Source organism: Ruminococcus sp. OA3 (assembly GCF_022440845.1).
In the GTDB taxonomy this organism is placed as follows: Bacteria; Bacillota; Clostridia; order Lachnospirales; family Lachnospiraceae; genus Ruminococcus_G.
Genome location: NZ_JAKNTO010000001.1, coordinates 1,382,503 through 1,440,173, shown reverse-complemented (window position 1 = coordinate 1,440,173; position 57,671 = coordinate 1,382,503). Strand labels below are relative to the sequence as shown.

Sequence of the window (57,671 nt, the reverse complement as noted above, 5' to 3'; positions counted from 1 at the left end):
AATTCGAAAAAAGTCGGTAAATGCCATCGTAATATCGATCACATCTCCATTCCGCCCCTCCTCGGCAAGCCAGATGATGGTCTCCATGGTATTATACACGAAATGCGGCGTGATCTGCTCCTGCAGGATCCGCAGTTCCGACTTCCGAAGCGCCCGCTGTGCCTGCACGCGTTCCTCCAGAAGATCGCTGATCCTCTGCACCATGAGATTCAGACTCTCGCACAGACGGCTGAGTTCTTCAACCTGCGTGATCTCCACCCGCGCAGTCAGATTTCCCGCTCTGACGCGGTCAGTCATCTCTTCCATATCCCGGATCGGCTGGATAACACCGTTCATGACATTATTGTAAGCAGCGACAGAGAAACCGATCATAAATAATAGTACAGCGCCTACAAACACTGCAATGATCAAAATGACCTGCCGGATGTGCTCATTCTGCAGGGCGATCATATCGATTTCTTCTTTTATGTATTGCTGCATCATGGTACCCACCATTCCGATGACACTTTTGATCTCCCGGTACAGCCCTTCATTTTCCGTCGCAGAAACCCTCTGCTCAATCTGCAGATGCAGTTTATCCGTATACTGCTGAAGCGTATCGAGCGCCCTCTGGCCCGCCTGTACATATCGCAACGCCTCCGTGTCCGAATGAGAGCTGAGATACAGGTTCTCCATCATATTCTCCACGTCTGTCAAAATATCCGCATACTCTTCTGCAGAACCCTCTTTCTGCTCTGAGACAATATACCACAGTTCTTCATTCAGTGCACTTTCCAGCTGCGACTGAATGATGGATGCAGAATTGATATTACCGATCTTCTGATTATACTGACTTGTCATAATCACCACCGCAAGCAGTATCGCAAGAGTCGGACACAGCATCACAGTCAGTATTGTCCGGTACGACTGTTTTAAAATGATATGAATACTGGCAAAGTTCGTATATAGATTTTTCATGATCTTCATAAGCCGCTGTCCTCTTGTATCATCTGCGCCGGAAGCGCCGTTTCCACGCGTGCTTCCCCTTCCTCAAGGATACTGACAAGCGCGTCAGACAAGGTATCGGACAGTAAGGAGAGATCAAAATAGGCAATACTGTTAACCTCGCCTTCCTCCGCCATCTGCCGGACTTCCTGACTGCAGGAAACCGCAAAAATCAGAACATCCTTCCCAGGATGAAGACCCGCTTCTTTGACTGCAGCAACCGCACCGATGGTCATGGCATCCCCGTGAGATATCACAACATTCAGCCCCCCCTCTGATCCTGCGATCCTTTTCGTCGCCTGTCTGGCCCTGGACTGAAGAAAGTCTTCACTGAGGCTGTACGTGATCAGTTCATCCTTCCTATCCGACCGTTCCCGGAAGACTTCCCTGAGTCCTTTGGTGATCTGCAGGGAGGAGTACGCCCCGACCGTACCGTAGAGTTCCAGTGTCTGGTTTTCCGCTGATACACGCTCAAGGTAGCTTTCCGCAAGTTGTTTGGCTGCCTCATAATAATCAAATCCGATGTAGGATACTTTAGCGCCGTTGACGGACTCCGCCATCCCCTGGTCGATTGTTAAGACGGGAATTTCCGCGGCATCCGCTTCTCTCAAGACAGTTTCCCACTCTCTTCCCACCACGGGTGAGAGTACGATCAAATCAACTTTATAGGCAATCAAAGCACGGATCGCTTCAATCTGCGCATCCTGGTCACGTTCCACCGGTATTTCCAGCAGCTGATATGGATACACATCACAAATCCCACGTACCATCTGATTCATTTCTGCCTTTCCGGAGTCTTCCGTCGCCGTCTTCACAAAACCGATCACATACCTGGGTGTTTTGCCGGTTTCCGGCTTTTGCCCGCCAGCCAGGAGCGACAGCACGATCAGAAACGGCAAAATCATGATCACAATTATCAGTGCCTTCATTTTTCCACTCATGGCAAAACCTCCCGGTAAACTGCTGTGTTTTCAAGATATTTTTTTATTTCCACAGACTGTCAATACAATTACTTATGATATTTAAATTTTAAACGAATCATGAGCATAAATAAATGAAATATTTTTTGAAAAATATTTTAGATTTTGTTTTAGAAGGAAAATTTTACGGTAAATATTTAGATTACCAATCCCCTCTGGCAGATGCAGAATGGTTCTGATTTGTCTTCCGGTATTCCTTCGGGCTTACCCCCAGCTGTTTTTTGAATACATAGCTGAAGTAGGACGGGTCATTATAGCCCACGAGACTGGCCACCTCTGCTAACTTTCGGTCACCCTCCAGGAATTCCCTGGCTGCGTTAATGCGGCACCGGGTCAGGTATTCTATAAAGGTACATCCAACCTCCTGGGAAAAAAGAGTGCTGAAGTGGCTGGGTGAAAAACCAACTTCGCAAGCTACTGTTTTAAGGGAAAGATCCGGGTCTGGATAGTGTTTTTTAATGTATCCTCTGGCCCATCGCAGTACATCCGAAGTACTTGAAAGACGGCGTATGAATCCATCCGTCAGCAGACACTGTATCCGACTGACCGCCAGATTTACTGTGTCATGAAGCGACTGGGCGATTCCCATCAGTTCGGTCGGGTTGATTTCAAATAAATCTTTCTTTTGCCCGGCGGCATGTTTTTGTATATAGACAATCAAATCCATCAAAAGATAGAAACGGTATAAAACACTGCCGACACCGTCATGGTCTGCATTCTGAAAGTATTCCTGTACTAAGTCAGGCAGTTCTTCCGGTGTCGTATATACAATTTCATCCATCAGCATATCCTTATCCTGTAAATGATGCAGGGGCCGCTGCTCCATGATGAAATCAGCATTGCTCGCAATCCGTCTCTGCGAGTTGATCATCCAGTTTTTAAACACTGTTTTGGCTTCCTCGTAGGACAGCGGCAGATCGTCCACTCGCTCCACAACAGAGCCAATACCGATGTGTCCTGTGATTCCCAGATTCCGTTCAAGCTCATGCAAAAGGAACTGAGCCATTGCGTAGGCAGTTTCCACAACGCTCTCCTTATGGTCTCCCCCCACGATATAAACCAGCACATCCATCCCCCTCAAGAACCAGATAATATCCGGGTGGTTGTTAAATAATGAATTTGCCAGTATGCGGATCTGGTCAATCCCGTGTTTTGGAAGTCCGGTGAGTTCTGAATGGCATACAAGATATTTTTTAAAGATCAGTTCGATTTCATTTTCCTCGGAGAAGTTTATCACCTGCTGTAAAGACACCGCGCCCGTAACCATGAGTGACAGGAACTGTTCTTTCCAGGCCATCTTTTCTTCCAGTGCTTTTTCATGGGAACGTTCTAATTGGATCAGTTCCTGGCGTTTATTCTCTATCTCCCTCCGAATCGTTTCCAACACCTCTAACAAAGTCTCCCAGACCACCGGTTTCAGGATATAAGCATCAACTCCGATAGAGACTGCGCGCCGTGCATATTCAAACTCATCATGGCCGCTTAAAATGGCGATATGTATCCATGGCATACTCTTTTTGATAATGGATGCAAGTTCCAGACCATCCATAAAAGGCATCTTCACATCCAAAATCAGAATGTCTGGTTTTAGTTCCCTGATGAGAGGCAGTGCCAGCTCTCCATCGGCAGCCTCCCCACAAATGGCAAATTCAGTGGTATTCTCATCGATACAACTGCGGATGCTGTCCCGTACCAGGCCCTCATCATCAGCAATAAAAATGTTTAACATGATTCTTCCTCCTTTACCGGAAGAACAAAGGAAACCTGTGTGTACTCTCCCGGTTCACTTTCAATCCGCAGTCCGGTACCATCACCGTACATCCGAATTCTTCGGTCTACATTAGAAAGCCCAAAACTGGTCTGATTGGACGAGCCGCCGTGTTCTAACGACCAGGAAATAGTCTGCAGCAGATCGGCAGGTATCCCGCCGCCATTGTCCCATACAGAAAAATGCATCTGTCCATCCTGCATATTTCCCCTCACCCGTATCATTCCCCTGCGCCGTTTGGCTTTCAATCCATGATATAAGGCATTCTCAACCAACGGCTGTAAAAGAAGTTTGAGCATCTTGTAATTCTTTATTTCCTCGTCAATTTCAATTTCATATTCCAGGATCGTATTGTAACGGACTGCCTGTATTTCCAGATAGGCGCGTACATGTTGTTCTTCATCCGCCACGGTGATATAATCACAGCCCTGACTCAGTGAAATACGAAAAAAACTGGTGAGGGACATCGTAAGGTCAATAATCATCCGGCAACAGTTTTTTTGAGCCAGACAAATGATGGAACCCAGTGTATTATACAGGAAATGGGGCTTGATTTGTTCCTGAAGGGCTTTCAGCTGTGCTCTTTGAAGTTCACCGATATAGTGTACCCGTTCGTCTATCAGGTCCTGCAGACGTTCTGCCATTGTATTAAAACAGCGGCTTAATGTAAATAATTCCTCTATCTCAGGTGTTTCTAAATGTACATCCAGCTCACCTTCCGCAATCTTTTTTGTCATATCCTCGAAGCGGAGCAGTGGGGTCTGGATCGCAGACCGCAGCAAAAGGTAATTGCGAAATGCAAACCAGGTAACCATGACTCCGGTCAAAATCGCAAGAATAGCAAGAACGGCGCTGACAGCCTGCATACTATCATTAAATCCGGCGATTGCCACTACCTGAGAGGTATTGTAGTGGGTGAGCACCATGGACAGAAGAGAAGAAACACTCTCTACTTCATCATAAATATTCTCCTGTATCTGTACCGTGGAATCTGAAGCTATCTGCAGGTCCAAATCTTTCAAATTCTCATTCAGCGAAGCAACCGCCCGCTCGGCAGCACTGATATATGGTACAGATTCGCGTGTTTGCTCCAAAAGCGGCAGTACACGGTCAAATTCAGAGAGCATTCGGTAGCGTTCTCCATCATCGTTGGCTTTTTTGCCTGATACAATGTTCCAGATCTCATTGGGTAAATCCTCATCAGCTATCTGCATCAGGCTCCCGGCATAATTAATACTTGTAATTTTTTCATTATAGCGGTTCATCATGACTGTCTGAAATGTCAGCAGCATCACACACGGAAGAAGCATCGTGATGATGATGACCCGGTAAGAGAGGCGAACCATGGTCTGTATACTGTTGCATCCTGAAAACATACGGTTTATTGCGTTATGCATATAGGAAATCCTCCCTTGTTATAATTTCGTACCCGACTAAACAGGTAAGACTTTCTGACGAGGGATGTTCCTGAAGCTTATGCACCGTTTCGATGGTGGACTGAGCCAATTGATCGATATCACAGATCATGGCATAGTTGCACTTACCTTCTTTTACGAGGTTTTTGGCAAGTTTTGAACCTGAAAACAGGCAAATCATCACCTCGGTCCCCGGTTTCATATGAATATCCTCCAAAGCGTCGATAGCCCCCAGTGCCATGGCTTCGTTATAGGAAACAATCGCTGAAATATTTTCATTGAAGCGAAAAATCCCTTTCACGATCTCACCGCCCCGGGAACGCATGTAATTGCCATAGATGCGGTATCCCGCCTTATTTTCGTTCCCACGCAGGCCTTTTGATATTTCACGGGAGTTGTAGGAACCAAAGGTACCGCACAGCTCTACAATCTCCTTATCAGATGATGCAAGTGCATTTTGCAGGTACTGGTTCATGGATCTGGCAATATTTTGATAGTCATAACCTACATAGTGAACGCTCAGCCCTTTCGTTCCGGGCTGTACGCATTTATCCACTGCAATGACCGGTATGTTTACACGGGCAGCTTCCTCCAGCACAGAATCCCACCCTGTCTCAATGACAGGGGAAAATACGATGGAATCGACCTGAAAGATTAACAGGGAACGCAATGCCTCTATCTGAGAGTCCTGACTGCGCCTGGATGGTACCAGGAGAACCGAATATCCTGCTTCCTCCGCTCTCTCTTTGATTTTTACCTGCAGATCATCCCGCCAGGCATCCTCATTGACTGTTTCGATAATTCCAACTACGGGATAATCGATATCAGACGTTTGCTTTTGCAAAACAAAGATGACAGAAATCAAGGCAGCAAACCCAGATACACACAACAGACTTATTATGTATTTTTTCATTTTCAAACACCTCCTGCTTTTATATTTTAGTATATTTTCTATTCATTCACAAGAAAAAAGGATATATAAAACATTAGAATATTTATCCAAATTCGCAAAAAATTTATAGTTTTGTTAAAATCCAAAATGAGAAATATGAATTTTTTTGTTCTTTTCCAATAATTTATCATTCTCTTTTTCAGCCATTTTGCTATCATATATACCATCAAACAAATTCATTTTTGAAAGGAGTCAGAAATATGAAAAGAACAATGGCAATCCTGTTGGCAATGCTCCTATTTACGCTGTACGGCTGTGGTGGAGGATCTGCTGCAAAGGAAGACAAAACAACGACAGGAGGTACAGAGCAAAAGAGCGAAGACTCAGACGGGGGAAAACAGGCTCCTAAGTCTGACTATAAGGAGCTGACTGTATACACTGCGTCCACCGAAGCAGAGCTTCCGCTGTACTTCGTTCCGTTCGAACAGGAGACAGGAATCAAAGTGAATTATGTGCGTATGTCACAGGGTGAGATGATGACCCGTATTCAGGCAGAAGCGGGTAATCCGCAGGCCTCAATTGTCATGGGACACACGGATGACGCTTACGTTACGCTGATGGAGGCAGACCTGCTGGAAAGCTACCAATCTCCGGAATTGGATAATATTCCCGATGATTTCAAGCTGAAGGATGCCAATGTTGACGCCTCCTGCTGGAATCCTTACTTCTGCAGCCTCTATGGCATCGCATGCAACACTGAAGTATTTGAAATGAATCATCTGAAATATCCGGACACCTGGGATGATCTGCTGAAGCCGGAATACCAGGGGCAGATCACCATGCCTCATCCGACGACCTCCGGCGTTGGACTCCTTGTCCTCAATATGACGCTGCAGTGGAGAGGAGAAGATGCCGGCTGGGACTGGCTCAGAGAACTTGATAAGAATGTAACCCAGTACGCCAAAGGTTCCAGTGCCTCTATGATGGCGGTAAATCTCGGCGAAGCTGCCATGACGGTAACACCGCCTTCCGAGGTTTTAAATGCCCAGGATCAGGGATATCCGGTGGAAATGGTGATCCTTGACGATGTCAATGGATTTACACAGTCGGGACTTTCTCTGATCAAAAACCTGAAAGAGGAGGAACGCGCCAATGCGGAACTTTTCATCGACTGGATGCTTTCTGAATCGGGACAGGCACAGGTAGCTCAGGCATACCGTACGCCGGTGCGCACCGGCGCGAAATCCGCTGAGGGAATGCCTGCCATGGAAGGACTGGAATTGTTTACCGTCGATCCGAAGGTAGCTGCTGACAGCAAAGAAGATATGCTGAACAAATTCCTGGACGATATTGATAATGCGGAAAGTCTGTCGGAGTAAATCCTTTACAACATTTTTCTGAAAGGGGAGTCACCTGTGAAAGTTAAAAACCGTTCTGTCAACATGAAAATTCTTTTAAGGCAGCCGATACTGATAGTTACGATTCTTGTTATCTTCGCATTTTTATTTATCTTTGTCTGGCTGCCGATGTTCAGGGTCATTCGTATGTGTTTTGTGGATGCCAACGGCGTCCATTCCCTCGATGGCTTTAAGGAAGTCTTCAGCCGCAGTTCCACTTATCTGAAATCTTTTGCAAATTCCATGAAGCTCGGGGGCATCGTCTGCATTCTTTCTACGGGGTTAGGATTTGTGTTTGCATTTGCCCTGACCCGTACAGAAATGCCATTCAAACGGTTCTTTCGTTTTATCGCCATTCTGCCGATGGTGACTCCGCCCTACACGTTATGTCTTGCGATCATATTTTTATTCGGGCGCTCCGGGGCCGTAACGGAATTGCTGCAGATCAAAAATTTCAGTGTATACGGGATTCACAGCCTGATTGCCGTACAGGCAATCACGCTGTACCCGATTGCCTATCTGACTTTGACCGGAATCCTTGAATCCATCGATGACTCAGTGGAGGATGCGGCTTTCAGTATGGGGGCTACCAGGGGGCATATTTTTCGTACAGTGACGCTGCCGCTGGCTCTGCCCGGCATCGCCAGTGCCCTGCTCATTACCTTTGTGCAGTCAATTGAAGATTTTGCAAATCCTTCTGTTATCGGCGGAAAGTTCAGTACACTGGCAGTAGATGCTTACCTGCGGGTCACCAGCATGTTTGATACACAGGGGGGAGCGATCCTGGCACTTGGCATGTTACTGCCTGCGTTGACCGCCTTTGTGATCCGTAAATACTGGCTGGGCAAAAAAAGCTTTATAACAGTAACCGGAAAGCCTACGCAGAAGCGCCGTAAGATTCATGAAAAGCACATTGTCGTCCCTCTCACAATTTTCTGCAGCCTGATCAGCATCCTGCTGATTGCATTGTACGGTACGGTGATTGTAGGGGCGTTTATGAGAACCTGGGGGGCTGACAGCAGCTTTACCATGGAGCATTTTGCCTACGTGTTCACCGTGGGATGGTCTTCGATCAGCAATTCAATCAAACTTGCCACAATAGCTGCCCCGTTCGCAGGTATTATGGGTATGATCATTGCCTATCTGGTTGTACGCCAGAAATTTTATGGCCGCAAGCTGGTGGATTTCTCTTCCATGATGATGTTTGCGATTCCAGGTACTGTGATCGGAATCGGATACGTATATACCTTTAACTCACCGCCGCTGCTGCTCACGGGAACCGCACTGATCCTTATTATGGCCTTTGCGTTCCGGTCGATGACGATCGGTATTGAGTCGGGAACCTCCACCCTGATGCAGATAGACCCCTGCATAGAGGAGGCGTCAACCATCCTTGGCGCATCTACAGGAGTTACCTTCCGAAAAATAACCCTGCCGCTGTTACGGCAGCCATTCTTCTCGGGCCTGTCCTACTCCTTTCTGCGGTCCATAACCGCAGTCAGCATGGTGGTATTCCTGGTTTCGCCGAAATGGAGTCTCGCCACCTCCCGGCTGTTTTCGTTGTTTGAGACCAGCCAATACAGCACGGCAGCTGCATACATACTTGTACTGATGATGGTGATAGCGATCGCTATGGCTTTGATCAGTGCATTGGTCAACTTTTTATTCATGCCGAAATATATGCGGCAGGGAAAACGTAAAAAAGCATAGAAAGGATATGACAAGGAGGAAATCTACTATGGTACAGACCACCGATCAAAATATCGCTGTTGATCTGCGCAGGCATTCCAGCGCTGTGCGGATGCAGAATCTGACAAAAATATTCAGGACACCCGACGGCAAAGGAGAAACCACGGCCGTCAACCACATTGAGCTGAACATTCCCGACGGCAGGCTGATGACGCTCTTAGGGCCTTCCGGATGCGGCAAGACAACGACGCTGCGGATGATTTCCGGATTTGAGACGCCAACCGCCGGATCCATTTTTATCGGGGATGAGGACGTGGCAAATATGCCGTCTAACAAACGGGATATCTCCATGGTGTTTCAGTCCTATGCACTTTTTCCCCACCTTTCGGTATGGGACAATGTGGCATACGGACTCAAGGTGAAAAAGCTTGGCAGGGATGAGATCGTACGGCGGACAAATGCCGTGATGGAACTGATGCAGCTTACGGGAATGGAGAACCGTTATCCGAATCAGATGTCCGGCGGCCAGCAGCAGCGTGTAGCGCTTGCGAGGGCTGTCGTGATTGAACCGCGGGTGCTTCTCTTTGATGAACCACTGTCCAACCTGGACGCCAAACTGCGTGAGCATATGCGGGATGAACTGCGCGGCATCCAAAAACGTCTGGGGATCACAAGTCTTTACGTTACACATGATCAAAGTGAAGCGATGGCGATTTCCGATATCGTTGTGATCATGAAGGACGGAGATATCATGCAGGCAGGATCTCCACAGGAGATTTATGAATATCCGGCAAATCAGTTCGTGGCTAATTTCATAGGCAAGGCAAACTTTATTCCATGTACATTTAAAGGCATGCAGCAGGAGAAGGCGACGGTTCGATACGGAGATCATCGTTATGTGATCCCTAATCCCGGTGATATCCGGAATATACAGCCGGAGGCTTCGTGTGTGATGGCAGTGCGGCCGGAATCTGTCCGCCTGAGTGCCAGTGAAGGAAGCCTGTCGGGATCTGTAACCCGTGCCGTTTACTACGGTGCCAAGATAGAATATGAGGTGACGCTGCCTGACAGCACGGCTCTCATCGTAGAAGTGTACAACCCCCAGCTAACCCGGCGATTTGCAGAAGGTGATACAGTGAAAGTTTCTTTTGACGATCCCTGTGTCCGGCTTCTGCCATAAAGGAGTAAAAAGATATGAAATCATATGATTTATATATAATAGGACCAGTAACCATTGATTACGATGAATATATGGGCGAGACGAAAACTCTTCTGGCCGGACCGGGGCTTTTCAGCGCATATGCAGCGCTGGCCTCAGGCGCGCAGATCGGCCTCCTGGCGCAGACCGCTCCAGAACAGAGCTACATCCACCAGATGTTTTATGTACAGGATATCCATCCTCTGGCCGCTCCTGTTACGACAACCCGGGTGATCTACCCGACAGAAAGCCGGAATGAGCGATATCTGACCATGACCGGACAGATCAAGGTCATTACACCGGCAGATATCCCCGAGGTACAGGCTGATGTCTATCAATTGATCAGCTATATCAACGGACAATTGGATTTTGAGCTCTTTCCCTGTCTTGCGGCGAGAGGAAAGGTTGCCTGTGATATGCAGGGCTATGTCCGCTATGTCGGAGAGGATGAGCGTATCTATACCGCCGACTGGCCGGACAAGGTGAAATGGTTCCCTTATATCACCTACCTCAAGGTGGATTCCGACGAGGCAAAGACCCTTACCGGCTTCGATGACCGTAAAAAGGCGGCAAGACAACTTCATGAATGGGGGGCTAAGGAAGTGCTGCTGACTCACAGTACCGAGGTCATGGTATACGATGGTGAAAAGTATCATGTTTGCCCATTCCGGCCAAAGGATGTTTCCAAAGGAAGATCAGGAAGAGGTGACACAACGATTGGCGCTTACATAACTGAGCGTCAGCGGGCAGGCATTGACCAGGCGCTACTTTATACAGCTGCACTGGTATCCTTAAAACAGGAAACATTTGGTCCGTTCAAAGGAACGCGGGAGGATGTACTGACATGCATTCGGGAACGGTATCCCGAGTTTGTGGCACCGAAAGCTTAACGGGAGGAGAAAACCATGGGTATAAAAAATATTGTGTTTGATATGGGTAATGTTTTGATTGAGGATAATATGCCTGGATTTGCTGCACAATACCTGCCGGCAAAGTCCGACCAGAAAATCATGTTAAAGGAACTTTTTAACGGGCCTGAATGGCTGGAATGGAACCTGGGGACGATGGACATTCCGGCGGCGGCAGCCCAGGTCAAAAAGAGACTTCCTGTCCGTCTTCGTACGATATGCGCCAGGCTGATGGAGGACTGGGGGATGAACAATCCCCCGATTGATGGCATTGAACCAGTAATCCGCAGACTGAAAGAAAACGGATACGGGATTTATCTGCTGTCCAATACGGCAGATACGTATTATCTGTATCGCCATCGCCTGCCGGCAATCGAAATTTTTGATGGCGAATTTATATCTGCCGATTACAAGCTCCTGAAACCGGACAGGAATATCTATGACACATTTTCTGAAACATTTGGCCTTGTACCGGAGGAAAACTTTTTTATTGACGACAGAACAGAGAATATTGAAGGGGCAAAAGAAGCCGGATGGAATGGGTTTGTGTTTAGAAAGGACGTACAGGAACTTAGAAATGCACTGGAAAAAGCCGGAGTCAAAACAGGCTGAGGAAAAAGGCACGGTGCGGGTAAATAATATAAATTCTTCCGATAAATTTTTCATGTCTTTATCAACGCAAAATATTTACCGTTAATTTACGATAAATATTTACATTTTAGTAAGTACTTTTTTGTGCTATGATGACGCTAACAGAAATCATACCATAATTTTCTGGTAAATTTATCTGACGCAGGCCCGCACTGCACACGGGTCATGCTTCAAGTCTGGAGGTATTATTTTGAAATTAATAGCGGATACACATACACACACATTCCGCAGCGGTGACGCATACAGTACGCTGCAGGAAAATATCGCAGCTGCCGCAAAACGGCAGCTGTCCTATCTGGCTGTAACCGACCACAGCTGCCTCAAGCCCGGAGGCCCGGATAACTGGGTACATTTCACAAACCAGCGGCTTCTTCCCAGATTTTCTGAAGGTGTCTGCCTGTTATACGGAATCGAAGCGGATGTCATCGGACCGGGCGGAAAGCTTTCCGTCCCCGACAGAGTGCTGGACACCCAGGACTGGGTCATCGCATCCATGCACGCGGATGTGATGTCTCCCCGGACCAGTGAAGATCATACACAGATGTGGATCGGCATCGCCGAAAACAAATATGTAGATGTGATCGGACATATCGGTGACCCCATATTTTCCTTTGAACACCGCCCCGTCCTGCAGGCTTTTGCCGATGCAAAAAAGGTCGTGGAAGTCAATACCGGATCTTTACTCACCCGGCCCAATGCCTACCCGGTATGCAGGCAGATTGTAACACTGTGTGCGGAGCTTGGCGTACGGATTATCGTGAATTCCGATGCCCATTTCAGCAACCGGATCGGCGATCTGGCATCTGGCGTTTCACTCCTGCAGGAAATCGGATTTCCGGAAGAGCTGGTGATAAATGCAGATGAACACAGATTCAGAAAATATCTGGAGCACAAAGGAATCAGGCTTTAAAACTAAGGAGAACCTCGTATGTTTTATGCTGAATATTTAAATGATGTAATTTCGCTGCAACAGGAGTTTGCTTTTTTTCTCCGCATTTTTGTCGCCTGCCTCTGCGGAGCCGCTATTGGCTTTGAACGCACATCGCGCTTAAAGCAGGCAGGGATACGGACTCATTGTATTATCGCCTGCACGGCTGCGGTGATGATGATCGTTTCCAAGTACTCGTTCGCTGATCTCACCGACTCCGCCGGAATGTTCTTTTCCGGGACCCGTGGCGCTGACCCCGCCCGTATCGCCGCACAGGTAGTCAGCGGCATCAGTTTCCTGGGCGCCGGTGTGCTCTTGAAAAAGGGCGGCTCTGTTCAGGGGCTCACGACAGCAGCCGGATTCTGGGTCACCTCCGCCATTGGACTGGCAATCGGCTCCGGAATGTATTACATCGGTCTTTTTACTACGGCACTGGTAATCATTCTGCAGATCATCTTACATAAGGTACATATCGCAAAAGATGCATGTGCCTATGAACTGAATGTGGTGATGGAAAACTCTCCGGGACATCTGGAACAGCTGATGGACAAAATTGAGACTTCACACATGCGGATGAACATCGGCAATGTGTTAAAAAATGAAGACGGCACCGTCACCATCCATCTGCTGATCGCCTCCGCGGAACCCCTGACAATGCAGCAGACGATTGATTTGCTTTCTATGAGTGACTGTATCCAGTCAATCGGGAAACAGTAACATCGGCAGTATCATTTCAATTCGCATCTCAGGATTAAACAGCAAGATGAACGAAATGTTTTTAATGTACACTCCCAGGAAGCTCACCCGACCATTCAAAACCTTTCTTTGCCGCAACGACAGCTATGATTTCATTGATAACTGCTGCTGCTGCAATGGTCCCCTGAATGATCGTGGCACATTCAGGCGCAGGTCCGCTCAGAACAGATACAGCAATTCCCGCAAAGACAAGCGATACTCCAGAATGAGGCAGCAGCGTCAGCCCCAGATAATTGCGGACGGTTTTCGGCGATTTTGTGATTGCGGCACCAAAAAATGCTCCGAAGTATTTTCCCAGTGCACGAGCTAAGATGTAGATCCCGGTAAACAAACCTGCTCCCAGGATCAGATGATAGTCCAGCGGTGCCCCAAGGTTTAATATAACCAGAATCAGTGCAATGCCCAGTACAGGGGCAAAACTGTCCATGATTTGTTCCAGCCGTTTCTCTGAGACCATATTGGCAAAAGTGGCGGAAAATGCCATTCCCATCAACATAAAATTTAGTACCGGGGCAGGAAGCAGGTTATTGCACAGGAATCCCACGCCCGATGTGAGCAGTATCATGGCAAGCAGCAGAGTCAGCGTAATCCGGACAGTCCTGTCCTTTTTTAATATAATCCCCCCCACTATACCTGTACCTGCACCAATGAGCAGAGGCAGACACACCACCAGAGCTGTCATGTATGGAGGGAGGTCTCCCGCAGAGACCTGGCCTGCAACCAGTGCCATAGTTGTAAAAAAAACAATGCAGCCCACGATATCATCAAGCGCAGCCATAGGAATCAGTGTAGCGGTAACCGGTCCCCTGGTCCCAAACTCCCGGACAATGGATAGCGCTGGGGCTGGCGCTGTTGCGAGTGCAATTCCCCCGAAAACAACAGCCAGATACAGCGGTATGCCTGAAAACCAGAATACGATCCCAAAAGTAATCGATACCGCAAAAAAAGTGCCGAGTGACTGCGTCAATGTCGTAATGACGATCGCTTTTCCCGATTTTACTATCTTCCCCCAGACAAGCTCTCTGCCAATCATCAATCCCACTGCACATTTCATCACATGCATCAGAATCTGATACCATCCGGACGCAAGAAGCGTATTATTTATCACTGAAAAAGCATGCGGACCTAAAACCATTCCGGCGATCAGCCATCCCAGAATAGAAGGAAGCTTGAGTTTGGCTGCTGCCTTCCCCGCCAGAACAGCAAGTACTGCGGCGAAAAAAAGTCTTACGATCAAAAAACACACTGTCATTCCCCCCTCTCAGCTATTCCATATAACATGAAATCCAACACAGCCGACAGTCTTTTTTCATGTTCTGTAATCACAAATCCAAAATCCTTTCCGGAATACGCGGGGCTGCTGAAATATCCATTGAACATCTCCTGCATAAGCTCGTAATATTCCAATGCCGTTGTTTCCGTTATCCCCTCCCGCAGCCTCAGCTGTGACAGTGCTGCACGGTATATCTGCCGGTTCAGCAGATCAAACTCCGTTTTTAATTCTTTAATCCTTCCGCCGAGTCCTGCCGGCGGCTGCAGTACTGCTTCAAAAAAAATTCTGGCGTAAAGAGGACGGCTGGAAAAATATTTGAGCCGCAGTTCCATGTATTTTTGAAGACTGTCATGGATTTCCTGTTCCTGAAAATATCTTACTACATCCAAAAAACATTTTTCCACGCAGCTTAAATAAAGTTCTTCTTTCCCCTTAAAGTTATGATAAAACAATCCCTTTGAAATCTCGTGATCCTTACAAATAGTATTTAATACGGTGGCCTCATAGCCCTTTTGACCAAATTCCTGTATCGCTGCCTTGATAATCCGCTCTCTTGTCAGCTCGCTTTTTATTTCCTTTTTCATTTTTATCCTCCTTCAAAAATAGACTAATTGGTCTATTTATATAATACACATTTTAGACCGATTAGTCTATTATTTTTTACTGCTTTTTATAGATATCTCATTATATTATAAATTTTGATCATTACTATAGTGCCCATCAGCCCCAGAAACAGGCATATTTCCAATCTCCTGCTGTTCGTTTTACCTTATCTTATCCGATTTCGTCACGGTCATACATAGTTTGGCAATGCTAAATCAATCATTGCAAAAAAGCAGAGCGGATCGATGTCAAAAGCATCAATTCGCTCTGCTCAGCTGCTATTTCTTTTTTCTGATATTCCCAATACACACCAGCAGTCCTCCCAGAAAGATAAATATATCCGAGAGATTAAACACAAGATTTCTAAACTTCTCCCATTTCACATTAAAGCTGAAATAATCCGTCACATATCCTTTCCGCTTTCTGTCAGCAAGGTTGTTAAGTCCTCCACCGATCAACAGTGCATATCCAAATTTCGTTATCCGGCTGCCTCCGTTTTTCAACTCGCGGACAAACTGCAGGATCAGTCCTCCGATCACCGCTGCGGTTCCCCACAATGCAGCCTTCGGATTCTCTCCGAGAAACCCGAACGCAACTCCGGGATTATGCAGCCTGCGAAGCAAAATCCTGTCCCCGGCAACTTCCCGGACAGTGTCTTCCTTCAGATTTTCTTCAGCCTTTTTCTTTATATGCCAGTCAAGCAGAAAGATAAGAGCTGCAATTCCAACAAATACCATTGCCTACGCTTCCTTTCTGTGTCTCTCTATTCTGTCTCATCCTCAGCGGACGCTTTCTCCTGCTCTGTCGCTTCTTCCTCCGTACCTGCTTCCTGTTCAGCTTCTGAGGTTCCCGGCTCTGTGCGATCATCTTCAAACGGCTCCTCATCGGCTATTTTAGAACCACATTTCATGCAGTATGCGGCACCTTCCACAACCTCAGCCTGACATACCGGACAGATTTTATATCCGCGTTTTGCAGCCAGTTCAGCTTTAAGCTCCGAAATATTCAGCTGAATCTGAGAAATCTCCTCACAGATCACTGCGACTTCTTCATCGACTGCTTCCCCCACTGCGTATCTTTGAAAGATCAGTTCTCCCAGATCCTTATATTCCTTTTCAGCAGAACGCTCTGCAGAATGAATCTGTGCCTTCAGTCTCTGGCTTTCAATAAAAGCCTCCGTTTTCTTACTGACATTTTCAGCAGCGCTGCTGATCGTCTTCCCTAAATCCTCAAGATTAATTTCCGGCATGGCAGTTTCTCCTTTCGCTATATGATGCTTGTTTACTTTTACTTATGCTCCTCCAGCAGAGCCATCTCCTGCCCTCTCAGCAGGATTCTGGGACCGCCGGTGTGTTCTATATACTCTCTTGTAATAATGACTTCCCCGATATTGTCATCTTTGGGAATTTCATACATGATATCCAGCATGTATTCTTCAATGATCGCCCGAAGCGCTCTGGCTCCCGTGTCTTTCAGCAGTGCCCTCTCAGCAATTGCATGCAGCGCACCATCATCGAATTCAAGTTTCACCTCATCCATCGCCAACAGTTTTTTATACTGCTTGAGGATTGCATTCTTAGGCTCTTTCAGAATTGACACAAGCATATCTTCTGTCAGTTCCTGCAGGGTAAAGACAATCGGAAGACGTCCCAGAAATTCGGGAACCATACCAAATTTTCTCAGATCCTCAAGTGTAACCCTGGACAGAATATCCGGTTCTTTATCGTATTTATCCTTCAGATCAGATCGGAACCCAATGGATGCCTGTTTGTTCAGACGCTCTTTGATAACTTCCTCAAGATCCGGAAATGCTCCGCCGCAGATAAACAGAATGTTTCTGGTGTTAACCGTTGTGAGCGGAACCATCGCGTTCTTGCTGTTTGCCCCCACCGGCACCTCAATGTCCGCTCCCTCCAGCAGTTTCAGCATGCCCTGCTGTACGGCCTCACCGCTGACATCTCTCTGGTTTGTATTTTTCTTTTTTGCTATTTTATCTATCTCATCCACGAAGATGATACCGTGCTCAGCTCGTTCCACATCGTTGTCTGCAGCGGCAAGCAGTTTGGAGACAACGCTTTCAATGTCATCCCCGATGTACCCTGCCTCTGTCAGCGACGTGGCATCTGTGATCGCCAGCGGCACATCCAGCAGCTTAGCCAATGTCTGAACCATATATGTCTTTCCGCTTCCGGTCGGACCAATCATCAGCATATTGGACTTTTCTATCTCGATACCATCGTTGTAGTCTGAGAGTACTCTCTTATAATGGTTGTAAACTGCAACGGACATCACCTTCTTTGCCTGCTCCTGGCCGATGACATACTCATCGAGCTGAGCTTTGATCCTGTGCGGAGCCGGAACATCTTTCATCGTAAACTTTTGTTTGGGCTCCTCCTCTTTTTGTTTTTTCTTCTTCAGCCGCTGCTTCTCCGGCACCCGGTTCTGAACAGAGGAAAGATCTACCATGCTGATATTCGGCATATTCTGCATCAGTTCACTGTAATTGGTCGTACCGTTATTCATAGAGTCAAAACTTTTCTGCATACAGTCGGTACAGATATTAATATTGCTTGGGAGTTCTATCATCTTCCCCGCCTTACTCTCCGGCCGTCTGCACAAAAAGCAGACTTTCTCATAATCATCTTTTCTGGGGCTGTCCCCCGAAGAATCACCCGGACTTCCCTGTCCGGTGTTCGTGTCGCTATTTTCTATGATTTCTTTATTATCATCTGTCACTCTTTAAATCCTCACTTTCATGGTCTTATTATATCTTAAATACCGCTGCCTCACAAGTTAAGTTTTTCTTAAACGACAAGGTACAGGATGATCCTAAAAAGAAATCCCGTCGAAAACATCCAGAAGATGTTTCCGGCGGGACTCTCCATACAGTATCATCTGCCCTACTGGAAATTCTGAGGCAGCACCTGCTGTCCTGAAGACTGCGCGGCATCATCCGGCCGCTTATCCAGCGTTACGTTCAGTGTTACGTCCTTGTACTCACCGCTGTCAGCCCGCTGCACAACTACTTCCACCGTCTCTCCTGCTTCATAGTATTCCAGCGCGCTCACCAGTTCATTATAGGTGCTTACCGTTGATTTGTCGAATTTTGTAATGATATCACCCTTTAACATACCTGCTTTCTCAGCCGCCGTCCCTTCTGTCACGTCGTAGACAAAAACTCCCGTCGGCATGTTATACATCTGAGAAGTCTCAGCCGATACGTTCTTACAGCTGATTCCGAGATAAGCGGATTTTGCTTCGTCTACTTTCGATCTGGTCTCGCGGTTCATCAGATCGTCCAGGATCGGTTCCGCCGTAGACACAGGAATCGCGTATCCCATGCCTTCCACAGCATTGGACGCAAATTTTACTGAATTGATCCCGATAAGTTCTCCGTTCATATTCAGCAGTGCTCCCCCGCTGTTGCCAGGATTGATCGCAGCGTCCGTCTGAATCAGATTTGCAGTTACATTTTCCACAGTCACTTCACGGTCCAGAGCACTCACATAGCCCGAAGTCACAGACTGTCCGTAGCCAAGTGCATTGCCGATAGCCACCACCTGTTCGCCTACTGCCAGATCATCGGAGTTGCCAATAGTAGCAACTTTTATCTGTGACAGAGTATCCTCTGAGAGTTTGGAGATATCCACCGCAACGACAGCAAGGTCATTATCAGCATCCGTACCCTTGATCTGTGCTTCCACCGACGTATTGTCGATAAAGCTTACTGTAATCGTATTCGCCCCTGAAATAACATGATTATTTGTTGCTATCAGCAGTTCACTGTCATTCTGCCCTACAATAATACCCGAACCGCTGCTTTCACTCTCGTACGCCTGCGTTCCGCCAAAGAAATCCTGAACTTCCTGCACACTCTTATTGCTGATGGATACCAGAGACGGCATCGAATTACGTGCCACATCCGCTACCGTATTCCCTGCAGTGCTGGTGTTCTGTGCCTCGGCTTTGACGCTGTCACCGGACGTGGCCGTCTCAGTGGAGGGAACCGTGGGCTGAATCTGAATCTGTTCTTTATCTGTGCCCAGTGAGGTAATCCCAAGGATTGTAAAACCCGAGATTAATCCAAATACAAGTGCCAGTGCGGCACAGAGACCAAATTTCTTCAGTATCGGGTTTAATGGCCTCTTCTCCTTTTTCGGAGGTTCTGCCTGTATGTTCGAAAAATGGTATGAGTCATATTGTGCCGAACGCTTCTCCCCGGTATTCTGCTGCTCACCCCATGTGCTCTGTGTATTCCGGGTCTGGTCTGCACTCTGGTCACTCCACGTATTGCGGGAATCCCATTCCTGTCTGTCTTCCTCTCCTGACTGCTGCTGCAGTTTTGGATTTACCCAGCTGTACGTCGTATCACTCTGCTCCTGAGACCCAGTTTCCACCGAATGACTCTGCACATCCGGCTGCACGCTCTGGTTTCCAGCTGCAGTTTGATCTTCCGATTCTGTATGATCATTTAACGGAACAGAATCAAATCCGTTTCCATCTTTATTCCATTCGTCACTCATCGTTCTTACCTCACTTTTTTTGACTTCTGTCGTCATCTTATAAACACAGTGTACTTTCAATTTGTGTTCAATTTGTGATAAAAGCTTTAACAAAGGGTGAAAGCGCATTATTTTTCCGTGTTCTGTCTCCAGTAATCTCTGTTCATTGTCAGCTTCATCACCACGCCTCCCGGCAGACACTCATACCTCCTGCCAAGCCAGAAACCCAGATATTTACATCCGCTCTGCCACACAAGTTTCGGTATCAGGTAAGGTCTTTTTCGAAACAGATATCCGGCTGTCTGCTTCACCATACGGATTCCCTCCCCTTCAGACGGTACATCCGCAAATATTTCCGGATGCTGTGCCTGTGATACCGCGAGGTCAAAATTACGATGCAGCTGCTGCAGTCCGCTGTAGTTATGTGAATGGACCACCCGCGCATCCGCCGCATATGCAACTGCATATCCACGCCTGATCAGCCCTGCAGCAAAGATCATATCCTCGTTAAATATGGTATGCCGAACAAACCCTCCCAATTCCAGATATGTCTTTCTGTCATAGGCTGCACACACATTGGAGCAGAAATACGTCTTGATTCCGAGCACCTGCAGATCTTCTTTCCACTTGATGCGGCTGTGTTCAGGATAATTGAATTCACGTGTAAAGCGTTCAATCACTTTACAGTCCTGCGCCGGGAGCTGCCTCGCATAGGATGCCTTTACTCCCTCCTCATCAAACGGACCCACCAGGCAACCCACCAGGCTCCTGTCTTTGGGCATCGCATCCTGTGTCATGCAGATGACGATGTCGGCACTCGACTTCAGTATTGCCCGGTGGCGTGTCCCTCCGTGGTCGAACTCTTTTTTCTGAATGTGTTCGGTAATGACCTTATCCGAGATTAGCCCAATCCGTTCATCCCAGTTTTCTTCTCCCGTATTCATAATAAAAATGTGATCCACCGGGTACTCCTGTGCCAGCAACCTTTTCACGAGTTCCCTGAATTCCTTTCCGGGACGGTACGTCGGTATGATCACGTCAACTGACTTCGGCATTTTTTATCTCTCCTTATAAAAACGGCCGCTGCACAACATAAATCGCTCTACGCGTGTGCAACAGCCGTCCTGTATTTAATATGAATCTGCCGGAAGCGCGCCATCCTCGGAACTGGACGGAATATCTTCCTCCCCGTATCCGCTGATATCAATGATATGGTCACTGTACTCTTTTACCGTCGCCGACGGCGTATATGCATCCTCCGGATACAGGAACTCATGCAGCTTCACCACATTTGTCTCAAGTGTTACCGGAAGCACGCAGTCATATCCTTCATCTTTTCCCATGGCTTCACCAATTATATTCGATATGGTCTCACCCTCGAGATGGTCAAATGGAAAACCTACCTGATCCTCTATATCATATCCAATCATTGCCATTCCCATCTTCAGGATCTCCTGCTTGGAAAGACTGCTGGAGATCATCGGACAAACCGTATCAACAATCTTATTCAGCGTTGACCAGCTGGAATTCTTCGCCTTTTCGACCATCTTGTAAATGACAAGTCTCTGCCGGGCTGCACGCCTGAAGTCATTACCTGCCGTATATCGGATTCTCGCATAAGACACAGACTGTACACCGTTTAAGTGATGTACACCATCAACCTTGTCAATCGGATCATAGCCTTTCCCCGTCAGCTTTGATGTCTCCTGACAATAATTATTCATATGCTCCACTTCATCCGCGGTCATCTCAATGTCCAGACCTCCAAGCAGATCAATCGCTTCCACAAGTGCAGTGAAATCCACCGTCACGTAGCCGGTGAGGTTCAGATCCAGATTCTTATTCATCATCGTCATGAGCTGCTGTGGACCGCCATTCGCATATGCCGCATTTGCCTTTTTATAGTTATCATCTCCAATATTCAGATACGTATCACGGTATACGGAGACAAGCTTCACTTTTTTGGTATCATTGTTGATACTCGCGATGATCATGGTATCACTGTTGCCTTGTTCCAGAGAACCGACACCGCTCGCGTCAAGTCCTACCAGTGCGATCGTCTGATAGCCCTGAAGTACCTCGTTGTCTACAACGCCTTCATTGACCCCCACTTCACCCATATCGACGTCTCCGGTCTGAATCTTGTTAAGCTTGTTATTCACCTGTGCATATACGAAGATGCCTCCTACCAGAATCAGCAGTATGAGAATCTCAAAGATAAACAATACTCTTCTCCTGCGCTTACGTTTTATCATCTTGTTATTTACTTTCTTAGCCATAATAAACCTCTTATAATTCTTTCTTTAGTATGCATTTTTATTGATAAACCCCTTAAACACGGTTAAAAATAAGATTTTAATATCGAGTCCAAGCGTCCAGTTTTCAATATAATACAAATCATACTCGATACGTTTCCGGATAGAAGTATCTCCCCTGTAGCCATTTACCTGTGCCCAGCCTGTCAGCCCCGGCCTGACCTGATGTTTCACCATATAGCGCGGTATTTCTTCCCGGAACTTCTCTACAAAGAACGGGCGTTCTGGCCTCGGTCCAACCAGACTCATATCGCCTTTAAATATGTTGAACAGCTGCGGCAGTTCATCCAGGCTTGTCTTACGCATGAATTTGCCGATTCCCGTCACACGGGGATCATTCTTCACCGTCCATGCCTTTTTTTCATCTGCCTCCGGCTGCACCTCCATGGAACGGAATTTGTACATTTCAAACTCTTTATTGTGCAGTCCCACACGCACCTGTTTGTAGATTAACGGTCCTTTGGATGACAGCTTGATCAAGATGGCGCACAGAAGCATCACAGGCGAAAAAACCACAATGGCTGCCATTGATCCAAAAATATCCGTTATTCTTTTCAGCGTAAACTGAAACGTATTACTCAGCGGAACATACCTGATATTGATGACCGGAAGCCCCAGCAGATCTTCTGTATAGGGTTTCGTCGGTATAATATTGTTATAATCCGGGATAAATTTGGTATGGACTCCTGATTTCTCACAGAGTGCCACAATCTCTTCCAGCCTGCTGTATTCATTCAGACCCAGTGTAATCGCAATCTCATCCAGCCTGTTCTGAGGCAAGATGATCATTAAATTATCTATTCTTCCTAATACTTTAATTCCCTTATATTCTGTCCCGGCTTCCACGGAATCATCAAGGATTCCCCTCACCGTATACCCCCACTGTGGGTTCGACAGAATACGGTCGATATATTCTTCTGCTGCCCTGCTGTATCCCACAAGCAGGATGTGTTTTTGATTCAGGCCTTTCTTACGTATATCGCGCAGGACATGCCGGATAATGATCCTGACAAGCTCCTCCGCCACGATATTAATGAAGAAGAAGATGAAAAGTACAGTCCTGGAAAAGTCATTCTCCTTCGTCACATACAGAACCACGATCAGGATAAAAAGCCCGATCGTATTGGCTTTTACGATATTAGCCAGCTCCAGACGCCTGCCCTGCACACGTTTCGGCGTATACAGACTGAACGCAGTATAAAGGATCAGATAGACCGGTACGATCAGCAGAAGCGTCCCCATATACCTCTGAAAGGACAGGCGTCCGCCTTCGCTGTCAAAAAACGGTGTCTGAAACTTCAGAAACCAGGACAGCCAGTAAGAAGCCATGATGACAATCGCATCAATCAGAATATGGAGACGGTTAAAGTATTTTTGGTTATCTTTTATCAATTTTGATCACCTTTTATACCCTTCCACGCTACTACTATACAATAAGTTGCAAAATTAGGCAATAAAATTTTTATTAACCTTTATGCAGCAGCCTTCTTAAGATATTGATCCAGAGCTGAAACTGAATCCAGATATAGTTCCCAAGATGTACCCAGGTGAACCTTACCTTTGTGCCCTGCTTTCTACCGGCGGCAGCCAGTGAAAATCCGTTTTTAATCCCCGCCGCGTACTCACGACCGAACCCCTTGCGTGCAAAGAACAGAAGCTTTATGCCGAATCCCGCTGCCAGAAACGGCAGATTCAACAGGATCTGAAGAAACGGCATGTTTTTGTAGATCAGATAAATGTTATTTCTGGAAGAATAACGCACTTTAAAAAGATTGTATCGGGAACCGCTCGTACCGCTTCCCGCATGATACACACGCGCTTTCGGACAGAACCAGTTTTGATAGCCCAGGATATTCGCGCGGTATGCGATATCCATATCCTCCAGATATGCAAAATGTTCCTCGTCAAACAATCCCGTTACATCCAGAAGCTCCCTTCGGTAAATGACGGCTCCGCCGCAGGAGGCAAAGATCCGCCGCGGGGTATCGTATTTCTTCTCATTCTGACCTTTCCCTGCCGCGAAAGCCCATCCGAGTGCATTGTAATAATTTCCGGCGTCGTCGATCAGTTCCGGCTGATACATATTCAGCATCTTCGCCGCACAGGAAAATGCCTTTTTCCTGTGTTTGATGTCATTCAACAGTTCTTTTACAAAATCCGGCTCCGTCTCCGTATCATTATTCAGCAGGATCACGTATGGCGAATCAGAAGCCAGGATCCCTTCATTTACAGCCCGGCAAAACCCAAGATTCTCCGGAAGTGCAACGATCCTGACCTCCGGGAATTTCTCTGCCACCAGCTCACGGCTTCCATCTGTCGATCCATTGTCAACCACGATAATTTCAAACTCCGGATGTGTCTGTTGTCGAAGACTTAAAAGACAGGTTTCTATAAATGAAATCCCGTTAAAATTCGGTATCACTACAGAAACTTCCCGCATGCTTACCTCCCCTGCCGCATTTACTGCGGCCTTTATCAGGGATGGGTGAACGTTTTCTTTCAACCTTACCTCCCCTGCCACATTTACTGCGGCTTTTATCAGACATGGTTGAAAACTCTCCTTCAGCCATGCCCCTGTATTTTTGCCTGTCCCGCTCATGCCCTCAGTGAATAATTCCATTTGGAAAGCGTCAGGTTTTTATTATAGTAAGGGTCCCCCGTCTTTAGAAGATGACTCCATCGGTTTCTCATAAACTCTATTTCATTCTGGAAACGTCTTACTTTTTCCTCACTGTCCTCGGCACCCCGGGATTTTGACTCATAATGGTAAAGCTCGACCCACGGATCATAGACGATCAGATATCCGGCTTTGACCGTCCGAAGACACAGATCCACGTCATTGAATGCTACGGTGAGCTGCTCCTCAAAACCTCCAAGCCGTTCAAACACGTTTCTCTTCATCATCATACAGGCAGCCGTCACGGCGCTCACATTGAGCTGTATTGATGCCTTATGCATATAACCGGTACGTGAACGCGGCATGTTCAGGAACGCGTGACCCGCAATACCTCCGATTCCAATGACGGTCCCGGCGTGCTGGATGGTATCATCCGGATAATAAAGCTTCGCACCCGTGATGCCCACCTCTTCTCTCTGACAGTTACCGAGCAGTTCCTGCATCCAGCAGTCTGAGATCACCTCGACGTCATTGTTAAGGAACAGCAGATAATCACCGGAAGATGCCCTGACTGCAAAATTATTGATGGCGGAATAGTTGAATTCCCCCTCCCATGTAACAATTTTAACATCCCGTTCCTTTTCAAGTTCCTGGTAATAGGAAAATGTCTCCTGCTCCACACTGTTATTCTCTGCAATTATAATTTCATAATTCGTATATGATGTTTTTTTTCTGACCGAATCCAGACATTTTTTCAATACTGCCGCATTATCTTTATTTGGAATGATGACAGAGACCAGTGGCTGATCATTTACCGCATACGTGACGCGGTAAAATCCAAGGTCCATCGTATGCGTTACACTTCCTTCTGCCCCGCAGCGTCTCAGATTCCCTTCGATTGCACGTTTTCCGGCGTCGAATGCATACATTTTGCTTGCGGGGTTGTCCGCAGTTGAAGCTCTGTGCGTTCTCCAGTGATAGAGCACCTTCGGCACGTGGCAGATTCTGCGCGCTGCTTCCGTACACCGGAAAATAAAATCATAATCCTGTGCTCCGTCATATTCTTTCCGAAATCCGCCGGCTTCCTCCACGATCGCTCTTCTCACTACAAAAAAATGTGTGATATAGTTATTGGAGCGCAGCAGGTCGATGCTGAAATCCGGTTTGAAGTGAGGCTGAAAGTGTTCTGTCAGATCTGTCGTTACCTTATCCTCGTCCGTATAGATTACATCGGTATCCTCAGACTCTGTGATCGCTTTCGCGATCTCATACAGAGCATCAGGTGCAAGCAGATCATCGTGGTCCAGCAGACCAATAAAATCTCCCGAGGCCATGGCAAATGCCGCATTGGTGTTCTCTGCGATTCCGAGATTTTTTTCCAGACTGCATACCCGGATTCTCGCATCCAGTTTCTGATAATGTTCCAGCACCGTCCGCATTTCTTCATCCCCCGGACTTCCGTTTGCGATGCACAGTTCCCAGTTGTCATAGGACTGTGCTCTGACAGAATCCATCATCTGTTCCAGAAAGAGCCTGGGAGTCCGATAAGCCGGCACGACAACGCTGATCAGCGGCTTTTCCTTTTTCCACCTGGTCCCCCTCTGCTTTTTCAGCTCCTCCGGACCAATCCTGTGCTTCTCAAACCATGGCCCGTATGGAACCTCTTCCGGCTCCATCCGTTCTGAAAGGCGCACCATGAATTCTTTTACACCATAGTGCTTCAGGTACCGGAATCCTTTTTGTATGTTATAAGGCCGTATTTTCTTTAAATAATTCATCCACTGGCCCATGCCGTATACTCCTTTATCTGGTTTCTTGGAAAAATTTCCGGATCGCTTCCACGACCTGTGCCGCTTCATCCACGGACAGGTTATAAAACATAGGCAGCCGCATCAGCCGTTCGCTCTCCTTCGTCGTATAGGTATCCTCACCGCAGAATCGTCCGTATTTCTGTCCTGCAGGAGAGGTGTGAAGCGGCACATAGTGGAAAACGCTTAATATTCCCTGCTCTTTGAGATTCTGAATCAGTGCCCGACGTACAGGTTCATTCTGAACTTTCAGATAATACATATGGGCATTATGTACGGCATAATCCGGAACAAACGGCCGTTCAATATAGCCTGCATTCTCCAGCTCTTCCAGATTTTTATGATAAAAATCGTAGAGCGCATGCCTTTTTTCGTTGATCACATCTGCCGCTTCCAGCTGGGCATACAGATACGCCGCATTCATATCACTCGGCAGATAAGAAGACCCGTAGCCTACCCAGGTATACTTGTCAATCTGCCCGCGGAAGAATTTGCTGCGGTTTGTTCCCTTTTCCCTCAGGATCTCTGCCTTTTCAAGATACGTTTCATCCTGAAACAGCAGTGCACCTCCTTCCCCCATCGTGTAATTTTTCGTCTCGTGAAAACTGTAACAGCCGAAATCACCGATCGTTCCAAGGGCGCGCCCCTTATAGGCAGCATGGACTCCCTGCGCAGCATCCTCGATCACCTTCAGATGATATTTTTCCGCAATTTCCAGGATCTCATCCATCGCACACGCCACGCCTGCATAATGTACCGGCACAATTGCCTTTGTCTTCTCCGTAACCGCCGCTTCGATCTTATTTTCATCAATATTCATGGTATCCGGCCGGATATCCACGAACACGAGTCTGGCTCCCCGCAGCACGAACGCATCGGCCGTCGATACAAACGTATAGGACGGCATGATCACTTCGTCCCCCGGCTGAATGTCCGCCAGGTAAGCTGCCATCTCCAGCGCATGCGTACAAGATGTCGTAAGCAGCACTTCTTTTGTATGGTAATGCTTTTTCATCCAGTCAGAGCATTCTGTGGTGAACGGACCATCTCCGCAGAGTTTTCCGTTTTCAATTGCTTTTTGCATATATTGTGTCTCGGTCCCGACATAAGGGGCCCTGTTAAATTCTATCATAGGTATCCTCCGGTTTGTTCCGTCTAAATCGTATAGATGATAATTCCCGCTATAATGATCAGGTTCCCGATCAGTTTTCCCTTCGTAATCTTTTCTTTCAGGATCAGCCAGGACATCAGCAGAACGAACACGTAAGCAAAGGAGTCGATCACGGCTCCGTACTTCATGTCCACTCTGGTATAGGCATAGGTGTTGAGCAGCAGTACGCCAAAAAACAGGCCGTAAGCCAACATGACCCGCCAGTTCAGGTATTCAAATATTGGATGCCGGTATGTCTTCCCAGCACTTTGTTTCAGCAGTATCTGCGAAAAAGCCGTAAAAAACGTCCCCGCAAACATCAGCAGCATATACATTCTATTCATATCTCTGCACCACCATCACTCCGATAAATACGATCAGCATACCGATGATATTGTTCACCGTCAGGTTTTCCCTGAATATCAGCACCGCCCAGACCTGTGACCAGATCAGATACACGCTTTTATTCGCGTATGCTGTCGTCAGTGTAAACTTTTTTATCACCTTCTGCCAGGCTATCGCATAGATCCCACAGTCAGCGATCATTAAAAACAGAAATACGTAAAGCCAGACTGAGGAAAGTCCTTCCTTATTATATTGGATCGATGCCATCTTCGAAAAAATCCCTGTCAAAGAAAACAGCAGGATATTCAGGTGCAGCTGTACGTAATCCTTTGTTTTTCCCATAATTTCTCCTGATTTATAATTTCCTAAAACTAATTGATTATATCACGATTCCTCTGAGGCTTCAACTAATATCCCAGATATCAGTTGAAATGAACTTTTTATAATGCTATGATAAAGGGAGTCAACATGACTGTATGACTGAACCGTGAGATACAAAAATAGAAACAAAGGAGACATAACATGAGTTTATATTCTGTGGTTGTTCCTGTCTATAATTCGGAACATACCCTTGAAGAGTTATATACACGTCTGCGGAATGTGTTTGAAGATACACTCCATGAGGACTTTGAACTTATCCTGGTCGATGACAGTTCCAGGGACAATTCCTATCAGATCATGAAACAGCTGCGCAGCCGTGACCGGCGTGTCAGGATCATACAGATGGCCAGAAATTTTGGTCAGCATCCTGCGCTGCTGTGCGGATTTTCCTATGCCAAAGGTGATTTTGTGATTACAATGGACGATGACCTGCAGCATCCCCCGGAAGAACTTCCGAAGATGATCTCTGTGATGAATGAACGGGATGACGTGGATGTCATTCTTGCGAAATATGAAGGCCGCAAACATAACTTCATCCGCAGAATGGGCACACGTTTTTCAGTCTGGGCTACCTCCAAAATGCTCGGGAAAGATCCGAATCTGGAGATCACAAGTTTCCGGCTGATGCGCAAGTTTATTGTGGACGCCATATTGACAACAAACACACATCTTCCGCAGATTGGTAATCTGCTGGTACAGACCTCCAACAGGATCATCAATGTTCCGGTTCGTCATGATGCCCGTGCTTATGGTAAAAGTGGTTATCCTTTCAAACGGCTCGTCAAAGATCTGATCTATGACATCACGAACCATACCGCATTTCCTCTTCTCGTCGTACGGGATATCGGAATCCTGGGTTTTACAGTCAGCATTCTGCTGGCATTGTACTATCTGATACGTTACTTTATATTTGGTGCTTCCGTAGAGGGCTGGACCTCCATGATACTGATCATGCTTTGTGGATTCAGCCTTATACTGCTCTCCCTGGGCATTATCGGCATGTACCTGATGAATATTCTGAATGAATCTAAAAAAATGCCGCACTATACTGTGCGCCAGAAAGATACGGAGGAATAACACGATGGAAATTGGCGGATATTTTGAACTGGAGCATTTTAACAGCCGGCCTTATTATTCCGGTCTTTACGAATTGAACCTGGGCCGTACTGCCCTGATCTATCTGCTTCAATCACTAAAATGCAGGACTCTGCATGTCCCTTACTTTATCTGTGATTCCGTGACAAGCGCATGCGAGCGGGCAGGTTTTTCCCTGCAGTACTATCATCTGGACAGGAATCTGGCACCTGTCCTGGAATGCGAACCCGTTAATGATGAGTATCTTTATCTCATCAATTACTACGGACAGTTATCAGATGAGCAGATTCTTGCATTTTCTCAGCGTTACGAACGGATCATCGTCGACAACACACAGAGTTTTTTCCAGAGGCCTCTGAAAAATATTCCCACACTTTACTCCTGCCGTAAATATTTTGGCGTGAGTGACGGTGCCTATCTTTCCTGCAGCCTGACACTGCCTCCCCTTTCCGAGACAGATCAGTCCCAGCACAGGATGGCACACCTGCTGGGCCGCTTTGAAGATACCGCCTCTGAACACTACTCTGAAATGCTGGCATCAGCGGACAGTTTTCACAGAGAGCCCATAAAAAACATGTCACTCATCACAGGAAATATATTAAATGGTATTGATTATGATGCTGTACGCCGTACACGCAGCCGCAACTACCGGTATCTGAGCGAACGTCTGGAGCAGGAAAACATTATGAATCATATTGTTCCCGACGGACCGTTTGCCTATCCGTTTTACACCAGAAACGGACCCGCCATCCGTAAAGAACTGGCTTCTCTGCACATCTATATTCCAACTTACTGGAATAATGTCATTGCAACCATGCCGGAGGAATCGGTCGAATATGATCTGGCCGCCAACATCCTTCCGCTTCCCTGTGACCAGCGCTATGGAAACTGGGAAATGGAGCACCTTGCAGATGCAGTACTCACAGTAATGCAGCAGTTTGGAGAATAGTCTATGAAAAAACGATTAATGATTTTAGGTTCCCTCAGTGAATTTACACAGTTGGTACAGCTGGCAAAGGAGCGGGGCATCTGCACCGTTGTCTGTGACGGATATCCCGACAGTCCTGCAAAGCAGATTGCAGATTTTGCCTACGATATCGATGTCCGCGAGACGGTGTCACTGTCGCGCTATGCAAGACAGCACGATGTAGATGCCATTATCACTTCGTTTTCTGACCTCCTGTTTGAGTGCATGGTCAAATCCTCCGACAAGGCTGGCCTGAATTGCTATCTCAAACCTGAACAGCTGCCGTTTTACCGAAACAAAATGAAAATGAAGCAGCTTTTGAATTCGCTCAATATTGCCACACCGCGCCACGTTTGCCTGAAACGCGGTTTCTCTGACACGGAACTTTCGGCACTGCGTTTTCCGGTCGTGACCAAACCACTTGATATGTATGGCTCCCGCGGACTGTATGTGCTGAATTCTCCTTCAGAAGTACGCCGGTATTTCTCCCGCGCCTGCTCAACCTCCCGCGTGAAAGAAATTATCGTTGAAGAATACAATACCGGATATGAATTCAATCTGATGTCCTGGGTACTGGACGGTCAGGTTCATATCCTCAGTATTGCAGACCGTGAAAAGACCGGGACCGGAACACGTGATGTTCCAATCAGCACCAGAAACGTCTATCCGTCCCGTCTGATCTATGATGTCTATGAACCCGCCAAAAAGATCCTGGAGAATTTCATCGCCGCCACCGGTCAGACGGAAGGGGCACTGTCCATGCAGTTTTTCTGGTCCCCCGGGCAGGAAGTGGAGGTCTGTGAGATCGCAGGACGCTTCCTGGGATATGAGCACGAACTCATAGAATACAGCAGCGGCCTGTCCATAGAAAAGCTGCTTCTCGATTCCATCTATGACAGGGATTCTCTTAGGAAAACTTTGAAAGACCACTCTGCGTTTATGACAAAGCACAGCGCGGTCCTGTATTTTCACAGCAGGCCTGGCTATGTAGGCAACCAGCAGGCTGCTCTTGACATCACAGAATGGCCGGAGGTTGCAGAAAGCCAGCTGTTTTACCAGGACGGCGAGGCTGTTGTCATGCATGGTCCCAACCCCTACTTTGCACGCTATGATATTACCGGAAAGACACGTCCTTACATCGACAGCGTCACACAGAGGATCTATGATACGATTACCGTTAAAGATATCCGCGGTCAGGAACTTCTCTACCAGAATGAGATGCCCCGGTATCCGGAGATTTACTGAAACATACAAAAATGCCCCTGCGCTTCATCAAAGAGAGAAGCTCAGGGGCATTTTGGATTATCTGCAGGACGGCAGAAAGACCGCCACATAAGTATAAACTGCACTGACGATAAAGAAAATACAGGCGGCCAGAAAAAACCACCTGCCGGCTTTTTCTTTTTTTAAAATCCTCGAAAACCACTGCTCATAACCGAGTGTCACAAAATACATGATGGGTATCACAGCAGGCATCACATACCTCCCCTGTGCCTGAAAATCGCTCGTATAAGCATACCATACCAGCACGATGGGCGGAACGGCCATCGTCACAAGCATTGCCCACCGGAACAGATTTTGCGGGTTCCATCTCTCCCGTCTGTAAACGACCTTCACCAGTGCACTCTCCCGTCCGACCATGACTTTTCTGCTCTCACAGCTGTCCTTCCTGACGAAAAATAACTGTCGGATACCGGTCAGTATCCCGGCCCCTCCGACACCAAACAGCAGAATATACAATTTGCTTAGCAGAAACGGCATAAAGACTTTCATGAAGCCGAACGTGCCTATAAAACTCACCATCACCGTCATCAGCCAGTTATGCTGCCAGTCTCCAGGCACAAACGCCATCATTCCCAGAACAGACATTCCCGTGGACTGAATCGTCTGACGGTTTGACGGCTTCAGCTCCTCCACAGCATACATCTCGGCATACTGCGACGATGTCTGCATTCCCAGAATGTCACCGTCATAGATGATATAACTGCGGATGAACCACCAGCCCGCGATCACCACAACAACCCCCGTGATCAGAAATCCTCTCGAAAACAGAAACCGAAAATCCCATTTTCTGTCCCTGCACATCAGTACTGTGGCACAGAAAAACAGTATACTCGCCAGAATCACTCCGTATGCATTGTAGTATGACATGGCGCACAGTCCAATGCCCATCCCGAGCCCTGCACATGTCCTGATCTCCCAGCCGCTTTGTAACGCCCGCACCCACATCAGGATGATCAGAGCCGTTGCGAACAGCGCCAGTCCGTCCGTGTTTACATAGGAGAACACGAACATACAGCCCGGGAGAAAGGTCACTGCAAGCGTAAAAAACCATCCGCCCGGCTTCTGAAACAACTGACGTGAGATCCGCCTCACCAGAAAGGCAAACCCGGTCCCCAGCAGTACGTTTACCATACGTGCGGCCATCAGCAGTGTCTGCTCATTCGACGTAAAAAAAGATGTGACTTTGACAAACCCAGCTGAAAAAATGTACGGCAGAATCGGATTGAATCCATAGGAGATTCCCCACATTGCATCACGGACTTCCGGGTCACCGCCGTGAGGCAGCGTACCATGACGTACAATAAAATCTACGATCTGATACCGCATTGCTTCATCCGGCGATGCATTAAACGGCTGGACAACTGCCCACAGAACCAGAAAAATGAAAACGGCAATTAAAAATACCAGCTCAATACGGAACTCTTTTTTTTCACCCTTCATTTGACATCTCCCAGGACTCACTGGATCTCTTTCAGATAACGGCCCAGTGCATCCTGCCATGACGGGAGTCTCTGAAAGCCGTTCTCATCCAGTTTGTCTTTGTTCATGCGGCTGTTGGACGGACGTTTCGCTTTGGCCGGGTATTCGCTGGCACTCACCGGTAGCACGTTGACATCCATACCTGCCTGACGGAAAATTTCCACTGCAAATTCATACCAGGTACAAAGTCCTTCATTTGTCGCATGGTAAAATCCGTATTTATCTGTATGAATCATATCCACAAGCAGCACTGCCAGATCGTACGTATAAGTCGGAGAACCCGTCTGATCATTTACAACCGTAAGTGTATCGTGCGTTTTTCCGAGATTCAGCATGGTCTTGATAAAATTTTTGCCGTTCACACCGAACACCCAGGCGATACGGACGATAAAAAATCTAGCGACGTGATCTGTAACCGCCACTTCACCCTCATACTTTGTCTGTCCATAGACGTTCAAGGGATGCCTTTCGTCATCCGGCTCCCAGGGGCGCGTCCCCTCCCCGTCAAAAACGTAATCCGTGCTGATGTACATCATCTTCAGGTCCAGTTTTTCACAGACTTTCGCTACATTTTCGGTTCCGTACGCGTTGACCCTGCGGCAGATGTCCACATGGTCCTCCGCAGCATCAACGGCGGTGTATGCGGCACAGTGGATGACTGCTTCCACACGCGCATCAGTGATGACACGCTCCACAGCTCCGGGGTCTGTGATGTCCATCTCCTCCACATCGACGCCTACGGCCTCATGACCGCGTTTTGTAAGCTCATTTACCACGTCATAGCCAAGCTGGCCTTTGACTCCAGTTACCAATACTCGCATCGTTATCTTATCCTCCTATATCCGTCTCAGTGAAAAATCCTGACTGTCAAGCGTCAGATTCGGGTTATAATACGGATCCCCCGTTTTGAAAATATCCGGCCACTTCTTTTCGAAGATAGCGATCTCCCGGTTAAACCGCGCTACTTTTTCCGGAGTGTCCTCCAGTCCTCTGGACTTGGATTCATAATGGTAAAGCTCTGCATATGGGTTGTATACAATCAGCTTTCCCGCCTTTCTTATCTTCATGCAGAAATCAATGTCGTTAAATGCCACCTGCAGTTCTTCACTCAATCCTCCGACCTGTTCAAAGATACTTCTCTTCACCATCATACAGGCGGCCGTTACCGCACTGTAATCCTGTGCGCAGATAATCCTGTGACAGTAACCCGTATAGCCTCTCGGCTGCATCACGAAACAGTGGCCTGCAATGCCGCCGAATCCAATCACGACGCCCGCATGCTGAATTGTGTCATCCTCAAAATACAGCCGGGCACCCACAGCGCCCACGTCATCACGCATACAATATCCGAGAAGTTCCTCCAGGCAGTCCGGGTTGATGATCTCCGTGTCGTTGTTCAGAAGCAGAAAATATTCGCCCCTGGCATGCTGCGCGCCGAAATTATTGATCAGGGAGTAGTTGAAAATGCCGTCCCAGTAAATCACATGAGCCCTGGGGTTTTCGAGTTCCAGCTTTTTATAGTACGCAAATGTCTCCTCTTTAGTACTGTTATTTTCCACAATGATATATTCATAATTTTTGTATGTGGATTTCTCTTCGATCGACTGAATACACCGGTCCAGATCTTCCGTATGATCCTTGTTCGGAATGATAATGGAGATCAGCGGATCGTAATCCCGCAGGAATCTGGTACGGTACAGCCCCAGGTACTCGCCTTTGGAAACCTCTGCACGGATTCCCAGCCTGTCGTAATGCGCCTGCACAGCACGCTGTCCGGCATCAAATGCATACAGCTTGCTCTCCGGATTTTCCGATGTGGAGTCCTCATGGCTGCGCCAGTGGTAAAGTATCTTCGGAATATGGCAGATCTTATCGCTCGCCTCAACACAGCGGAAGATAAAATCATAATCCTGCGCTCCGTCAAATTCTGGCCGGAGTTTCCCCGCCTTTTCGATTACGCTGCGCTTTACCACAAACAGATGGCAGATATAATTGACTGTACACAGCAGATCCAGGTTAAAATCCGGTTTGAAGTGAGGCTGAAAGAACTTATGCCCGTCCATGGACATCTTGTCCTCATCCGAATAAAAGATTTCTGTTTCCGGCTGCTCGTTCAGCGCCTTCACACACTCATACAGTGCATTCGGCGTCAGAACATCATCATGGTCGGCAAATATGATAAATTCGCCCGTCGCCGCACTGATTGCCGCATTTGTATTCTCCGAAATCTTAAGCGGCGCCTCATGAGAGATCACTCTGATGCGTTCATCAGCCCCCGCATACCGCAAAAGGGCGTCCGCAATCGGTGAATCCGGTCCGCTTCCGTCCGACAGGCAAAGTTCCCACTCGGGGTATGTCTGCTCTTTCACAGACGCGATCAGTGCCTCCAGATAAAGCAGCGGCGTCTTGTAGAGCGGTACCACGATGCTGAACCTGGGCCGGACTGCAAATACCGCCTGGCGCTGTCTGTCCAGCTCTGCCGATGTCGGCAGGTGTCTGGGAAGCCATTTGTCATATGACACCGGCGCTTTCTTCATACCGGCGATCTTACCTGCGACTTTTACGGCAAGTGCCTTTACACCGTGGGACGCCAGATAACGCGTACCCTTTTTGGCCACCCGCTGAACTTTATTTTTTATGATAAACGCCGTCTGCATCTGAACAGGGTAGACTGCCTTGCTGCCCTTTGCCCTGAACACGAGGTACACCGTCTTCGTCTTCACGCTGTCAAGTTCCAGATAAAACCCGCATTTGCTCTCGACTGGCGTCTCTTTAAACATTTCCACGACATCCATCCGGTTATTCCTCTGAATATCACAGGAGATCTTTTTGCCGTGTTCATCATAAACGCTGATCATCACGGGTGTCCGGTACACAGCCCAGCCTCTGACCTTCAGCGTTCTGGACGACGGGCTGACTTTCTCTTCCTCAATATAATAGAATGGCTTTTCCCGCCGTCTGACAAGATCCCGCACCGCAATGGAAAACCAGAGGATTTTCTCATTTCCAAGCAGGGCATAGATCTTCAGCCGTTTACAATGATTCAGGTCCTTAGGAAGCCGGACGGAAAGCGTAACCTTTTTCCCCTTCATCAGGTCCAGATCCGCAAACCGCTCAAGCGCGCTCGTATTTTCCCAGTCTTCCAGTGTGACATCCGTAACCCGGCACCCGTCCAGCAGGACCTGCGGTTCGTATTCCTTCGGCCAGCTTCCCTGCAGGATATACACATCAGGGTCCAGCAGATGGAAGCGTTCTCTTTTTACTTCAAATAATTCTCTTTGCACGTATCTTTCCTCCGCGTTCTATATTCCGGGAAATTCCGTATGCTTCTTCAAACTGCAGTCCCCGTCCGCAAGTGTCAGATTAACATTGTAATAGGGATCGCCATTCTTCAGAATGTCCTTCCACTTTTGCTGAAAATACTCGACTTCCGTACGGAAACGCTCCAGTTTTTCCGGTGTATCCTCAAGCCCTCTCGACTTTGACTCATAGTGGTACAGGGTCACATAGGGGTTGAACACGACCAGTTTCCCCCGCTCCCTCACTTTCAGACAGAGGTCGATATCATTGAACGCCACCGTATAGCGCTCATCAAATCCTCCGATACTGTTAAAATCCTCACGCGAGATCATGAGACAGGCAGCTGTAACGGCACTGATATCCTGCGTCGTCACAAGACGTGCATTATACCCATATTCCTTCCCGTCCGCCCGGCAGAGAATATGTCCGGCGATGCCGCCCATACCGATCACTACACCTGCGTGCTGTATCGTATCATCCGGATAGAACAGCTTTGCACCGACGATTCCGACATCACGGCGCTGGCAGTAACCCAGCATCTCTTCCATCCATCCGGGTGCGATCACCTCAATATCGTTGTTCAGCAGGAGCAGATAATCCCCTTTCGCATGACGGGCACCAAAATTGTTGATGCTCGCATAGTTGAACGTATCCGTCCAGGTCAATACCTTCACACAGTCATATTTCGCCTGCAGTTCCTGATAATAATCGAATGTCTCCTGATGCTCACTGTTATTCTCGATCACCAGAATCTCATAATTTAAATATGACGTCTTCTCCACGATCGATGTCACACATTTTTCCAGGTCATCGATGTGATCTTTGTTCAGTATAACGACAGTAACCACAGGACTGCCCTGAACCTTCAGAACAGTTCGGTAAATCCCAAAAATATCCGTATTTTCAACAACTGCAGGCATACCGAGACGCTCATAATGCTCCTCAAGTGCACGCCTTCCGGCATCTACGGCATACTGCTTGCTCTGAGGATTCCCCGCCGTCGAATCCGGATGAGCCCTCCAGTGGTACAGCGCTTTCGGAATATGGTAAATCCGGTCCGTCTGCTCCACACACCGAAGGATAAAATCATAATCCTGTGCACCGTCAAACCGGCTGTTAAATCCCCCAGTCCTGTCAGCGATCGTCTTTCTGACCAGAAAAATGTGACAGATATAGTTGACGCTTCTCAAAAGATCGATATTAAAATCCGATTTAAAATTGGGACTGTAGTACTTTTTGCCATCCATACTGACTTTATCCTCATCCGTATAGATAATGTCAGTCTCCGGGTCATCATTCAGTGCCTTTACGATCTCATACAGAGCATCCGGCGCCACAATATCGTCATGATCCGCAAGCATGATATATTCGCCCGACGCCATCGCAAGCGCCGCATTTGTATTCTCAGAGATCCCCAGATTCTTCTCCAGTTTCTGATATTTCACGCGGCCATCCTGACCGTAATGCGCTCTGATGGTCTCTCCCACACTGCTCTCCGTGCTGCCGTCAGCCAGGCACAATTCCACGTTTTGATACGTCTGTTCCAGCAATGAATCCAGCATTTCCTTCAGAAAAACAGCGGGGGTGTTATACAGCGGAATCACAATACTGATCTTCGGACAGTACGCGAACGTATGATTTCTCTGTGCCTTCAGTTCCCTCCTGCTGACAGTATGTTCTTTGAGCCAGATATTGTAATCCGCATATACTGGTTCCAGTTCTCTCCTGATATGGTTGATAAAGGCTTTCATCCCATGTTCTCTGATAAACGCCCTGTTTTCTTTCCTGCGTGCCGGCGCCAGCAGCTTTTTTAATTTTCCGCGTCTGGAGTGTTCATAATCAAATCTCTTAAGATCGACGACATATTCCTTCATCGTCAGACAGTTGGAAAACTGAAGGTGATACTCCCGGCAGTCCGTCTCTTTGCGCTTAATGCGTATCTGAAAGCCACACTGCGCATATTCTGCCTCTTTCGCGACCCCATACGCCTTGTTGACGTCGGTCCGGATGATACGCATCATCTCATGCGGGATTTCTCTTCCCCGCTCATCACGAAGGCGTATCTGCTCGTCATGAAACCTTCCGAGAACCCACCCCTGTATCGTCATCAGTCCCTCCGTCTGTTCCACAATGTCGATTTTGTACGTGATCGTGACATCATGATACAGCCTGCGTATCTCATCTGTAGTCTTCTCAAGAGCTTTCACCCGTGTGTGTCCGTCCGAGAGGTACAAAACCGCCGTTTTATGGTTGTTCCAGAGTGTCTCGGCGTCTTCCACCGTCAGACGGAACCCGATATCCGTCCTTTTTGTGACATCCGGAATCGCCTGCTGTACATCCGGTCTCTCTTCGATCTCCAGCCGGACGGGATACGCTGTCCCGTCAGCCAGAAATTCATGGCTGACCATCCGCCCGTCCGGGCCGGATGCCCAGCCCCCGATCACATATTGTATCCCGTCCTCACAGTGTATTTCTTCAAAATCAACACTCCAGTATAGCTTATCCATCAGTTACTTATCCTTTCCGGTCATCTTTTTCAGTTTCCGGTATGCCCTCCAGACTTTCGTATGTTCCATCTCGCTGATCAGCCGTTCACGCTGCATAAGCTCCTCTGAAAGCCTGGCTATTTCTTCTTTCTGCCGTTTTGGCACCTCCTGCATACGATGCAGAAAGCCTGCGATCTCCTGTGTAGCCGTATCCATGATGAAATCGACCATCAGAGCGGTGGCTCCATCCGGGATCTCCATGATCAGTATCTGTGGATCCATGGTATCAAATATAACCTGCTGCTCATCCAGCTCAAATCCGTTCGTGATAAAAGAACATTTCTTCTGATCGCCCCCGATATACTCCAGCTGGCTGATTGTCAGCACGCCTGCGTAAGAACACGGATCCAGACGGATCTTTTTGATATGCCCGGGAAATGTGAGACAGATACGTATCCGTCCCTGCGGCATCGGGTAATACAAAGACTGCCCTTCGGAGAACTCACCGCCGTCAGAATAGAATACCTGCAACTGTTCATCGCGCTTCTTTTTATGTTCCCGCTCTGCAAGCTGATACACTGAGAGTACCCCGGGAGAAATGTCATCATACATCTCCCGCACAGGAACATGGTTCCCCTGAATATAATCCTGGAAATGCTTTTCCATCTGCAGGTACTGAGCAGTCTCTTCCTCCGTAATACCCATCTCCCGGGACAGATTCCATTCCCGGACACAGCTCCTCTTATCGCTCGTCTGCGTATAATAATGAATGATCCGAAATAACACAAATGAGAGTGGAACCGGAAACTCAAATGTCCACTCATAGTCAATCAGATTCCATCCCTCACTCACCAGTACGTTGGCAAGCACCATGTCAATATCAGTCACTGCAAGTGACTTCAGCCCCCTGGGAAGACTGATATTACCAAATACACGGCAGAACTCTTCTGTCATCTGAAATTCAGACTGCTCTCCACAGTTCTTTACCGTGTGCAGATAGGACATCAGCTGCTCTCTGGCACCGTCATAATTCTGTCCGGCGATCAGTGTGTCAATCTGCTCCTCCAGGGTGACTCCCTCTAAATAATCAAGTTCCACGCCATCATCACATACCCGGCAGGCGTTCATCCTGATCGGAGTGTTTTCATACTGTCTGGATAACGCTGTATAAAACCGGCTGATATTCCCTATGTGCTGCCTCCCGTCAGGATAACACGGTGTTTTCCTCACCGTACGCATACCCGTCTCGTCCTTTACGATATCCGTGCGGATCGCATACGGCGCCGACCGCTCATTGGAGTACTTAGTATAGATAATCTTTTTCATGGACGTATTTTCCTTTCCGTCAGGATTTAATGCTGGGTCAGTATCACCAGAAATGAATTCGAAAATACCGGAAACAACTCGCTGTCCAGCAGCGTATCATATACTTTCGTCTCGTCAAACAGCTGCAGGCGCTCTCTGTCAAAATTGCAGATGTTGCTGTTCAGCTCCCCAACAGACGGAAGATATTCATCAGAATAAATCGTCATCGGAAATTTATAATCCGGGTACGGGTAATAGAATTCCGTCTGAAATCCTCCGGCCCGGCTGATCACACATTCCAGCTCTTTTCTGGAAAATGTACGGACACCATCCGTATTCGGATATCCCTCAATCCCCTCAAAGCACAAACCCGCGTGGTCCTCCGTGCATCCGGCCCAGTACTTCAGCCCAAGGCGGTTTTCGATTGCCAAAATGATCTTTCCGCCCGGTTTCAGATGCTTCTTTATTTTTTTCAGCATATCAATATAAGGCGTGCTGCCGCCTATGTAGCCCTGTGAATACTCGAACACACCAATCAGCGTGATATAGTCGTAAGTCTCCTGCATGTGCTGTTCGATGTCCTGAAAATTCCCCACATCTATTTTAATATTTGAATATTGCTGATTACGGTAGGCATTGATATAACTGCGTTTTTTTGAAAGCTCAACACAGTTGACATACCCGGCCTTTTTGGCAAGGGCACCTGTGACCGCACCACATCCGGAACCGATCTCCAGCACACGTTCTTCCTTCGTCATGGGTATCCATTCCACGATATTCTGACGGATATGGGAAAAGTGATACATCACCGGCCAGCTCTTCTTTCTGGCAATCACCTGATTGTACTCTTCTTCACGGTATTTCATCGCAATACTCAACAGTTCATCCTCAATCTTTCCGTCACTGTAAAGATCTTTTCCCGGATAGTATTCATAATCCAACGTAATATTTCCAATTATCTCCTGCATATTGACCCTCTATTTTACAGATACTTCAGAATTCATATCATAGAATCCCACCGTATTTTTTACAGATACCACTGTGATATTGCAGGCATCGTAGAGCCTGTGGTAGACATGAAACTCACCGTCCCTGTAGCCTGTGCACCCGAAGGAAATCAGATATTCTCCTCCCTGAAGATCCATCTTCTGGGTAAATGAGGCCTCCCGCACATCTCCCTCATGCTGTGTATCGATGCTGACCTTCTCAAACATCGTATTCGTTCCCGTAATCTCCGTACCTTTGAGATCCTTCAGCGTATACGCAAAGATGGGATCTTCCACCGTCTCATGAAAAGCCACCTTCATTTTGATGGTAAACTCCGTTCCCTTCTCGACGGTGTTCGTGAGCTTACCGGAATCATCAAGCAGTGCAAAATCAATGACCTCCGCACGCTTCTCTCCATACTCCAGCACCTGCGGATTTGTAACCAGCGCATCTTTCCAGAATCCACCCTCAGGCTGTATATCCACCCCCTGTGCAGCCATAGCCTGCTCTCCGGCATCCATCGCTTTCTCCTGGGCTTCCTCCTCCTGATGGACCAGCAGCTTCTTGTACAGGTCGACCATCGGCTTGGGCTGTCCTTCGTCCAGCTTTTCCCCTCGGTTTAGCAGCACGACACGGTCACAGTATTTACTGATACTTCCCAGGTCATGGCTGACAAATAAGATGGTCTTCCCCATCTTTTTAAAATCTTCGAATTTTCTATAACATTTCGCCTGAAAAAATACGTCTCCGACAGAAAGAGCCTCGTCGACGATCAGGATTTCCGGCTCAATATTGATCGCAACTGCGAATGCCAGACGGACAAACATACCGCTCGAATACGTCTTGACCGGCTGATGGATAAAGTCTCCGATATCGGCAAAACTTAAGATTGCGTCCATCTTCTGATCGATTTCTTCTCTTGAAAAACCGATCATGGTTCCATTCAGATAAATATTTTCCAGACCGGTATATTCCATGTTGAATCCTGCCCCCAGTTCCAGAAGTGCTGAGATCCTGCCGTTTACACTGACCTCCCCTCCTGATGGATTCAGAACGCCCGTTATAATTTTCAAAATCGTTGACTTTCCGGATCCGTTCGTACCGATAATACCGACGGTCTCGCCTTTGTTCACCGTAAAACTGACATCCCGCAGCGCATAATGTTCCTTCGCCGATACCTTCATTCCCAGCGTCTCTTTCAGACGATCCGACGGTTTATTATATAATTTATAAACTTTACTCAAGTGTCCGACACTGATTGCTATTTCACTCATCTTTTAACCTCGATTATAGAACGTCCGCAAAATGGACTTTCATTTTTTTGAACAGGCCTGCGCCGATTATGAAAATAACTGCCGTCACAATCCAGAAATACGCTGTAAGACCTGGATGCTCCCAGAAGGCAATTTTATCGATCAGGGCATCACGGTATCCTGTAACAATATAATAGACTGGATTCAGCTTCAGAATCGTTGCAATTGTACCTCCGGCTTCCAGCCCCAGATCCTTGAAGTTCCACATGATCGGAGTCAGCCAAACACCCACCTGCAGGAAAATATTGATAATCTGAGATAAGTCGCGGAAGAAAACTACAACCGCACTCGTCAGATAAGAAATCCCAAGCACCAGCATAAAGGCACTGAAACTGTAATAAATCAGCTGTAACACATACAGATCCGGAAAATATCCGTAAACCGCATAGATAACCAGCACAACTACAATGAAAAAAAGATGAACAAACAATGCCGAAATCACTTTTACCATGGGAAGTATACTGATTTTGAACACCACTTTTTTGACCAGGTAATTATATTCGATCAGCGCATTTGTCCCGTTTACCAGGCTGTCCTGTACAAAAAACCACGGTACCAGACCAGCCACCAGCCAAAGGACAAACGGTACGGAACGTTCTCCTCCGGCCCGCAGTGCAAGCCCAAAGACGAACCAGTACACAAGCACTGTGACGATCGGCTGAATGAATGCCCAGATAATGCCGAGATAAGAGCCGGCATATTTCGTTTTAAAATCATTTTTAGCCAGCGAGAGGATCAGTCTTCGGTTCTGATACAGCTCCACTGGAAGCGAAAACATTTTTTTCAGCATATGTCCCTCTTATCCCTGACGCTTCTTCGTATATTCCTGAAAACTTCCCCAGTTCTGGTCTTTTTCAGAAATTGTCAGTTCCATCCCTGAAGGAATCGGCCATTCAATTCCGATCTCCGGATCATTATAAGCCAGACCTCCCTCATCGTTTGGATGGTAGAAATCGGTGCACTTGTATGCAAACTCGGCAGAATCTGAGAGCACAACAAACCCGTGTGCAAAATTTTTCGGAATAAAGAACTGTTTTTTGTTCTCCGCTGACAGAACCACGCCGAACCATTTTCCGTATGTCTCTGAGCCCGGACGGAGATCGACAGCGACGTCAAACACTTCCCCGCTGACCACACGCACCAGCTTGTCCTGAGGATAATGAATCTGAAAATGCAGTCCTCTGAGCACGCCCTTTTTGGAACTGGACTGATTGTCCTGTACAAATTCCATATCGATGCCTGCAGCCTTGTAATCCTTATAGTTGTAAGTCTCCATAAAGTACCCGCGCTCGTCACCAAACACAGCGGGCGTGATCACCTTTAATCCTTCTATCTCGCATGTTTCAACTGTAATCTTTCCCATGATCATATTCTCTCTTTCTTATAATCCTTCAGCAATCTCCAGCAGATACTGTCCGTAAGCCGTTTTGAGAAGCGGCTGTGCCAGTTCCACCAGCTGTTCTTTTGTGATAAACCCTTTTTTGTATGCGATCTCTTCGATGCAGGAGATATAAAGCCCCTGTCGTTTCTGAAACGCAGCCACAAAGTCGGCAGCGTCTAACAGCATGTCATGGCTTCCGGTATCCAGCCATGCAAATCCCCGGCCAAGGGTCTCTACATGGAGCGTTCCCCTCTGCAGGTATTCATTATTCACGCTCGTGATCTCAATCTCCCCGCGGGCGGACGGCTTTACATTTTTCGCGATATCTACGACATCATTGTCATAGAAATACAATCCCGGTACGGCGTAATTGGATTTCGGGTGTTCCGGCTTTTCTTCGATCGACAGCGCCCTGCCTTCCCCGTCAAATTCCACAACTCCATACTCTCTCGGGTCACGTACATAGTATCCGAATATGGTCGCCCCCGATTTTCTCCCGGCTGCAGCTTTTAATACCTTCTGGAAACTCTGTCCGTAGAAAATGTTATCTCCGAGTACGAGGGCCACATGATCATCTCCGATAAAATCTTCTCCGATGATAAACGCATCCGCCAGTCCCCTCGGATATTCCTGTACGGCATAATTCATCCGAAGCCCCAGCTGCTCTCCCGTCCCAAACAATTCTTCAAAGACAGGAAGGTCTCTCGGCGTCGAGATGATCAGGATATCGCGGATTCCCGCCAGCATCAGCGTTGACAGCGGATAATAGATCATCGGTTTGTCATAGACCGGCATGATCTGTTTGGAAATCGCTTTCGTCAGCGGATACAGCCTCGTACCGGAGCCGCCTGCTAAAATAATACCTTTCATTTGTTGTCCTCCCATCGCATAAGAAAGAAGGCTTATCCCGCCTGCGCGTGATAATCCTTCTTCCATTGATTACTGATACATGTCGTTATAATATTTCTGGTAATCACCGCTCGTTACATTTTTCATCCAGTCTTCGTGCTCAAAATACCATTGAATGGTCAGTTTGATTCCCTCTTCAAACATGGTCTCAGGGTACCAGCCGATCTCCTCTTTGATCTTATCGGGAGCGATGGCATAGCGCCGGTCATGTCCTTTTCTGTCCGTCACGTAAGTGATGAGATCTTCGCTGACGAGTTTTTTTCTCGGATCCCCTTCCGGCAGCATCTTCTGCAGGGTGTCCAGAATGATATGAATGATCTGAATATTCTGTTTTTCGTTATGTCCGCCAATGTTGTATGTCTCGAAAAGTCTTCCCTTTTCCTGTACCATGTCAATTCCCTTAGCGTGGTCTTCGACATACAGCCAGTCACGCACATTTTTTCCATCACCGTATACCGGAAGCTTCTTTCCCTGAAGCGCATTGTTGATGATCAGCGGGATCAGCTTTTCCGGAAACTGATACGGTCCGTAATTGTTGCTGCAGTTCGTGATATTTGCGGGGAATCTGTACGTATCCATATAAGATTTCACCAGCATATCGGAAGATGCCTTGCTCGCCGAGTACGGGCTGTGCGGATCGTACGGTGTCGTCTCGTAGAAGTACTCCCCTTCATGTTCCAGGGATCCGTATACCTCATCTGTCGATACATGGAGAAATTTTTTTCCCTCTTTAAAGCTGCCGTCAGGAAGTTCCCAGGCCGCTTTTGCCGCGTTCAGCATCACCAGCGTTCCCAGTACATTCGTCTTTACAAAAACCTCCGGATTGCGGATGCTTCGGTCCACATGACTCTCCGCTGCAAAATGTACGACTCTGTCAATGTCATTTTCGTCAAATATCGACTGAATCGCATCGCTGTCACAGATATCCGCCCTCACAAACGTATAATTCTCTCTGTCTTCAATATCTTTGAGATTCTCAGGGTTACCTGCATAGGTAAGTTTGTCCACATTGATGATACGGATTTCATCACCGTACTTTTTAAACATATAGTGAATATAGTTAGAACCTATAAAACCGGCACCTCCGGTTACGAGGTAAGTTCTCATTGGTTTTTCCTCCGTGTTGGTTTTTTGCTGTTTACTGTCTACAGTATACCATCTTAACTGTTATTATTCAAGGCGGCTATTTGACCGGCAAGCCCAAGAGTGTAGGATTACAATACATATGTTACAACTGAATAATTAAAATGCAGGGATCTCTCCTTTGTGTTATATTTTAGTCACCACAACCACAACATAAACAAAGGAGTTCCCTGCTATGGCTAGTATAACACAAGATATGAGATACCGTCTATCCCTGATCCGTTACGCTGAGAAGTATGGCGTTACCAAAGCTGCCGTTAAATATAAAACCAATCGGCAGTATATCTATCGCTGGAAACGTCGCTTTGACGGCTCTATGGAGTCCCTCCGTGAACGCTCCAGACGCCCACACAGCCATCCTAATCAGCATACGCCTCAGGAGATCAAAATGATTACCGATATGCGCAGACGTAATCCTGAGGCTGGTTTAGTCATCCTTTGGGTAAAACTTATGCAGCGCGGTTATTCCCGTTCTATTCCCGGGCTTTACCGTTTCCTTAGAAAACAGGGGATTATGGCTGTTCATCCTCCTAATCCCAAGTACATCCCTAAGCCTTATGAGCAGATGGCCTATCCCGGACAGCGGATTCAGATTGACGTGAAATTTGTCCCTTCTGCCTGCCTCATGAATGAAGCCAAAGACCAACGGTTTTATCAGTACACCGCCATTGATGAGTACTCCAGATGGCGGTTTGTGGAAGCATTTGAAGAACACAGCTCCTATTCCGCTGCCTTGTTCCTTGAGCATCTTATCAAAGCGTTTCCCTGCCCTGTCGAATGTGTCCAGACTGATAATGGTCAGGAATTTACCAAACGCTTCAGCTCTTACGGCGGTTCGGATAAACCTACCATCTTTCAAGTCCGGCTTAAGGAATACGGCATCAGGCACAAGCTGATACGTCCATTTACTCCAAGGCATAATGGCAAAGTGGAGCGAAGCCACAGGAAAGACAATGAGCGTTTCTATGCTGTCCACAGTTTTTACTCTTTTGAAGACTTCAGCAAACAGTTAAAACTCTATAACCGCAGAGATTATAATAACTTTCCTATGCGCCCACTTGGATGGAAAACCCCAAAACAGGTACTGGATAATTATCTGATGTCACTGTAACATATGTTTGACAAACCTACAGCTATTTGACCGGCAAGCCCAAGAGCCGTCCCTGTAATTTCTAAAACGTATTTACCACAACCGCACTGTATACCGTTGCCATCAGCAGCAGTGCACTTGCACCCGTCAGTATCGCAGTGTCAATACGTTCCGGCAGGGTGTTTCTGATAAGCCTGGTTCGAAAAGCAAGCAGAAACATCATCGTCACCGGCAGATAGTATCTACCCTGCACTCCCCGTATAATGTCTGCACCGACTGGAGTAAAGCTGAGATAAAGAGCTGACCAGACGAGACAGATCGTCACAAATGCCAGGACTGCGGCGGCTGTCTTCTGGATTACGCTCAAATCCGTTTTTTCGCGTCCGCGCACATCGGTGATAGTCACGCCGGCTGCCAGCAGCGCCGTCGTCACCATGCTCTGATCGCCCGCCAGGTGCCCCATCTGTCCAAGTCCCCGGTACCCGAACGTAAAGGAAAAAAATTTCTCCCAAAGACTTTTAAACAGCAGTTTCGCATAGATGAAAGGGTGCGCAAATACATACCGCAGCTGCTGTCCCACACTGGTATCCCCGCCCCTGGCATCTCCTGCCTGATGAGGGTTTAAAAGCGGAGGCAGTGCGAACGTTGAGAGTACCAGCAAAAATGCGAGCAGGATAAACCCTCTGAACATCCTGCACTCTTTCGCTGACTTAAATCTTGCAGCCGGGATAAAAAGCGCCAGAGCGATCATCGGTATATAGACTGGCTTGGGAAGACTTGCGATAACAAATGCCGCCGTAAAGACCGCACAGTTCCTGTATGATACATGCCTGTCCTTGTCAACAAGCTCCGGCAGCAGATATGCGATTCCCAGGAAGGTAAATGCTGTCACTGTCGCATCATACGTATAGGTCACTGCAGAAAACATTGCCGTCGGCATCAGTGCGAGCACCAGCATGATACGCTTGCCAAACGGTATGCGTCGGATCGCCAGGAACATGACCACACAGTACAGGATCAGATTCCCAAGCCTTCCCAGTTTATAGATTGATGTAAAGTCCAGATGCAGGAGCTGCCCAGCCTTTATCATCAATGCCTGCGGCAGATAACTGAAAGAGTACATCTGGAATCCATAATTATTCTGCTGGTCTTCATCTGAGGGCTTCTGGGAGTCCCAGGACAGACTGTCGTTCCAGAATGCTTCCTCCTGTTTGTACTCCTCCTCCGACTGCGGGATGCTGTACGGCCAGTTATTCATACTTGTCTGAATCAGGTCATTCATGGCTGGCGTCACTGTTATGGTATCCCGTCCCAGCAGAGTATCAAACAGATAATAGGCCCTTCCAAAATGAATCTCTTCATCAAGTCCTACTTTGTGCACCGGCAGCAGCAGGATCATCAGACTTCCCACGCACAGGCTGACTGTCAGAAAGATGCGCTCCGGTTTCAGCTTCTTCTCACCATACAGCAGGAACAGAACCAGCAGCACCAGTCCCGCCGCCGCGCAGTGAAATAAAAACCGCCCGGCAGAGTAGTTCTCTGTGTTGTTGATGGCAACAGCACGGATATTGACGTGTTTGGCCTCCTCCGGCATACGTATCGTAATCTGGTCCGCGGTATTTCGGATATTTACTGTAGAAGACACAAACATGTGATTATTATCGTCGGCTATTTTTCTGCTTTTTGAAGAATCCTCCTCCTGATAATCTCCCACAAGTATCGTCGCATGCAGCTGGCCTTCATAATCAAACTCATAATACAGCTTGTCAACATACTGTTCCTCAAAAGACAGTGTCAGGCTTGCACCCGGGCGTTCACTGACATAAACCCCGTCTGTCAGTTTAAAACCGTTCGCTTTTATCTGCTCCGTCCCAAGATACTGGTAATCTGCCTGTTTTTTAACGGGCAGGTTGTAGAATATCTCTCCCAGGACACCGGCAGCCAGGATCACAAAAATCACAGCCGCAATACAGATATATTTATTCCTGAGTCTCTTCATTTTCATCACACGCCCCTTGTTCTTCCCGTTCCTTCTGTAAAAGTGCCAGTTCCTGTGCAAGCTTCTTCACTTTATTTGACAGTCTGGACACCGCCATCGTCAGAGAAAATATCACGACCAGAGCAAAGCAGAACCCCGCAAAAAACAGCATATTGACCGGTGTTCCAATTCCAAGCACACCGGCAAGCCAGGCAGTCAGCGATGGGAAACATCCGAACAGCAGTACACCGATACCAAGCACGAACCAGGACATTGCATACTTTAGTTCCAGCTTATTGTTCCGAATCATATTCACCAGCACAATTAAAGCCACAAGGGCAGCCGCAACCACCAGAATCTGCGTCTTAATATTCATCTGTCTCCTCCTTTCGGATACACTCAATGATGATCGCCATTGTCACCTTTATCATATAATATACGGACTTTGTCATGGAAATAGAAGACACACCACCACTCCTCTCTCTCATGACAACCGGTATCTCCTCCACTTTTTTTCCATGGCGCAGTGCGAACGTCACACTTTCCGGCTCCGGATAGTCCACAGGATAGTTATATGCGAACATCTTTATCACCGAACGGCCGGCCATCCGAAGTCCGGAAGTAGGATCTGTAATGATTTTTCCCGTCAGAAGACGGATCAGCTGTGTAAAGTAGTGGATCCCAATCCTGCGCATCCCGGATGACTGAAAACCTTTTTTTTCAATGAAGCGGGATCCAATCACCATATCCAGATCATGCTGTTCCAGATGATCTGCCATTTTATTTAAAAACGCCGGGTCATGCTGTCCGTCGCCGTCGACCTGGACTGCCATATCGTATCCTTTTTCCAGTGCATAGCGGTACCCCGTCTGCACAGCCCCTCCGATTCCCAGATTCACCGGAAGACTAATCACAGGAAATCCCTGTCTTCTGCAGATCTCCTCCGTATGATCCGTGGAACAGTCATTAACAATAATATAGTCAAATTCCGGCGCATACCGCTTGATTTCCAGCACCGTCTTCTCTATGCTGGCACTTTCATTATAAGCCGGAATAATAATCAGTTTCTTCATGGGTATCTCCCGTCATAGTCCTAAGTGATGGATCTGGTCTGCTGTCCTCTCCCAGGTGAAGTTCTTCAGCAGACGCTCTTTTGCTCTTTTCGCGGCTATTTTACGCCCTTCACTGTCGTCCAGAACAGACAACAGTGAATTTCTGATCGTCTCCGGGCGATTGTCACGCATTATCATACCATAGCCTTTGTCGAGAATCAATTCCTGAGAACCACCGCGGGGCGTCGTAATCACATAGCACCCCGCCGCTGCCGCCTCCAGCACCGAGGTCGGGAACCCTTCCGGATAATCCGTCGGAAGGCAATAGATGTCCGTCTGTCCCAGCAGTGAGACCACTTCTTCAAAAGACAGCCTGCCAAGTGGCAGAATCCGTTCACTCTTCCCCGCACAGACTGCGTCCCACTCATCCCCGTCACCCGCGATCATCAGGAATACCCTTTTTTCCCGGGGAATATCCTCCACTGCTTTCATGAGATTCAAAATTCCCTTCTCCCTCACCAGCCGTCCCGTATAAGTCACTACGATGTCCTCCGGCTGCAGCCCGTATTCGGTCCTGTAATCTTTTACCGGGTGATTCAGAATCTGTTCAATCCCCGCCGCATCCACCGCATTGTAAAGTGTGCCCTTCGCCCTGATATGAAAATGTGCAAGCCATCGGCAGCATGCCCTGGATACCCCGTAGAAGTCATGGCAGCCCACACGCTCAACCGCAGTCAGTGCATGTTCAAACCATGCTCCCACGGTATCCGCGAGTCTGTTTCCTACCGTCATATGGCTGGTTCCATGGTCCAGCACAATACTTTTGGCTTTGATTTTGTTTGCGAACACAATACCATAAAGAGAATGCAGATAGAAACGCGTCTGTATGATCACCAGATCAAATCCGGCCCTTTTCAGCCGACGGTGAATCCTCCAGAATGTCCGGTCGGGTTTTGATACCGGGTATCTTCCATCCAGCAGATTAAAGCACGGCATCCGAAAGACGGGAATTCCCTCCATGTAAGAAAACGTCTCCAGATGCATATCGTTGGACGTTACAATCACTACCTTATCTCCCCGCCCCATCAATGCCTTCGCCAGTTGGTACGTATAACGCTCCACGCCTCCCAGATAGGGAAAGTAGTGAGAGCAGAAAATACAGATTTTTCTAGCCATTCTCCTTCTCCTTTAGCAGCTTTTATCTTCCCTGCATATGTTTCAGCATCCATGCAAAAACTCCAGAGGGAATCCACTTCAGCATTATCTCAAACATAGCCACGGCAGGTGCCGTCCTGCGGTATTTCCACAGCTGTACCGTTTTTCTTCTCTTTCTTGCCCGTGAAAATGCCAGGATCTGTTCCCTTCGTGGATGGTCCGGAAACCGTTCCAGGAGTTCCCGCACTACGGCGCATGAGGTCTCTACACGCCACGTGTAATACTCCTCCTTCGAAGCCAGGTGATAGAAAATACCGCTGACATTCTTCCCATGGCGCCGGTAACTCTGAAGCACTTCCTCAATATAGCAGACACTGCCCATCGCCGCTGCACACATCGTCACCCACTTATCGTGTCCGGTATTTCTTGAAAATGGCAGCATCCGTTTTGCCGCATCTGTGCGCATCACGATCGTCATACCGAGTGCATAGCAGGTAAAAACTGCATTGCAGGAAATATCGTCTCCGGTGCTCCATCGTTCATATGGATGCCTGCTTGCGCTGCGCACACTCTCTGTCACCACACGGTTTTCTTCATCGATGATTCTGCGGTCAGACGTCACAAGAACTGCACGCTTCTGTTCCAGAACCTCTGTACATCTTGAAAGCTTCGATGCATCCCACACATCATCCTGGTCACAGAATGCCAGATATTCACCGGATGCCATCTCTGCCAGGGTCTCAAAAGCACGGATGTAACCCAGGTTTTCACTGCATCTGTGGTATGTGTACGGCGTTTTTAAAAGTATTTCCCCGAGAATGCCTGTGATATCCTCCCCCGGACAATCATCCCATACGATCAGCTCTGTATCCGGATAATCCTGAGCCTCGATGCTGAGAAGCTGCTGCCTTAAAAACGAAAGATCCGGCCGGTACACAGACATTAGCACGGATACTCTGGAACCTTTTGACATAGTATCAATCCCTGCTTTCTTTCATCAGATAGTATATAAAAATCACCAGAAACGCCAGCGACATCAGCGCCATCGAACAGAGGTAGCTGACGGCTCCTCCCATAATCGCGTACCGCTTCACCAGCACAGGCGTGAAGACGAAGGTAAGTCCCGCCGTGACGGCACACCCCAGAAGGCAGGCGAACTGCTGCCGCATGATCACGATCGCGTACTGCAGAAGCTGGTATACCGCTGTAAATGCCCCTCCTGCCAGTATGATGCACAATGCGGTGCGATGCCCGTCAAGATCAATCCCTGACAGCCAGGACATGACAGGAATCCCCAGCACGTAAGCTCCCGCCACGCAGATAAACGTAATGCCGCCGATGATTAGAAGCTGACGCCGGATAATCCCCGAAAACGCACGGTAATCTCCGTCGTTGTATTTGACGGAAAGCGGCGTGATCAGTGGCTTCAGCACGAACCCCGAGAACAGGTTCACAACAAACGCCATCATATACAACGTGTTAAACATTCCCAGATATTCATTGCTGTAATACCGGTCAATCGCATACTTGGATGCATGGATGACATACGCCGTCAGAAAAGAGTTCACAAACAACGGCAGGCAGCTGATCATCAGCGATTTCTGCTTCTCCCAGGAAAAATGAAGTTTCAGCCCGCCGAACGCACTGATCAATGTCCCGTCGATCACAACGACAGAGATCAGATAGACAATACCGAGTGCAGCCACCGAGAGCAGCAGATTCCTGGTCACCAGCATCACCGCGGCGAATCCCGCCAGATACAGCGCTGTCTTCACGAATACTGCCCTGCAGGACACATCATACCTGTTTTTCTGCTGGTATCGCCCTTCCAGCAGGTCGGATACCGATTCGCACATCTTAAAACCGATCATCAGTGCGATGGCTGCCATTTTTTCCCCGCGATAGCCCCCTGCTGAGATCCAGATGACACCGGCAGCTGCCATGGCGGCGGTGGTGATCAGCCTGGAAACGCAGTAATCCCCAAAACTGTATTTCTCCAGCACATCCGATACCTGAAACGTCCGCATATTATAATAGCCGATCGTCACCAGCTGATTTCCAATGGACATTGCAATGGCAAATATTCCAGCGGCAGCTGCCCCCAGTATATTTGACACACCGAGCGACATGACGAAAGAACTGCCCGCATACAGCATGCCGGCGAGCACCGTCCAGAAATACGTTTTTTTCATGGTACCGCCGTCCGGCGGCATGAAGATTCTGGTGATCATGATTCGCTCTGTTCTCCGTTTCCAAAATCCAGTTCAGCCGGGGGATGGTTATGGCGTTTATCCTCCGGCGGAAGCTCCATGTAGTTCTTACCGTACCTTGTGCGCAGGTATACATGAGGACGGCGCGGGAAACTCAGTTCCATTCCCTCAAACATAAGTTTTCTCACAGGATAAATATCACTGCGCCGCAACATGCTCGTATACGGTGTGGGATCAAATAAAAAAGCAACTCTCCGCGTATTCTCATCCCGGTAGCGCACAGCCGCTTCATTTGCTTTACGGTAAAGGTATTCCGGCGAAACACGGAACATCTTAAGCAGTCTGTTTATCAGTTTTGAAACAAGCAGCATGGTCTTTGCCTTCCATCCATCCGCATACACAGTCGGCTCCGCAATCTGCCGCAGTACCAGCAGCTTTCCGAAAATCCATGCCTGCATCGCCTGTCGGCGAAGTCCCTGTTCATCATCCGCCACATTGTCGAAACAAAAAATGTCGACTGCGATCCCGGACTCATATCCGCATGTCACGGCATCCTCGTCCCGGAATTTCGTCCCCGCCTGATACCATTTACTTATCATGACCGGAAAAGAGGCATCCACCTGCGCGTTCATCAGATGATACTTTCCCTTCGGCTCCCTCCTGGCAATCTCCAGAAAACGGTCGTAATGCTCCCTCGTCATTCCGACGTCGATATCATCGTCCCACGGAATGAAACCGCCATGCCGGACTGCTCCCAGCAGCGTCCCTCCGCAGCCAAAATACTCGATGCCGTTTTCCCGGCAGAATGTATCGAAATCTTTCAGTATTTCGCATTCGACATCCTGCAGTTTCTGCAATATATTCGGATCATATTCCCTGTAAAGCATCTTATCACTCCTGTTCTTCTGGAAACACCAGTTTTACGATCTCATGACCCTGGCGTTCATCTTCCGGCGGCAACTGCATATAATCCCCGTATTGCCTTCGCAGCATGGCATCATTTTCAGCAGGCAGGTTAATCATGACGTCCTCGAACCGCTCCCGCCTCACAGGAAACAGCTCGTCTTTTTTGATGACCCAGAGATCCGGATTCATATCATCCAGTATCGTATAATACCCTGAGGTACCTGCATACTTTTGCATCAGCCTCTCATACCTTGAAACAATCCTGTCCACCGACGGACCCGGTTTCATTATGTAATAGCCAAGGCGGCATGCCCCCCTGACCAGCTTCACTTTCAGACTGTTTCCCTCAAAATACGGTACGCCTGTATTTTTAATAATGTACAGCCGGTTCCAGAAGCGGAGCGACCGGTACAGTCTGGCTCGTTCCCTCCCTGACACCGGAATGTTATCATACGGAAAAATATCCAGTTTGATCCCGGGATGAAGCGGCCATTTCTGGTTCCATTTCGTCATGAAGACGGAACCCTTTGGAAACATCTGCAGATAAAACCCCTGCACCCGTTTCTGAAGGGATGCGCTGTAAAGCTCATACCTCTTATCCATCTCCTCTTTTGCAATCCGGACAAAGCGGTCATAATCCTCTCTGAGCATCCCGACGTCCATATCATCATCCCACGGGATAAATCCCTGATGGCGGACTGCACCGATCGCCGTACCTGATATTGCAAAATACGTAAGTTCATGCTTCTCACATATCCGGATAAACTCCTTTAATGTTTCCATGCTGTATTTCCTGATTTTCCGGTAATCTTCTTCTGTGTATTGAATCATAATTTTTCCCCGTTATTATCTCTGTGCTTCCCTCGCTGCCTCAGTCAATATCTCCACCGTATGGGCCAGTCCCGTCTCTATCGGGAACATCGCATGCCAGCCGAGGCTCTTAAGTTTCGCTGCATCCAGCACTGCATGAGTCGCCGCCGAATATCCTGCACGCTCCTGTTCGTCAGGCAGTTCACAGACCACCCTCGTTCCTGAAAAATCTGCCAGCAACCCGGCAAGTTCTTTCAATGTCAGATCTGACAGTGGGTCTGCAATATTATAAGCCTCACAGGCTTTTCCCTTTAACAGCAGGAACAGCAGCGCTGATACTGCATCCGCCACATACGTGTAGGAATACAGCTGTTTTCCCTCACTTTTAAGCACGATATTCCCGCCGCTCACGGCGTTTCTGATAAACTGTGCCAGCGCCTTGCTGTCTTCCTCCTGCATCGTCGGTCCGTACACGCGGCTGAACCGTCCCGTGACAAACTCCACTCCATACTGCGCGGCATAAGCCTGACAGATACTTTCAGAAAGCCTCTTGCTCTCAGGATAGCCGGCGCGCACCGTATTACAGTCAATGTACCCAAGATCACTTTCCGCAAATGCCGGAATTGCCTGCACATTTTCCCCGTATATTTCGACGCTTGACATCAACAGTACCCTCTGCGGTCGCCTTCTCCTGGCATGTTCCATGAGATTCAAAAGTCCGGTGACATTTCCCGTGATCGTCCCCACCGGGTCTGCTGCGTAAGCTCTGGGGTGTGTATTGCTCGCCCCGTGAATAATATAATCATATGTCATCTCATTTTCGGGAAGCGGTGCGGTCACATCCCACTGTTTAAAAAACAGCCGGCCAAAATCGCCGGCTTTTTCATTTTCCATTACAATCCCATGATCTCTGAAACGGCTTTTGGCTTTCTCCGGACTCCTCCCGGCCGCCCGGATATTGATCTCGTTGGCATATGCCGTATTCCGTTCCATCAGGACATCGATGAGAAATGATCCGATCAGCCCCGTTGCCCCGGTGATCAGCAGCTCTTTTTGTCTCAGCTTCTCCCACGGAAGAGAGAGGCCGGCAATCGTTTTCACATCACTTTTATACTGTTCATATTCTATCATACTCATACCCTACTTCAGCCAGGTGTTTTCTTCCAGCTTCAGATACGCCTTGAAAAGCTCAAGGTCATCTTTCGTCGTCAATTTGATATTGCGGTCAGATCCTTTCGCAAAATACAGCGTCTCTCCGAGATCCACCATCATCGTATTCGTGTAGGACGACCCATAGATACCGATTTTCTCTGTAAATGCCTTTTCATATGCCCATCGAAGTTTCCCATATTTGTACGCCTGCGGAGTCGCCACTCTTCGCAGTGTCTCCCTCGGAATATATTCACAGGTAGACTCCTCATCCCTGATCTTAAAAATCTGTTCATTGTACGGCATCGCGGTAACCGCATTGCCCTTTTCGCGGCACACAGCGATCACGTCCGATAATACACTGACATCAACCAACGGCCGGATACCATCATGTACGATGATGATATCATCATCCTCACAGTCATTTTTCAGATTATCCACCCCGTTGCGGATCGATTCCTGCCCGGTTGAACCTCCGGAGGTTACCCACCGAAGTTTCGTGATATTGAACTGATTTGCATAGGCCTTCAGCACATCATGCCAGCCATCCAGGCAGACGACTTCAATGGCATCGATTTCCTTATGCTTTTGAAACGCTTCCAGTGTATAGACGATCACCGGCCGGTCATAAATATTGATGAATTGCTTTGGAATATCCTGGTTCATCCTGTGCCCGCTCCCGCCGGCAATGATCAGCGCAACATTCATAGCCTTACCTCTTTTTTCTTCTCTTTCTTTTCTTCTTTCTGGTGGCTGCCTTGATAATGATCAGCAGCACAGCAGCCGCGATCAGTACTCCGAGGACGATGATGATGGTCCGGTAGGTCCCGGACACACTTTCATCCTGTTTTTCAGGTACGCCCTCCGTCTCCGGTACCGGCTCTTTCGTCACAGCCTGCTGTTCTTCATTCTCTGCCTGCTCAGCCTTTTCCATGGCATCAAGTTCTTCCTGTGAAACCGTTACAGTTCCAACCGTATAGTCATTGTAAGTGTACGTCCTGAACACTCCGTCCTCGATATCCACAGAGGTTTCGGTAAGATCATTTTCTGTCACTCCCTTCGGCACAAGAAGTTCTCCTCCCTGCACCGCGAGCTTTTCAAAATTCCCGAAC

52 protein-coding genes (2 of these 52 only partly in view) are annotated in these 57,671 nt (G+C 47.8%); 11 read left to right on the top strand and 41 right to left on the bottom strand.

Annotation, left to right across the window (positions count from 1 at the left end; translation table 11 throughout):
• From MCG98_RS06545 to MCG98_RS06525, 5 genes are all read right to left on the bottom strand, one after another.
• A protein-coding gene (locus tag MCG98_RS06545) for a sensor histidine kinase (RefSeq protein ID WP_240286248.1) crosses the window boundary here: on the bottom strand, positions 1–966 show its 5' portion. Its footprint begins 492 nt before the window's first position; only the first 966 of its 1,458 coding nucleotides appear in the window; the start codon lies at positions 964–966; the stop codon falls past the left edge of the window.
• Entirely contained in the window at positions 963–1,925 is a 963-nt protein-coding gene (locus tag MCG98_RS06540) for a substrate-binding domain-containing protein (protein ID WP_240286249.1), read from the bottom strand. Before MCG98_RS06540 ends, MCG98_RS06545 begins: the two co-directional genes overlap by 4 nt.
• A 181-nt stretch (positions 1,926–2,106) precedes the next feature.
• Positions 2,107–3,693 (bottom strand): helix-turn-helix domain-containing protein, encoded by a 1,587-nt coding sequence (locus MCG98_RS06535; RefSeq protein WP_240301099.1) that lies wholly within the window; start codon positions 3,691–3,693, stop codon positions 2,107–2,109.
• On the bottom strand, positions 3,687–5,129 hold the full coding sequence (locus MCG98_RS06530; RefSeq protein ID WP_240301094.1) for a sensor histidine kinase: 1,443 nt from the start codon (positions 5,127–5,129) through the stop codon (positions 3,687–3,689). The genes MCG98_RS06535 and MCG98_RS06530 overlap by 7 nt, the downstream gene beginning before the upstream one ends.
• Positions 5,122–6,060, bottom strand: coding sequence for a substrate-binding domain-containing protein (locus tag MCG98_RS06525; protein WP_240301092.1), 939 nt, complete (start codon positions 6,058–6,060; stop codon positions 5,122–5,124). Before MCG98_RS06525 ends, MCG98_RS06530 begins: the two co-directional genes overlap by 8 nt.
• A gap of 239 nt (positions 6,061–6,299) precedes the next feature.
• Between MCG98_RS06525 and MCG98_RS06520 the strand changes: the two genes are divergently transcribed.
• The 7 genes from MCG98_RS06520 (at position 6,300) to MCG98_RS06490 (ending at position 13,527) form a co-directional block, all read left to right on the top strand.
• Positions 6,300–7,418 (top strand): extracellular solute-binding protein, encoded by a 1,119-nt coding sequence (locus MCG98_RS06520; protein ID WP_240301090.1) that lies wholly within the window; start codon positions 6,300–6,302, stop codon positions 7,416–7,418.
• A 36-nt stretch (positions 7,419–7,454) separates the two neighbouring features.
• Positions 7,455–9,146 carry an iron ABC transporter permease gene (locus MCG98_RS06515; protein ID WP_240301088.1) on the top strand — a complete coding sequence of 564 codons (1,692 nt, stop codon included), beginning with the start codon at positions 7,455–7,457 and terminating at the stop codon, positions 9,144–9,146.
• Between the two features lie 28 nt (positions 9,147–9,174).
• The gene (locus MCG98_RS06510; RefSeq protein WP_240301086.1) at positions 9,175–10,305 is read left to right on the top strand and encodes an ABC transporter ATP-binding protein; all 1,131 of its coding nucleotides are present in this window, start codon (positions 9,175–9,177) and stop codon (positions 10,303–10,305) included.
• Positions 10,306–10,319: 14 nt separating this feature from the next.
• Complete coding sequence (locus tag MCG98_RS06505; RefSeq protein ID WP_240301085.1) at positions 10,320–11,213, top strand: ribokinase; 894 nt, start codon at positions 10,320–10,322, stop codon at positions 11,211–11,213.
• Between the two features lie 15 nt (positions 11,214–11,228).
• The gene (locus tag MCG98_RS06500) at positions 11,229–11,843 is read left to right on the top strand and encodes an HAD family phosphatase (RefSeq protein ID WP_240301083.1); all 615 of its coding nucleotides are present in this window, start codon (positions 11,229–11,231) and stop codon (positions 11,841–11,843) included.
• Between the two features lie 229 nt (positions 11,844–12,072).
• Positions 12,073–12,792 (top strand): phosphatase, encoded by a 720-nt coding sequence (locus MCG98_RS06495; RefSeq protein WP_240301081.1) that lies wholly within the window; start codon positions 12,073–12,075, stop codon positions 12,790–12,792.
• Between the two features lie 18 nt (positions 12,793–12,810).
• Positions 12,811–13,527: an MgtC/SapB family protein gene (locus tag MCG98_RS06490; RefSeq protein ID WP_240301080.1), complete on the top strand. Its 717-nt coding sequence runs from the start codon at positions 12,811–12,813 to the stop codon at positions 13,525–13,527.
• A gap of 61 nt (positions 13,528–13,588) precedes the next feature.
• Here the strand turns inward: MCG98_RS06490 and MCG98_RS06485 are convergent, their stop codons facing one another.
• The 14 genes from MCG98_RS06485 to MCG98_RS06420 all read right to left on the bottom strand — a co-directional run bounded on the left by MCG98_RS06485 (position 13,589) and on the right by MCG98_RS06420 (position 28,521).
• Positions 13,589–14,812 (bottom strand): cation:proton antiporter, encoded by a 1,224-nt coding sequence (locus tag MCG98_RS06485; protein ID WP_240303383.1) that lies wholly within the window; start codon positions 14,810–14,812, stop codon positions 13,589–13,591.
• Positions 14,813–14,814: 2 nt separating this feature from the next.
• Positions 14,815–15,423, bottom strand: coding sequence for a TetR/AcrR family transcriptional regulator (locus MCG98_RS06480; RefSeq protein WP_240301078.1), 609 nt, complete (start codon positions 15,421–15,423; stop codon positions 14,815–14,817).
• Between the two features lie 297 nt (positions 15,424–15,720).
• Positions 15,721–16,179, bottom strand: a complete 459-nt coding sequence (locus MCG98_RS06475) for a signal peptidase II (protein WP_240301076.1) — start codon at positions 16,177–16,179, stop codon at positions 15,721–15,723.
• A gap of 26 nt (positions 16,180–16,205) precedes the next feature.
• Positions 16,206–16,691: a zinc ribbon domain-containing protein gene (locus MCG98_RS06470; protein ID WP_240301074.1), complete on the bottom strand. Its 486-nt coding sequence runs from the start codon at positions 16,689–16,691 to the stop codon at positions 16,206–16,208.
• Positions 16,692–16,729: 38 nt separating this feature from the next.
• Entirely contained in the window at positions 16,730–18,154 is a 1,425-nt protein-coding gene (clpX, locus tag MCG98_RS06465; RefSeq protein WP_345891709.1) for an ATP-dependent Clp protease ATP-binding subunit ClpX, read from the bottom strand.
• A 188-nt stretch (positions 18,155–18,342) separates the two neighbouring features.
• Positions 18,343–19,965, bottom strand: coding sequence for a trypsin-like peptidase domain-containing protein (locus MCG98_RS06460; RefSeq protein WP_240301073.1), 1,623 nt, complete (start codon positions 19,963–19,965; stop codon positions 18,343–18,345).
• A 107-nt stretch (positions 19,966–20,072) separates the two neighbouring features.
• Positions 20,073–20,999: a glycosyltransferase family 2 protein gene (locus tag MCG98_RS06455; RefSeq protein ID WP_240301065.1), complete on the bottom strand. Its 927-nt coding sequence runs from the start codon at positions 20,997–20,999 to the stop codon at positions 20,073–20,075.
• 75 nt (positions 21,000–21,074) lie between these two features.
• Positions 21,075–22,223 carry an LCP family protein gene (locus MCG98_RS06450; protein ID WP_240301059.1) on the bottom strand — a complete coding sequence of 383 codons (1,149 nt, stop codon included), beginning with the start codon at positions 22,221–22,223 and terminating at the stop codon, positions 21,075–21,077.
• Positions 22,224–22,247: 24 nt separating this feature from the next.
• Positions 22,248–23,651, bottom strand: coding sequence for an undecaprenyl-phosphate glucose phosphotransferase (locus MCG98_RS06445; protein WP_240301053.1), 1,404 nt, complete (start codon positions 23,649–23,651; stop codon positions 22,248–22,250).
• 73 nt (positions 23,652–23,724) lie between these two features.
• On the bottom strand, positions 23,725–24,762 hold the full coding sequence (locus tag MCG98_RS06440) for a glycosyltransferase family 2 protein (protein ID WP_345891629.1): 1,038 nt from the start codon (positions 24,760–24,762) through the stop codon (positions 23,725–23,727).
• 92 nt (positions 24,763–24,854) lie between these two features.
• A complete protein-coding gene (locus tag MCG98_RS06435) occupies positions 24,855–26,666 on the bottom strand; it encodes a glycosyltransferase family 2 protein (RefSeq protein ID WP_240301047.1) in 1,812 nt (603 codons plus the stop codon).
• A 13-nt stretch (positions 26,667–26,679) separates the two neighbouring features.
• Positions 26,680–27,816 carry a dTDP-4-amino-4,6-dideoxygalactose transaminase gene (rffA, locus tag MCG98_RS06430; RefSeq protein ID WP_240301045.1) on the bottom strand — a complete coding sequence of 379 codons (1,137 nt, stop codon included), beginning with the start codon at positions 27,814–27,816 and terminating at the stop codon, positions 26,680–26,682.
• 23 nt (positions 27,817–27,839) lie between these two features.
• Positions 27,840–28,178, bottom strand: coding sequence for an EamA family transporter (locus tag MCG98_RS06425; protein WP_240301043.1), 339 nt, complete (start codon positions 28,176–28,178; stop codon positions 27,840–27,842).
• On the bottom strand, positions 28,171–28,521 hold the full coding sequence (locus tag MCG98_RS06420; protein ID WP_240301042.1) for an EamA family transporter: 351 nt from the start codon (positions 28,519–28,521) through the stop codon (positions 28,171–28,173). Before MCG98_RS06420 ends, MCG98_RS06425 begins: the two co-directional genes overlap by 8 nt.
• 180 nt (positions 28,522–28,701) lie before the next feature.
• On the opposite strand from MCG98_RS06420, the gene MCG98_RS06415 reads away from it, so the two are divergent.
• From MCG98_RS06415 to MCG98_RS06405, 3 genes are read left to right on the top strand one after another with little or no spacing between them, the layout of a single operon-like run.
• Positions 28,702–29,637 carry a glycosyltransferase family 2 protein gene (locus MCG98_RS06415; RefSeq protein ID WP_240301035.1) on the top strand — a complete coding sequence of 312 codons (936 nt, stop codon included), beginning with the start codon at positions 28,702–28,704 and terminating at the stop codon, positions 29,635–29,637.
• Positions 29,638–29,641: 4 nt separating this feature from the next.
• The gene (locus MCG98_RS06410; RefSeq protein ID WP_240301033.1) at positions 29,642–30,604 is read left to right on the top strand and encodes a hypothetical protein; all 963 of its coding nucleotides are present in this window, start codon (positions 29,642–29,644) and stop codon (positions 30,602–30,604) included.
• Between the two features lie 3 nt (positions 30,605–30,607).
• Positions 30,608–31,867 (top strand): ATP-grasp domain-containing protein, encoded by a 1,260-nt coding sequence (locus tag MCG98_RS06405; RefSeq protein WP_240301032.1) that lies wholly within the window; start codon positions 30,608–30,610, stop codon positions 31,865–31,867.
• Between the two features lie 57 nt (positions 31,868–31,924).
• On the opposite strand, the gene MCG98_RS06400 is transcribed toward MCG98_RS06405, so the two are convergent.
• From MCG98_RS06400 to rfbB, 11 genes are all read right to left on the bottom strand, one after another.
• Positions 31,925–33,346 (bottom strand): glycosyltransferase family 39 protein, encoded by a 1,422-nt coding sequence (locus tag MCG98_RS06400; protein WP_240301030.1) that lies wholly within the window; start codon positions 33,344–33,346, stop codon positions 31,925–31,927.
• Between the two features lie 17 nt (positions 33,347–33,363).
• On the bottom strand, positions 33,364–34,206 hold the full coding sequence (rfbD, locus tag MCG98_RS06395; protein WP_240301028.1) for a dTDP-4-dehydrorhamnose reductase: 843 nt from the start codon (positions 34,204–34,206) through the stop codon (positions 33,364–33,366).
• Positions 34,207–34,221: 15 nt separating this feature from the next.
• Positions 34,222–36,669, bottom strand: a complete 2,448-nt coding sequence (locus tag MCG98_RS06390) for a glycosyltransferase family 2 protein (RefSeq protein WP_240301026.1) — start codon at positions 36,667–36,669, stop codon at positions 34,222–34,224.
• A gap of 18 nt (positions 36,670–36,687) precedes the next feature.
• The gene (locus tag MCG98_RS06385) at positions 36,688–39,192 is read right to left on the bottom strand and encodes a glycosyltransferase family 2 protein (RefSeq protein WP_240301024.1); all 2,505 of its coding nucleotides are present in this window, start codon (positions 39,190–39,192) and stop codon (positions 36,688–36,690) included.
• Positions 39,193–39,195: 3 nt separating this feature from the next.
• Positions 39,196–40,497: a hypothetical protein gene (locus tag MCG98_RS06380; protein ID WP_240301023.1), complete on the bottom strand. Its 1,302-nt coding sequence runs from the start codon at positions 40,495–40,497 to the stop codon at positions 39,196–39,198.
• Positions 40,498–40,523: 26 nt separating this feature from the next.
• A complete protein-coding gene (locus MCG98_RS06375) occupies positions 40,524–41,444 on the bottom strand; it encodes a class I SAM-dependent methyltransferase (RefSeq protein ID WP_240301021.1) in 921 nt (306 codons plus the stop codon).
• Positions 41,445–41,453: 9 nt separating this feature from the next.
• Positions 41,454–42,737: an ABC transporter ATP-binding protein gene (locus MCG98_RS06370; protein ID WP_240301019.1), complete on the bottom strand. Its 1,284-nt coding sequence runs from the start codon at positions 42,735–42,737 to the stop codon at positions 41,454–41,456.
• Positions 42,738–42,750: 13 nt separating this feature from the next.
• Positions 42,751–43,566 carry an ABC transporter permease gene (locus tag MCG98_RS06365; protein WP_240301017.1) on the bottom strand — a complete coding sequence of 272 codons (816 nt, stop codon included), beginning with the start codon at positions 43,564–43,566 and terminating at the stop codon, positions 42,751–42,753.
• Positions 43,567–43,575: 9 nt separating this feature from the next.
• Positions 43,576–44,139, bottom strand: a complete 564-nt coding sequence (gene rfbC / locus MCG98_RS06360; protein WP_240301016.1) for a dTDP-4-dehydrorhamnose 3,5-epimerase — start codon at positions 44,137–44,139, stop codon at positions 43,576–43,578.
• 18 nt (positions 44,140–44,157) lie between these two features.
• Positions 44,158–45,027, bottom strand: a complete 870-nt coding sequence (gene rfbA, locus MCG98_RS06355) for a glucose-1-phosphate thymidylyltransferase RfbA (protein WP_240301015.1) — start codon at positions 45,025–45,027, stop codon at positions 44,158–44,160.
• A gap of 69 nt (positions 45,028–45,096) precedes the next feature.
• The gene (gene rfbB / locus MCG98_RS06350) at positions 45,097–46,173 is read right to left on the bottom strand and encodes a dTDP-glucose 4,6-dehydratase (RefSeq protein WP_240288966.1); all 1,077 of its coding nucleotides are present in this window, start codon (positions 46,171–46,173) and stop codon (positions 45,097–45,099) included.
• A gap of 211 nt (positions 46,174–46,384) precedes the next feature.
• Between rfbB and MCG98_RS06345 the strand changes: the two genes are divergently transcribed.
• Positions 46,385–47,320, top strand: coding sequence for a DDE-type integrase/transposase/recombinase (locus MCG98_RS06345; RefSeq protein WP_240288967.1), 936 nt, complete (start codon positions 46,385–46,387; stop codon positions 47,318–47,320).
• Between the two features lie 61 nt (positions 47,321–47,381).
• On the opposite strand, the gene MCG98_RS06340 is transcribed toward MCG98_RS06345, so the two are convergent.
• The 11 genes in view from MCG98_RS06340 to MCG98_RS06290 are tightly spaced (at most 22 nt apart) and all read right to left on the bottom strand, a layout consistent with a single transcriptional unit that may run on beyond the window.
• A complete protein-coding gene (locus tag MCG98_RS06340) occupies positions 47,382–49,304 on the bottom strand; it encodes a DUF2142 domain-containing protein (protein ID WP_240301008.1) in 1,923 nt (640 codons plus the stop codon).
• On the bottom strand, positions 49,279–49,653 hold the full coding sequence (locus MCG98_RS06335) for a DUF2304 domain-containing protein (RefSeq protein ID WP_240288969.1): 375 nt from the start codon (positions 49,651–49,653) through the stop codon (positions 49,279–49,281). Before MCG98_RS06335 ends, MCG98_RS06340 begins: the two co-directional genes overlap by 26 nt.
• The gene (locus tag MCG98_RS06330; protein WP_240288970.1) at positions 49,643–50,350 is read right to left on the bottom strand and encodes a glycosyltransferase family 2 protein; all 708 of its coding nucleotides are present in this window, start codon (positions 50,348–50,350) and stop codon (positions 49,643–49,645) included. Before MCG98_RS06330 ends, MCG98_RS06335 begins: the two co-directional genes overlap by 11 nt.
• 12 nt (positions 50,351–50,362) lie before the next feature.
• A complete protein-coding gene (locus MCG98_RS06325) occupies positions 50,363–51,505 on the bottom strand; it encodes a glycosyltransferase family 4 protein (protein WP_240301007.1) in 1,143 nt (380 codons plus the stop codon).
• Between the two features lie 22 nt (positions 51,506–51,527).
• Entirely contained in the window at positions 51,528–52,457 is a 930-nt protein-coding gene (locus MCG98_RS06320) for a glycosyltransferase (protein ID WP_240301005.1), read from the bottom strand.
• 4 nt (positions 52,458–52,461) lie between these two features.
• A complete protein-coding gene (locus MCG98_RS06315; RefSeq protein WP_240301004.1) occupies positions 52,462–53,715 on the bottom strand; it encodes a hypothetical protein in 1,254 nt (417 codons plus the stop codon).
• Positions 53,712–54,581: a LicD family protein gene (locus tag MCG98_RS06310; RefSeq protein WP_240301003.1), complete on the bottom strand. Its 870-nt coding sequence runs from the start codon at positions 54,579–54,581 to the stop codon at positions 53,712–53,714. Before MCG98_RS06310 ends, MCG98_RS06315 begins: the two co-directional genes overlap by 4 nt.
• 4 nt (positions 54,582–54,585) lie before the next feature.
• Positions 54,586–55,431, bottom strand: a complete 846-nt coding sequence (locus MCG98_RS06305; RefSeq protein ID WP_240301001.1) for a LicD family protein — start codon at positions 55,429–55,431, stop codon at positions 54,586–54,588.
• A gap of 15 nt (positions 55,432–55,446) precedes the next feature.
• A complete protein-coding gene (locus tag MCG98_RS06300) occupies positions 55,447–56,541 on the bottom strand; it encodes an NAD-dependent epimerase/dehydratase family protein (protein WP_240300999.1) in 1,095 nt (364 codons plus the stop codon).
• A gap of 9 nt (positions 56,542–56,550) precedes the next feature.
• A complete protein-coding gene (locus MCG98_RS06295; protein WP_240300997.1) occupies positions 56,551–57,267 on the bottom strand; it encodes an IspD/TarI family cytidylyltransferase in 717 nt (238 codons plus the stop codon).
• Between the two features lie 4 nt (positions 57,268–57,271).
• On the bottom strand, positions 57,272–57,671 hold the 3' portion of the coding sequence (locus tag MCG98_RS06290) for a D-alanyl-D-alanine carboxypeptidase family protein (protein WP_240300995.1). Its footprint extends 878 nt past the window's final position; only the last 400 of its 1,278 coding nucleotides appear in the window; its start codon lies beyond the right edge, outside the window; the stop codon is at positions 57,272–57,274.

What these genes read in the sequence shown, in the direction of transcription:
- MCG98_RS06540 (WP_240286249.1), bottom strand. Translation starts at nt 1,925, where the DNA reads ATGAGTGGAAAAATGAAGGCACTGATAATTGTGATCATGATTTTGCCG.
- MCG98_RS06535 (WP_240301099.1), bottom strand. Translation starts at nt 3,693, where the DNA reads ATGTTAAACATTTTTATTGCTGATGATGAGGGCCTGGTACGGGACAGC.
- MCG98_RS06530 (WP_240301094.1), bottom strand. Translation starts at nt 5,129, where the DNA reads ATGCATAACGCAATAAACCGTATGTTTTCAGGATGCAACAGTATACAG.
- MCG98_RS06525 (WP_240301092.1), bottom strand. Translation starts at nt 6,060, where the DNA reads ATGAAAAAATACATAATAAGTCTGTTGTGTGTATCTGGGTTTGCTGCC.
- MCG98_RS06520 (WP_240301090.1), top strand. Translation starts at nt 6,300, where the DNA reads ATGAAAAGAACAATGGCAATCCTGTTGGCAATGCTCCTATTTACGCTG.
- MCG98_RS06510 (WP_240301086.1), top strand. Translation starts at nt 9,175, where the DNA reads ATGGTACAGACCACCGATCAAAATATCGCTGTTGATCTGCGCAGGCAT.
- MCG98_RS06505 (WP_240301085.1), top strand. Translation starts at nt 10,320, where the DNA reads ATGAAATCATATGATTTATATATAATAGGACCAGTAACCATTGATTAC.
- MCG98_RS06500 (WP_240301083.1), top strand. Translation starts at nt 11,229, where the DNA reads ATGGGTATAAAAAATATTGTGTTTGATATGGGTAATGTTTTGATTGAG.
- MCG98_RS06490 (WP_240301080.1), top strand. Translation starts at nt 12,811, where the DNA reads ATGTTTTATGCTGAATATTTAAATGATGTAATTTCGCTGCAACAGGAG.
- MCG98_RS06480 (WP_240301078.1), bottom strand. Translation starts at nt 15,423, where the DNA reads ATGAAAAAGGAAATAAAAAGCGAGCTGACAAGAGAGCGGATTATCAAG.
- MCG98_RS06475 (WP_240301076.1), bottom strand. Translation starts at nt 16,179, where the DNA reads ATGGTATTTGTTGGAATTGCAGCTCTTATCTTTCTGCTTGACTGGCAT.
- MCG98_RS06470 (WP_240301074.1), bottom strand. Translation starts at nt 16,691, where the DNA reads ATGCCGGAAATTAATCTTGAGGATTTAGGGAAGACGATCAGCAGCGCT.
- MCG98_RS06460 (WP_240301073.1), bottom strand. Translation starts at nt 19,965, where the DNA reads ATGAGTGACGAATGGAATAAAGATGGAAACGGATTTGATTCTGTTCCG.
- MCG98_RS06455 (WP_240301065.1), bottom strand. Translation starts at nt 20,999, where the DNA reads ATGCCGAAGTCAGTTGACGTGATCATACCGACGTACCGTCCCGGAAAG.
- MCG98_RS06450 (WP_240301059.1), bottom strand. Translation starts at nt 22,223, where the DNA reads ATGGCTAAGAAAGTAAATAACAAGATGATAAAACGTAAGCGCAGGAGA.
- MCG98_RS06435 (WP_240301047.1), bottom strand. Translation starts at nt 26,666, where the DNA reads ATGGGCCAGTGGATGAATTATTTAAAGAAAATACGGCCTTATAACATA.
- rffA (WP_240301045.1), bottom strand. Translation starts at nt 27,816, where the DNA reads ATGATAGAATTTAACAGGGCCCCTTATGTCGGGACCGAGACACAATAT.
- MCG98_RS06425 (WP_240301043.1), bottom strand. Translation starts at nt 28,178, where the DNA reads ATGAATAGAATGTATATGCTGCTGATGTTTGCGGGGACGTTTTTTACG.
- MCG98_RS06420 (WP_240301042.1), bottom strand. Translation starts at nt 28,521, where the DNA reads ATGGGAAAAACAAAGGATTACGTACAGCTGCACCTGAATATCCTGCTG.
- MCG98_RS06415 (WP_240301035.1), top strand. Translation starts at nt 28,702, where the DNA reads ATGAGTTTATATTCTGTGGTTGTTCCTGTCTATAATTCGGAACATACC.
- MCG98_RS06410 (WP_240301033.1), top strand. Translation starts at nt 29,642, where the DNA reads ATGGAAATTGGCGGATATTTTGAACTGGAGCATTTTAACAGCCGGCCT.
- MCG98_RS06405 (WP_240301032.1), top strand. Translation starts at nt 30,608, where the DNA reads ATGAAAAAACGATTAATGATTTTAGGTTCCCTCAGTGAATTTACACAG.
- MCG98_RS06400 (WP_240301030.1), bottom strand. Translation starts at nt 33,346, where the DNA reads ATGAAGGGTGAAAAAAAAGAGTTCCGTATTGAGCTGGTATTTTTAATT.
- rfbD (WP_240301028.1), bottom strand. Translation starts at nt 34,206, where the DNA reads ATGCGAGTATTGGTAACTGGAGTCAAAGGCCAGCTTGGCTATGACGTG.
- MCG98_RS06385 (WP_240301024.1), bottom strand. Translation starts at nt 39,192, where the DNA reads ATGGATAAGCTATACTGGAGTGTTGATTTTGAAGAAATACACTGTGAG.
- MCG98_RS06380 (WP_240301023.1), bottom strand. Translation starts at nt 40,497, where the DNA reads ATGAAAAAGATTATCTATACTAAGTACTCCAATGAGCGGTCGGCGCCG.
- MCG98_RS06375 (WP_240301021.1), bottom strand. Translation starts at nt 41,444, where the DNA reads ATGCAGGAGATAATTGGAAATATTACGTTGGATTATGAATACTATCCG.
- MCG98_RS06370 (WP_240301019.1), bottom strand. Translation starts at nt 42,737, where the DNA reads ATGAGTGAAATAGCAATCAGTGTCGGACACTTGAGTAAAGTTTATAAA.
- MCG98_RS06365 (WP_240301017.1), bottom strand. Translation starts at nt 43,566, where the DNA reads ATGCTGAAAAAAATGTTTTCGCTTCCAGTGGAGCTGTATCAGAACCGA.
- rfbC (WP_240301016.1), bottom strand. Translation starts at nt 44,139, where the DNA reads ATGGGAAAGATTACAGTTGAAACATGCGAGATAGAAGGATTAAAGGTG.
- rfbA (WP_240301015.1), bottom strand. Translation starts at nt 45,027, where the DNA reads ATGAAAGGTATTATTTTAGCAGGCGGCTCCGGTACGAGGCTGTATCCG.
- rfbB (WP_240288966.1), bottom strand. Translation starts at nt 46,173, where the DNA reads ATGAGAACTTACCTCGTAACCGGAGGTGCCGGTTTTATAGGTTCTAAC.
- MCG98_RS06345 (WP_240288967.1), top strand. Translation starts at nt 46,385, where the DNA reads ATGGCTAGTATAACACAAGATATGAGATACCGTCTATCCCTGATCCGT.
- MCG98_RS06340 (WP_240301008.1), bottom strand. Translation starts at nt 49,304, where the DNA reads ATGAAAATGAAGAGACTCAGGAATAAATATATCTGTATTGCGGCTGTG.
- MCG98_RS06335 (WP_240288969.1), bottom strand. Translation starts at nt 49,653, where the DNA reads ATGAATATTAAGACGCAGATTCTGGTGGTTGCGGCTGCCCTTGTGGCT.
- MCG98_RS06330 (WP_240288970.1), bottom strand. Translation starts at nt 50,350, where the DNA reads ATGAAGAAACTGATTATTATTCCGGCTTATAATGAAAGTGCCAGCATA.
- MCG98_RS06325 (WP_240301007.1), bottom strand. Translation starts at nt 51,505, where the DNA reads ATGGCTAGAAAAATCTGTATTTTCTGCTCTCACTACTTTCCCTATCTG.
- MCG98_RS06320 (WP_240301005.1), bottom strand. Translation starts at nt 52,457, where the DNA reads ATGTCAAAAGGTTCCAGAGTATCCGTGCTAATGTCTGTGTACCGGCCG.
- MCG98_RS06315 (WP_240301004.1), bottom strand. Translation starts at nt 53,715, where the DNA reads ATGATCACCAGAATCTTCATGCCGCCGGACGGCGGTACCATGAAAAAA.
- MCG98_RS06310 (WP_240301003.1), bottom strand. Translation starts at nt 54,581, where the DNA reads ATGCTTTACAGGGAATATGATCCGAATATATTGCAGAAACTGCAGGAT.
- MCG98_RS06305 (WP_240301001.1), bottom strand. Translation starts at nt 55,431, where the DNA reads ATGATTCAATACACAGAAGAAGATTACCGGAAAATCAGGAAATACAGC.
- MCG98_RS06300 (WP_240300999.1), bottom strand. Translation starts at nt 56,541, where the DNA reads ATGATAGAATATGAACAGTATAAAAGTGATGTGAAAACGATTGCCGGC.
- MCG98_RS06295 (WP_240300997.1), bottom strand. Translation starts at nt 57,267, where the DNA reads ATGAATGTTGCGCTGATCATTGCCGGCGGGAGCGGGCACAGGATGAAC.